Annotated in this window: 43 protein-coding genes; 20 read left to right on the top strand and 23 right to left on the bottom strand. The window is 63.9% G+C overall.

Annotation, left to right across the window (positions count from 1 at the left end):
* The 3 genes from OXT71_22920 to OXT71_22910 form a co-directional block, all read left to right on the top strand.
* On the top strand, positions 1-463 hold a 463-nt coding region (locus tag OXT71_22920), incomplete at its 5' end, for a hypothetical protein (protein ID MDE2929252.1).
* Positions 460-762 (top strand): transcriptional regulator, encoded by a 303-nt coding sequence (locus tag OXT71_22915; GenBank protein MDE2929251.1) that lies wholly within the window; start codon positions 460-462, stop codon positions 760-762. The genes OXT71_22920 and OXT71_22915, both read left to right, overlap by 4 nt.
* A 194-nt stretch (positions 763-956) precedes the next feature.
* Entirely contained in the window at positions 957-1199 is a 243-nt protein-coding gene (locus OXT71_22910) for a hypothetical protein (protein ID MDE2929250.1), read from the top strand.
* A gap of 89 nt (positions 1200-1288) precedes the next feature.
* Here the strand turns inward: OXT71_22910 and OXT71_22905 are convergent, their stop codons facing one another.
* The 4 genes from OXT71_22905 to OXT71_22890 all read right to left on the bottom strand — a co-directional run bounded on the left by OXT71_22905 (position 1289) and on the right by OXT71_22890 (position 5857).
* Positions 1289-1597, bottom strand: coding sequence for a hypothetical protein (locus OXT71_22905; GenBank protein ID MDE2929249.1), 309 nt, complete (start codon positions 1595-1597; stop codon positions 1289-1291).
* Between the two features lie 25 nt (positions 1598-1622).
* A complete protein-coding gene (locus OXT71_22900) occupies positions 1623-2450 on the bottom strand; it encodes a hypothetical protein (GenBank protein ID MDE2929248.1) in 828 nt (275 codons plus the stop codon).
* Positions 2451-3296: 846 nt separating this feature from the next.
* Positions 3297-4031: a hypothetical protein gene (locus OXT71_22895; GenBank protein ID MDE2929247.1), complete on the bottom strand. Its 735-nt coding sequence runs from the start codon at positions 4029-4031 to the stop codon at positions 3297-3299.
* Positions 4032-4174: 143 nt separating this feature from the next.
* Entirely contained in the window at positions 4175-5857 is a 1683-nt protein-coding gene (locus tag OXT71_22890; protein MDE2929246.1) for a divalent metal cation transporter, read from the bottom strand.
* A 100-nt stretch (positions 5858-5957) separates the two neighbouring features.
* On the opposite strand from OXT71_22890, the gene OXT71_22885 reads away from it, so the two are divergent.
* From OXT71_22885 to OXT71_22870, 4 genes are read left to right on the top strand one after another with little or no spacing between them, the layout of a single operon-like run.
* Entirely contained in the window at positions 5958-6890 is a 933-nt protein-coding gene (locus tag OXT71_22885; protein ID MDE2929245.1) for a PmoA family protein, read from the top strand.
* Positions 6887-7678, top strand: a complete 792-nt coding sequence (locus OXT71_22880) for a fumarylacetoacetate hydrolase family protein (GenBank protein ID MDE2929244.1) — start codon at positions 6887-6889, stop codon at positions 7676-7678. The genes OXT71_22885 and OXT71_22880 overlap by 4 nt, the downstream gene beginning before the upstream one ends.
* Positions 7675-9285: a sialidase family protein gene (locus OXT71_22875; GenBank protein ID MDE2929243.1), complete on the top strand. Its 1611-nt coding sequence runs from the start codon at positions 7675-7677 to the stop codon at positions 9283-9285. Before OXT71_22880 ends, OXT71_22875 begins: the two co-directional genes overlap by 4 nt.
* A gap of 22 nt (positions 9286-9307) precedes the next feature.
* Positions 9308-10930: a sodium/solute symporter gene (locus OXT71_22870; protein MDE2929242.1), complete on the top strand. Its 1623-nt coding sequence runs from the start codon at positions 9308-9310 to the stop codon at positions 10928-10930.
* A gap of 615 nt (positions 10931-11545) precedes the next feature.
* Here the strand turns inward: OXT71_22870 and OXT71_22865 are convergent.
* The 10 genes from OXT71_22865 to OXT71_22820 all read right to left on the bottom strand — a co-directional run bounded on the left by OXT71_22865 (position 11546) and on the right by OXT71_22820 (position 20596).
* Entirely contained in the window at positions 11546-11800 is a 255-nt protein-coding gene (locus tag OXT71_22865; protein ID MDE2929241.1) for a hypothetical protein, read from the bottom strand.
* Positions 11801-12240: 440 nt separating this feature from the next.
* On the bottom strand, positions 12241-13878 hold the full coding sequence (locus OXT71_22860; GenBank protein ID MDE2929240.1) for a thiamine pyrophosphate-requiring protein: 1638 nt from the start codon (positions 13876-13878) through the stop codon (positions 12241-12243).
* A gap of 63 nt (positions 13879-13941) precedes the next feature.
* On the bottom strand, positions 13942-14373 hold the full coding sequence (locus OXT71_22855) for a type II toxin-antitoxin system VapC family toxin (protein ID MDE2929239.1): 432 nt from the start codon (positions 14371-14373) through the stop codon (positions 13942-13944).
* The gene (locus tag OXT71_22850; GenBank protein MDE2929238.1) at positions 14370-14639 is read right to left on the bottom strand and encodes an antitoxin; all 270 of its coding nucleotides are present in this window, start codon (positions 14637-14639) and stop codon (positions 14370-14372) included. Before OXT71_22850 ends, OXT71_22855 begins: the two co-directional genes overlap by 4 nt.
* 46 nt (positions 14640-14685) lie before the next feature.
* On the bottom strand, positions 14686-15159 hold the full coding sequence (locus OXT71_22845; protein ID MDE2929237.1) for a Rieske (2Fe-2S) protein: 474 nt from the start codon (positions 15157-15159) through the stop codon (positions 14686-14688).
* A 102-nt stretch (positions 15160-15261) separates the two neighbouring features.
* Entirely contained in the window at positions 15262-16398 is a 1137-nt protein-coding gene (locus tag OXT71_22840; GenBank protein ID MDE2929236.1) for an amidohydrolase family protein, read from the bottom strand.
* A gap of 10 nt (positions 16399-16408) precedes the next feature.
* Positions 16409-17446 carry an amidohydrolase family protein gene (locus tag OXT71_22835; GenBank protein MDE2929235.1) on the bottom strand — a complete coding sequence of 346 codons (1038 nt, stop codon included), beginning with the start codon at positions 17444-17446 and terminating at the stop codon, positions 16409-16411.
* A gap of 17 nt (positions 17447-17463) precedes the next feature.
* Positions 17464-18450 (bottom strand): Gfo/Idh/MocA family oxidoreductase, encoded by a 987-nt coding sequence (locus OXT71_22830; GenBank protein ID MDE2929234.1) that lies wholly within the window; start codon positions 18448-18450, stop codon positions 17464-17466.
* Between the two features lie 98 nt (positions 18451-18548).
* Complete coding sequence (locus OXT71_22825) at positions 18549-19544, bottom strand: DUF523 and DUF1722 domain-containing protein (GenBank protein MDE2929233.1); 996 nt, start codon at positions 19542-19544, stop codon at positions 18549-18551.
* Positions 19545-19606: 62 nt separating this feature from the next.
* The gene (locus tag OXT71_22820; GenBank protein MDE2929232.1) at positions 19607-20596 is read right to left on the bottom strand and encodes an aldo/keto reductase; all 990 of its coding nucleotides are present in this window, start codon (positions 20594-20596) and stop codon (positions 19607-19609) included.
* 167 nt (positions 20597-20763) lie between these two features.
* Between OXT71_22820 and OXT71_22815 the strand changes: the two genes are divergently transcribed.
* The 3 genes from OXT71_22815 (at position 20764) to OXT71_22805 (ending at position 25953) form a co-directional block, all read left to right on the top strand.
* Positions 20764-21840: a Gfo/Idh/MocA family oxidoreductase gene (locus tag OXT71_22815; protein MDE2929231.1), complete on the top strand. Its 1077-nt coding sequence runs from the start codon at positions 20764-20766 to the stop codon at positions 21838-21840.
* Positions 21841-21934: 94 nt separating this feature from the next.
* On the top strand, positions 21935-24814 hold the full coding sequence (locus tag OXT71_22810) for a DUF3604 domain-containing protein (GenBank protein ID MDE2929230.1): 2880 nt from the start codon (positions 21935-21937) through the stop codon (positions 24812-24814).
* Between the two features lie 35 nt (positions 24815-24849).
* On the top strand, positions 24850-25953 hold the full coding sequence (locus OXT71_22805; protein ID MDE2929229.1) for a sialidase family protein: 1104 nt from the start codon (positions 24850-24852) through the stop codon (positions 25951-25953).
* 110 nt (positions 25954-26063) lie between these two features.
* Here OXT71_22805 and OXT71_22800 read toward each other — a convergent pair whose 3' ends face one another.
* From OXT71_22800 to OXT71_22790, 3 genes are all read right to left on the bottom strand, one after another.
* Entirely contained in the window at positions 26064-26282 is a 219-nt protein-coding gene (locus OXT71_22800; protein MDE2929228.1) for a hypothetical protein, read from the bottom strand.
* A 100-nt stretch (positions 26283-26382) separates the two neighbouring features.
* Positions 26383-26949 carry a hypothetical protein gene (locus OXT71_22795; protein MDE2929227.1) on the bottom strand — a complete coding sequence of 189 codons (567 nt, stop codon included), beginning with the start codon at positions 26947-26949 and terminating at the stop codon, positions 26383-26385.
* 176 nt (positions 26950-27125) lie between these two features.
* Positions 27126-27872, bottom strand: a complete 747-nt coding sequence (locus OXT71_22790; GenBank protein MDE2929226.1) for a glucosamine-6-phosphate deaminase — start codon at positions 27870-27872, stop codon at positions 27126-27128.
* Between the two features lie 186 nt (positions 27873-28058).
* On the opposite strand from OXT71_22790, the gene OXT71_22785 reads away from it, so the two are divergent.
* The 3 genes from OXT71_22785 to OXT71_22775 are packed head-to-tail and all read left to right on the top strand — an operon-like array spanning position 28059 to position 30588.
* On the top strand, positions 28059-28793 hold the full coding sequence (locus OXT71_22785) for an RraA family protein (GenBank protein ID MDE2929225.1): 735 nt from the start codon (positions 28059-28061) through the stop codon (positions 28791-28793).
* Positions 28790-29536: a DUF1080 domain-containing protein gene (locus tag OXT71_22780; GenBank protein MDE2929224.1), complete on the top strand. Its 747-nt coding sequence runs from the start codon at positions 28790-28792 to the stop codon at positions 29534-29536. The genes OXT71_22785 and OXT71_22780 overlap by 4 nt, the downstream gene beginning before the upstream one ends.
* A 26-nt stretch (positions 29537-29562) precedes the next feature.
* Positions 29563-30588: a peptidyl-alpha-hydroxyglycine alpha-amidating lyase family protein gene (locus OXT71_22775; protein ID MDE2929223.1), complete on the top strand. Its 1026-nt coding sequence runs from the start codon at positions 29563-29565 to the stop codon at positions 30586-30588.
* Positions 30589-30738: 150 nt separating this feature from the next.
* On the opposite strand, the gene pckA is transcribed toward OXT71_22775, so the two are convergent.
* Positions 30739-32325 carry a phosphoenolpyruvate carboxykinase (ATP) gene (gene pckA / locus OXT71_22770; GenBank protein ID MDE2929222.1) on the bottom strand — a complete coding sequence of 529 codons (1587 nt, stop codon included), beginning with the start codon at positions 32323-32325 and terminating at the stop codon, positions 30739-30741.
* A 125-nt stretch (positions 32326-32450) separates the two neighbouring features.
* Here pckA and OXT71_22765 point away from each other — a divergent pair, with 125 nt between their 5' ends.
* From OXT71_22765 to OXT71_22755, 3 genes are all read left to right on the top strand, one after another.
* On the top strand, positions 32451-33785 hold the full coding sequence (locus OXT71_22765; protein ID MDE2929221.1) for a cytochrome P450: 1335 nt from the start codon (positions 32451-32453) through the stop codon (positions 33783-33785).
* 123 nt (positions 33786-33908) lie between these two features.
* The gene (locus OXT71_22760; GenBank protein MDE2929220.1) at positions 33909-35489 is read left to right on the top strand and encodes a ThuA domain-containing protein; all 1581 of its coding nucleotides are present in this window, start codon (positions 33909-33911) and stop codon (positions 35487-35489) included.
* A 48-nt stretch (positions 35490-35537) separates the two neighbouring features.
* Entirely contained in the window at positions 35538-37451 is a 1914-nt protein-coding gene (locus OXT71_22755) for a glutamate-cysteine ligase family protein (GenBank protein ID MDE2929219.1), read from the top strand.
* A gap of 15 nt (positions 37452-37466) precedes the next feature.
* Here the strand turns inward: OXT71_22755 and OXT71_22750 are convergent, their stop codons facing one another.
* Complete coding sequence (locus OXT71_22750) at positions 37467-38765, bottom strand: MFS transporter (protein MDE2929218.1); 1299 nt, start codon at positions 38763-38765, stop codon at positions 37467-37469.
* 36 nt (positions 38766-38801) lie between these two features.
* The gene (locus OXT71_22745) at positions 38802-41555 is read right to left on the bottom strand and encodes a hypothetical protein (protein MDE2929217.1); all 2754 of its coding nucleotides are present in this window, start codon (positions 41553-41555) and stop codon (positions 38802-38804) included.
* Between the two features lie 192 nt (positions 41556-41747).
* Here OXT71_22745 and OXT71_22740 point away from each other — a divergent pair, with 192 nt between their 5' ends.
* Positions 41748-44105: a DUF1592 domain-containing protein gene (locus tag OXT71_22740; protein ID MDE2929216.1), complete on the top strand. Its 2358-nt coding sequence runs from the start codon at positions 41748-41750 to the stop codon at positions 44103-44105.
* Entirely contained in the window at positions 44102-45454 is a 1353-nt protein-coding gene (locus OXT71_22735; GenBank protein MDE2929215.1) for a DUF1552 domain-containing protein, read from the top strand. Before OXT71_22740 ends, OXT71_22735 begins: the two co-directional genes overlap by 4 nt.
* Before the next feature lie 24 nt (positions 45455-45478).
* Here OXT71_22735 and OXT71_22730 read toward each other — a convergent pair whose 3' ends face one another.
* A complete protein-coding gene (locus OXT71_22730) occupies positions 45479-46324 on the bottom strand; it encodes a leucine-rich repeat domain-containing protein (protein MDE2929214.1) in 846 nt (281 codons plus the stop codon).
* Between the two features lie 196 nt (positions 46325-46520).
* On the opposite strand from OXT71_22730, the gene OXT71_22725 reads away from it, so the two are divergent.
* Complete coding sequence (locus OXT71_22725; protein ID MDE2929213.1) at positions 46521-47273, top strand: cysteine hydrolase; 753 nt, start codon at positions 46521-46523, stop codon at positions 47271-47273.
* Between the two features lie 194 nt (positions 47274-47467).
* Positions 47468-52840: a M66 family metalloprotease gene (locus tag OXT71_22720; GenBank protein MDE2929212.1), complete on the top strand. Its 5373-nt coding sequence runs from the start codon at positions 47468-47470 to the stop codon at positions 52838-52840.
* Positions 52841-53161: 321 nt separating this feature from the next.
* Here OXT71_22720 and OXT71_22715 read toward each other — a convergent pair whose 3' ends face one another.
* Together OXT71_22715 and OXT71_22710 are read right to left on the bottom strand one after the other, a co-directional pair.
* Positions 53162-53554: a nucleotidyltransferase domain-containing protein gene (locus OXT71_22715; protein MDE2929211.1), complete on the bottom strand. Its 393-nt coding sequence runs from the start codon at positions 53552-53554 to the stop codon at positions 53162-53164.
* Entirely contained in the window at positions 53505-53894 is a 390-nt protein-coding gene (locus OXT71_22710; GenBank protein ID MDE2929210.1) for a HEPN domain-containing protein, read from the bottom strand. The genes OXT71_22715 and OXT71_22710 overlap by 50 nt, the downstream gene beginning before the upstream one ends.
* Positions 53895-54183: the final 289 nt, after the last annotated feature.

The raw sequence follows: 54183 nt of genomic DNA, 5'->3' as shown, positions 1-54183 counted from the left end.
GATGAAAAGGCTCACGAATCGAATCCAAAAGGAGAGTGGCGATGCGGCCCTTCCGGTCCCGGCAGACCAGAAGAAACCCAACTGGCGCCGACAGCTGCTACCCGGCGTCTTCATGCTGGGAGTTCCGATCTCGGTGGTGCTGACACGAATGGGCTACCTTCCGCATGAGTATGTGCAGCCGGTATCGGCTCTCTATGCCGTGCCATTCCTGATCGCCACCTTCATTACGATGCGCTCGATCATGAGTCCGGTTTACCTCCTGTGGCCGATTCTCTACGGAACGCACGCCATCCTGGTGGTGGCAGGAGCCCCGATACAGTTCGAAGGGCAATGGGAATCTCTGAATATGCTGATTCCGACTATTGGATACGGCCTCCTGACCGGAGTGGTGGGATTTCTATTCGGCCAGTATTCTCTGAAGAGGTTGCGGGATATCGCATCCGGAGGAGTGACGAAACCATGACGAGCGGGCTCGACCGGGTTGTCCACGAGCCGGCCCGGCTCCGCATCCTGATGCTGCTATCTGCGGTCGAGGAGACCGATTTCAAGTTCTTGCAATCGACTCTGGGCCTGACCAACGGCAACCTGTCGTCTCACATGAATCGCTTGGAAAAGGCTGGTTACGTGAAGATTCTGAAGGGGTTTGTCGGAAAGGTAACCCAGACGCGGTACCACCTGACCAGAGCGGGGAAACGGGCTCTCGACAGCTACTGGAAGCAGATTGACGAGATTCGCTCACTCTCGGTTCAAGTGAGTCGATAGCTGTGATTCGGCCAGAAGCAATCCCTCTGCATCACTGAATACTGTAGAAGATCAACCGAATTGGACGCTGGCGACTTCATCTTCACGACGTTGCCCGGTGTGCCGGTTCGCCGTTGATCTACCGGGAAATGCTGGAGACGCCGATAAATTGAGAGAGTCCGTCGGTTCCCCGGAGGAACATCACAAGTAGGGACATGATCTGGAACCTGATTCCCATTGGAGCCTTCCTTTGCTTGGCCGTCGTCATCCGAGGCCAGATCCGGCGCCAGAAACAGATGGAGTTGGGCTTGGGCGTCAGAATCACCAGTCTGGAGACGCAGGTCGGAGATCTACAGGATCGCGTCAACCGGATCGAGGACACGTCGTCCGTTTCCAAGGAGTCCTTCGGAAGAAACGTTCCCGATCTCCCTGCAATTCCTGAAGACGTCGTATCGTAGCCGTCAGCGATCCACGAATTCGCCGCCAGGGGAGCGGCGGTTTCCAACCGCCGATTCCCGCAACCGCGGGCGGCCGGAAACCTCCCGGCTCAGCCCGTGCCGCCCTTCCGGTGAAACCGGAACAACACCGCCCGAGCGAACAGGCTGCCGGTGAGCGGCTCCAGCGACTCCGCCAGATTGAAGGCGTCCCGCTTCACCAGCATGGCGGCCAATTCCTTGTCGGCCCGCGGCAGTAGCTCCGCGGCCCGGCTCCGCTCTTCCGGAGAAAGCTCCGGATTCGTGGCTGCGATCCGCTCTCTCAATAGTCCCTGGTAGCCGGCCACCAGCTTGGCGGGCGGCGCCGGCCCCTCCGCTTCCGCCACCAGGCCGGCCGCGGGACGGGTAGAAGGGACAGTCACGCTCTAGCGAGCCCTCCGAGAGTATTCAGGGGCTGGCTTTATCCAGAGAGCAGTCGCCATCGAAACACCAATCGTCCGGCGGTGTGTTGGTGAACTGGACTGCACCCGAGGGCAGTGTGTCCTGACGGAGGATGGTGATGCGAATGAATTTCTCCGAATTGACCATCATGGTTCCTTGAAATTCCTCCGGAAGATCCGGAAACATCTCGTCGACGAACTGGGCTTTGTATCCTTCGTAGGGCACGGTCTTGATTTCGAAGACTGCGCCTTCCGGGTCGAAGACCCCGACACGGATCTCTTCCGGCGCCAAGGGTTCGATATGGGCGAGGGCTACCCACGCCATTCCCGTTCTCGTGCGGGAGTTCTGCTGGATTGGGAATGCGAAATAGAGCCCGGCCTCCGTAGGGCCTGTGCCGATCGAGTCGATGAGATCGCCTCCCTGCTTCACTTGATAGAAGAATGTAGTCGCCAGATCACCGCGAAAGTAGAATTCATCTCCGGAAGCGTCGCCATCAAATTCCAGATAACCGGTACGAACCGTGGAGTCGCCCGTGATCACGAAGGTTGCCGATCCAGCAGGTTCCAAAGATACGGGAAACGAAGTTGAACCGCTGAAATCCTCGCCGTTGACCGACCAGTTTCCCTCCCAGTCCTCGTCTGCTCCGGTTCGAAGCGCGACCTCGCCTTTCCAAGGCGAGGTGAGAACTTTGTTCGAGACCATGAAGATGCATTCGAATGAAAGGCCGGTGTCGCTTCCACCGAGAACAAGGTGACCGTAGACGTTTCGAGCTTGGACCGGTGCGATCGTGATCGCCAGTACCCATAGACACAGTGCAATTCGCTTGGCGTTCATAGCTGCCTCCCCGTGATTGAAATGGATTCTTAGGATGGTTTGGTCTCGATTGCATGACCGGCGCGACACGAACCTCTATTGGGTTTGACGGCCATTGGCTGGCCAGGGTTCAACGAGACCCGTTGGATTCAGCGCAACTTTGGCTGCGCCAGCCCGCAATTCTCACCAGGGGGCGTGACGATCACGCATGATTTTCGCCCTCAGCGCGTGCTCGCGACCGCGCGTGCTCGCGACCGATAGAGTAGCGGACAGGAACTCGCCGGCCGCCTCGTCGCTATTGGCCCAGCCACCGCCGCTTGCGAGCCATAGCACGTCGTTTGCAAGACCAGATCAAGTCAACAACGTCGAGAGCTTCAATGTCTGAATCAAACCGCACGGTTTCGTTTCCCTTGATGCGGACCGTATACCGTCTCCCTGCTCTGTCACGGAACAGATAACCGAAATCGACAAGATGGCGTCGTAACGAGACCCAGTCCAAGGACGCGTCCAGGCCGATTGAGGCAATCCACTCTCGAAGCGAACCGTTCAATTCCCGTTCTGAGTACGGGCTCCTGCTCTCAAGCGTTTGAGCGATGGCGCGAAACAAGATGTGACGATCACGCTGCTTCCGTGGCAGCATCATCAAACGCCCGCCACATATGGCGGATAGCCTCGCCTCGAATTCGCGTCGATCGACTGGGTGCTGCTCTCCATTCCCCATAGTTCGTACTGGCCGACGAGTATGAACGAGATCCAGTAGAAGGGGACAGTCACCTTCTCCTGTGCGGCGGGAACGGCGGTTTCCAGCCGCCGATTCTTACGGCCGTGGCCAACCAGGCGGCAAATACCTGATCGGGTACCAGGACTTCAATGACCCAGAATGCCGTAGTGTCCGTCCAGGATAAGGCGAACCGACACGTACAATCCCAATAACGGGAAGAGCACCCAGGGGGCGTTCGTGGCGCCGACGTAGGTGTACAGGCCGCCCCTGGTGACGTTGCGCTGCCTCCCGGCCACGAAGAAACTGACCCAGTAGACCGACGTCGCGTAGGTCCACTGCCAGAACATCATGACGCCAAGAATCCCGGCAACGACGGCCGGCAGAAAATCCACGGTATAGGCTGCGTAGAGGATCAGCGTCGGGACGGGTGTAATGAATCCGTTGGCGATATCGGCATTGAAACCGAACGTGCGGCGATCCGAATGGGACCCATCGAACAGGGAATAGGTAGCCCAGACATCCGCCCACCGCGTCGGAGACCAGACATGTCTCAATGGAATCTTGCCGGCAAGGAACTCGATGGCCGGCGTTCGGCCGGTTTCACGTTGCCGTCTGCGCCAATACTCGGTGCGGGTTTCGATATAGTCCCGTTTGAGGAATAGACACGCCTCCCAATAGCAAATCAGGAGATTGATCGAGAAAAACAGTATCAGCAGGCAATGGATGACGTTGAGAGTTCCGGCGAAATAGTAACGCGCGCCAATGCCGGGAAGTGCCAGAAACGCGACCACCAGCGCCGCAAGCAGCCAGACCGGCAGGCTCAAACTATTCTTGCCCGCGCATTGGTCCGGAGGTGTTTGATCGGGGTTGTGTTCACCCATGGCCCGTTCTCCGCTCTTGAGGACGATCACGCGCAGTATGGCCCGAGCCGGGAGGAGATGGGGCGGGATCGCACCGGTTTGAGGGGATCGGCGGTTTCCAACCGCCGATCCTTACAGGCGGAGGCGAACCGAATGCCTCGACCTCAGGCCTTGCCGCCCTTCCGGCGAAACCGGAACAACACGGCCAGCAGCACGAACGCCGCTGCTGCCACCAGCCCCGGCACCCCGATCCGCGACCAGATGCTGTAGGCGCAGCCCAGCGTGGCGAACCCCGTGGCCAGGGCCATCATTACGTTCCACGCCACGCGTTTTCCCCCCCGGGGCAGATTTTGGCCCAGCAGCTTCCGCTGGTTCATGAGCAGGAAGAACGAGATGTAGGCAATGGGCAGCAGCGCCATCCCGAAGACCGACGTGGGGACCGCCAGCCAGAACTGGGCGTCCTTCCACACGAAGGGACCCAGGACGCCGACCACGGCGGCCAGGGATCCCAGCCGGTAGGCCCGCCCCTTGGGCTCCAGTCCCAGCATCTCGCAGACCACGAACCCCGAGATCAGCATCAGGATGGCGATGCTGGAGAGTGCCATCCCCACCACGCCGATTCCGAACACCACCCGGGCGAACAGGCTGCCGGTGAGCGGCTCCAGCGACTCCGCCAGGTTGAAGGCGTCCCGCTTCACCAGCATGGCGGCCAATTCCTTGTCGGTCTGCGGCAACTGCTCCGCCGCACGGCTCCGCTCTTCCGGAGAAAGCTCCGGATTCGTGGCTGCGATCCGCTCTCTCAACAATCCCTGGTAGCCGGCCACCAGCTTGGCGGGCGGCGCCGGCCCCTCCGCCTCTGAAACCAGGCCGGCCGCGGGACGCGTGTGGAACTGGCTGGCCGAGGCGATGACCACGCAACTGGTGGCCAGCAGGAAGGGAATGAGCATCCCAGTGGACAGGTCGAAGATGGCCAGGCCCCGGAACTCCCGGTTCCAGCCGCGCGACAGCAGGGAATAACCCAGCAGGAAGGTCATGTTGATTCCCACCGCCGTGGCGCTGGCGCTGATCATGACGTCGCGTTGCATCCCCAGGATCTTGCCGCTCCAGAACTCCCGCGAGGTTTCGCCCACCGCCTCCAGGAAGGGGGTGTAGGTGGCGGCCGGGTGCATCAGGACGCTCAGGTCGGGGACGAATCCGGAGACGACGGCTCCCCAGTTCAGGGCTCCCGGCGAGAGGGTCATCTTCACGACGACGCCGAAGAAGCAGAGGACGATCAGAGCCACCACCACTTTCAGCGTGCCCTCGTACAGCTTCACCCCCCAGCCGCCGTTGCCGTAGAGCCAGGTGATGGAAATGGTGACCGCCAGGATGGCGCCGCAGATGACGACCTTGCCGCCCAGGTCGCCGGTGAGGCCGTCGGCCCCCAGCAGGTCCGGCAGCAGGTTCTGCTGGACGGCGCTGGTGGCCAGGCTGTACTGGGGCAGGGACCAGACCATGTTGGCCATGAGGCTGGCGATGGCCCAGGCCCATCCCAGCAAGGGGCTCACGTGCCGGTTGATGGCCTGAAACGGCCTCTCGCCGGTGGAGAGGGTGACGTAGCTGATGGCGCTCAGCATGACGATGCCCAGGATCATGGCCACCGGTTGGAGCCAGAGGAGGGCGAACCCGGAGAGGGTCCCCAGGTAGAGGCCGCTGGCCAGCGATCCGCCTCCCAGGGTGAGGGCGCTCTGGAGCCAGCCCGGCCCCGAGAGCCGGAAGTAGGTCTTCAGTAGTGGGCCGCGTCCCTGGGCGCGGGCCTCCCGCAGCATCCGGCGGTCGCCTTGGACATCCGATCTCGTCTCGGTCATGATTGCGTCCCGGTCGGTTGGGCCATCCCGCACGAAGTTGACGGGTCATTCTGGCCGGGACGACCCCCGATTGCAAATCCAGCGGCGGCAGGCGGTTCTGGTGGAATCTTTCTCAATTCTGGAAGACCGGGTCGACTTGGCCCGGGGGGCCTGGGCGGCGTCGCATCGCCTCGCGGTCCGCTGGCGCGGCCGGCGCATCCTGGCGCTGAGCCAGGGACCCTGCCGGTCCTACCTCTACCCGGTGTTCACCCCGGCCGGCTTCGGCGTCACCTCCGAGAGTCCGGCGGATCACCCCCACCACAACTCCATCTGGGTCGCTCTGGACCGGGTCCGGTGCCTCTTTCCCTATTCCTCCGATGAGACCGAGGAGGGGACCTACAACTTCTACGTAAACGGGACCTTTCAGGGCCGGGCGCCGGGACGGATCCTGACCACCGGGATCGAGACCGAAGAACTGGCTCCGGACCATTTGAGAATCGAGTTGAACCTCGAGTGGCGCGGTCCGGAGGAATGGGCCGCACCTGATGGACGGGTCCTCCTGAACGAGACACGGACGCTGGACGTTCGTCCCGGGCGGCGGGTGAACCTGATCGATGTCCGCTCCCGTCTTCAGGCCGGCCGGTGGGCGCTGGAACTGGGGCCGACCCGCCATGGACTCTTCGGAGTGCGCCTGATCGAGGCCCTGACCGTCACCCATGGGGGCACGCTTCTGGACTCGGCGGGCCGGGAGGGAGGCCGGGAGATCAGCGGCGAGAATGCCGTTTGGGTGGACGGTTCCGGGACCCTGGGACGGGGGGTCCGTGCCGGCGTGGCCCTGTTCCCCCACTCCTGCACGGCGGGCCACCCCTGGTACGTAACCGATTGGGGAACCCTGACCATCAACCCCATGGCCCGCCGGACGTGGTCCCTGGAACCGGAACAAGGCGTTGAGTTCGGACTTCGGATCGCGGTCCACGACGGCGATGCACACGAGGCCGGGGTCGGAGAGCTCTACCGGGCGTTTCAGGAAGGAATCGAAGGGGAAATCCGATGAAGATCGTTCGTTATCAGGAAGAGAATCGGGCCCACTACGGAGTCCTGGAAGAGGGGGGACTGATCCGGCGTCTGGAAGGGACGCCATACGAGAGCCCGGCTCCGGACGGGACGGCCACGCGGTTGGATTCGGTGCGGATTCTCTCGCCCGTGCCCGCGCCCAGGATTTTCGGCCTGGGCCTGAACTATGCCGACCACGCGGCCGAAGGGGGGAAGGAGCATCCGCCTCAGCCCATGCTCTTCATGAAGCCCTCCACGGCCGCCATCGGGCCGGAGGAACCCATCATCTATCCGGCAGCCGGCGGGGACCTGGAAGTCCACTTCGAGGCGGAGTTGGTCGCGGTCATCGGACGGAAAGCGCGCAGGGTCGGCGTCAGCGAGGCCCTGGACCATGTCCTCGGCTACACTTGCGGCAACGACGTGAGCGAGCGGGTCATTCAGAGAGCCGAGATGAAGGAGGGATGTCTTCTCATGGGCAAGGGATACGATACCTTCTGCCCGCTGGGGCCCGCCATCGTCACGGGGCTCGACCCCACCGACCTGCTGCTCGTGGCCCGCGTCAACGGCCGGGAACGGCAACGCACCAGTACCTCGGACCTCATCTATCCCGTCGCCGAGATCGTCTCCTACATGAGCCAGGCCATGACCCTGCTCCCGGGGGACGTGATCCTGACCGGGACGCCCTCGGGAGTGGGGCCCGTCTACCCCGGAGACCGGGTGGAGATCGAGGTCCCTCAGGTGGGCGTCCTGTCCAATCCGGTGGTGGCAGAAGGGAGCAACCGATCGTGAGGAACCGAAATGGTCTGCAGGGAATCGTATTCGTTCTGGCCGCAGCCGCGGCAGCGTGCGGCCCGGGGAGCGGAAACTTGATTCTGGAATCGGAGCAACAGTGGGCGGATGCGGTCCGGACCACGGCCGGGACCGTAGCCGGGCCCGATGGTCCGACGCTGGAAGGCGGAGGCGAGGGCCACTGGATTGGGGCGTGGCAGGATGGGCCGGGAAAGCCCGGGGAGGTCCAGGTCACGGTCCGGTCCCGGTTGGAACTGTTCCGGGACAAGACCATCGAAGTCGTGGTGGACGGCTCCGAGGAACCCTACACCGGCAGCGACGGAGTTCCGCACGACTGGTACGGCCGCTCCATGATCGCCATTCTGGATGAAAACCGCTGGGTCATGGCGCTGCGCTCGGGACTGAATCACATCGACTGGAGGGGCCAGGACGCCATCCACATCCTGACCTCCCCGGACGAGGGCCGGACCTGGGGCGGGCTGGACCGCTGGTTCGACGGCACCCCTATCTCGGGGATGCCCTTCGACGACGGCTACACCCACAGCGAGCCGGGGCTCTACCGCATGCCCAGCGGCGACCTCATCCTCCAGTTCTGGCGGACCTCCTACAGCTCCGGGACTCGTCAGCTCCGCTCCCGCGACGGCGGCAGGACCTGGGTTCAGGACCATGATCGAATCAACGTCCAGGGGGTCACGGGGGCGCCCGGAGATCTGGTCCTCGGCACCGAAGACTGGTTCGTGGACCCGGAGAATCCCACCCATGTCTACATGGCGTTCCAGTATTTCCACCACGAGGCGCAGGCGGGGACTCTGCTGGCCCGCTCCACCGACGACGGCCGGAGCTACGAGTTCCTGAGCTGGATCGGTCCCCTGGCCAGCGAGAAGGACCCGCACGGCGGCGCCACCTTCGAGCCGGCCATCGAGTACGTGGGCAAGCGCACTATCGTCGCGGTCCTGAGGGACGGGGCCGGGAACCGGCACACCTGGCAGACGGTGAGCACCGACATGGGCGCCACCTTCGCCCCGCTGGAGGAGATCTCTCCCAAGGTGGACGGCGGGGTGGAAGGGGGCCTCTGGCAGCGGGCGCGGATCTACAAGGCGAGCAATCCGCGGTTCCAGCATGGGAACGTGCTGGACTTCGTCGCCGGAGAAGGGCGACTCTGGGGCATGGGGCTCCACAGCATCGGCGGGGGCTACACGCGCAAGCCGGTGGTCTACTGGTCCGACGACGACGGCTCCACCTGGCAGGGACCCGAGCTGCTGCACGGTCCCATGCGTCCGGGAACCGACACCGGTTACGGCGACCTGAAGCGGCGGGTGGACGGGACCTTCGTGGCCGTGGCCTACTATGCGACCCGGGACTCCAAGGTGTCGGACCTGGAGCAGTACACGTTCGGAGGACGCCGGGCGCTGTTCCGGCTGGAGGAGGACGCCGACGGTGACGGCGAAGCGGACGGGGGATCGAGCTGGCGGGAGATCCACGGCGGCGTCGAAAGTTACACTGTCCCGTTGACGGGAGCCCGCTGGAGATTGAACATACGTCTCTCGAACATCGGGGAGGGTCCGGGCCCCGGAATCGAGTCCATCCGGATCGCGCCGTCGCAGTAGCAGGAAAAGGAAGGTTGACCTGATGGAACTTCATTTCGCGGATCACGTGGTTTTGGTCGCCTATCTGGCGGCCATGATGTTTTTGGGCTGGCGGCTCGCCAGGGGGCAGAAGACCGAAGAAGAGTACTTCCTGGGCGGGCGGCGCCTCCCCTGGTTCGCCGTCGGAGTCAGCATCATCGCGTCGCTCCTCTCCAGCATCACCTATCTGGCGAGTCCCGGCATCGTCTGGCGATTCGGCTTCGGCGCCTTCGTGAGCAACCTGGTGGCCATTCCCATCGACATTGTCCTGATCCTGCTCCTGGCCATCCCCTTCTTCGTCCGGTTCAAGTTCACCACTGCCTACGAATACCTGGAGCACCGGTACAACCTCTCGGTGCGCTTGCTGGGCGCCACCATGTTCCTCATCTTCGTCACCGTGCTCATGGGGGTGATCGTGCTGGTCTCCTCACGTGCGCTGGCCGTGGCCACAGGGCTGCCCCTGGTGGTGGTCATCGGGGTGATCGGAGTCGTCGCCACCGTGTACACCATGATGGGAGGGATCCGGGCCGTGGTCTGGACCGACGTGATTCAGGCGGCTCTCCTGGTGGGAGGAGGGCTGTTCGCCATCGGCTACGTGGCCTATACCACCGGTTCGGGACCGCTGGACTGGTACCACGTGGTGAGCGCCCGGGACAACGAGAGCTTCACCTTCTTTTCCCCCGACCCCACCCAGGCCGGCACGGTGGTGACCATGACCCTCTCGGCGGTGATCTGGACGCTGACCGCCCATTGCGCCAACCAGATGACCCTGCAGCGCTACTTCAGCACCGTGGACGTCCGGGCCGCCAAGCGCAGCTTCGTCACCAGTATCGTGGTCAGCATCACGATTTCCTTCCTTCTGGCCGTCATCGGCGCCTCCCTGGTCTACTACTACACGCAGGGTCCGGCAGTCCTCCCCGAGCATTTCGACCTGGCCAGCGGCAAGGATCGGGACGCCATCTTCCCCTTCTTCGTGGCTTCCAGGATTCCGCCGGGACTGGCCGGGGCCATCTTCGCCGCCCTTCTGGCGGCGGCCATGTCCACCATCGACTCGGGGGTCAATTCGTGGGCCACCGTAGCCACCGTGGACTTCGGCCGGCTCCGGAAGAAACCGTCCACCGGAAACCGTGTCTTCCAGGCCCGGGTCATCACCCTGATCGTGGGGTTGGTGGTGACCGTATCGGCCATCTACCTGGACGGAGTCACGGGAATGGACGACATCCTCACCATACTGCCCAAGACCTTCAACTCCCTGGTGGGGTCGATGGGAGCGCTGTTCCTGGCGGGGATGCTATTCCCGCGGGTGAGCAGCCGCGCCGTCTGGCCGGCGGCGTTCATCGGCTTGGCGGTGGCTCTGGGAGTGGCCTATTCGCGCGACCTGCTGCAGCTCATGGACCCCTCCACCCACCAGGCCATGGCCGGCGTGCTGGGAGCGGACTTCACTCAGCGCCTGGTGGAAAAGGGGATGGGATTCACCTGGATCATCCTCTTGTCGGCCATCGCCGCCCTGGGTTCCGCGTGGCTGCTGAGCTTCGTCTTTCCCAACAAGGACCTGGACCGGATCAAGGGCCTGACCTGGGCCACGCGCCACGAGCCCTCGCCGTTCACGCGAAAGAAGCTGGTGTGAGGGAGCTAAGACGAAGGTCGAACTTGCATCACCCGAATTGAGCACAACGTCGCCCAGGGAATGTCAAAGAGAATTTTCTCTTCAGCTACTGAACGAGGAAGACCTGTTGTGGGCTCCCACACCTTTGGGTGAGGAGCGATTCACATCGGACGAGCAGTGAGAACTACGGAGGATTCGTTTTCGATAATCACCCTTCCCGAGCGGCCTTCGTAGATCATCCTGAAACCTCTCAGGAAGGTTCTCCCGAGGAGGACCGCATGTGGCTGCCCTCCAGAAATGAGGTCAACAGCGGCAAACCGGCCATATATCACCCACTGGAGACCAGGAACCAAAATCTGAGCCAAATGCATACGTCGACGGCTTGATCCTGAAATACCGGAAAACCGTTGCTCTCCTACAAAGGGAAGATTCAACCTGTCGGCTAGAATGCTGTCGATGCAACTCTCGGTAGCGCCCGTATCGACAAGCGCCGGGATCCGATCACTTGAAAGCGAAGGAACCGGATTTGACGAAGGACGATAGTGTGGATCAAACCCCACTCGGACTTCCAGAGTAGGTCCATATTGGACAAGTCTTGCCGATCCCGGTCTGTTCTGGGCGTCTGGGAATCCACATTCAACGGTCGGCATTGACGGGCCTGAAAAGGACGGAAGCCGGCAGAGATGGAGTGGGGACCCCGATTTGCCGAATCAGGTAAGGGCCCCGTCCAAAACGGGCCACGGCAGTCTGCGCAGCAACTTGGAAGTCCTCGAAGAACTCCACGTAGTCATCTCCATGAATGACGATCCACTCCCAGCGATGATCACGTTCGAACTCGGCCCTGTGTCGTTTGAAGATCGTGGTCTCCACGGACAGGTCATTCTCAGCCATGGCATTCCTCAGTTCTTTGGTGACTATTGGCGAAGAAAAATCGAGAACACAAGAAACTCAAGCTTCTTGAATGATTCTACCAAACCAGACGATGGACGATACTCATTCCCGGATTGGTTAGGCCATCGGAGACGTACGATCAAGCACTACCCATATTTGCCGAATACCCGTTGCATCTCGGCTGTTCCGGCGAATCGGCCTTGATCGGCTGCCTCGATTCCCGCCCGGACTCGTTGATCCTGCCAGGAGTACAGTTCGAGAAAATTATCGATCGCTTCGTTCACGATGTCGTCGCGTGACCGTTCCTGCTGTCTGGCAAGCCTGTCCAATTTCCGGAGTATTCTGCGATCCGTACGAACGCTGAAGGTCCTTTTAGGCATCTGACTGATTCCTTTCAGTATGTCGCCATCGAAGACTCGCCAAATATTTCCCTTTCTTCTTCAGTAAATCTTGGACAACTTGCGGGTCTCGGCGGTGATCACGTCGACGACGGCCGGCTGGCCGTCTTTGGTGGCCTGAATCGCCCGCTTCAGGGCCGGCTGCAAATCCTGGACCGTTTCGACCTTTTCCGCATGGCAGCCCAGGGCCCGCGCCACGTTGGCGTAGTCGCCGGTCTGGGTCGAGAGCTTGTAGCGCTCGATGGCCACGGGGATGTGGCGGTCATAGCCGCTGAAGATGGAATCGTGCTTGATCACGGTGAGGATGGGGATGTTCTCCCGGACCGCCGTCTCCCAATCCATTCCGGTCATCCCCACGGAGGCGTCCCCCATGACGTTGACCACCAGCTTGTCCGGATTGGCGATCTTGGCTCCCATGGCCAGGCCCAGGGAAAAGCCCAGTTGGGAGGACTGGCCCCATCCCAGGTAGCTTCGGGGAGTGTTGGCCCGGTAGAAGACGCTCTGGATGTCCCGCGAGGCTCCCGATTCGTGGGTCACGATGGACGTGTCCGGGTCGATGACCGACCAGAGCTCCCGGAACATCCGGTAACCGTTGACGGGTTGGGAGTCGTCACTGAAAAGGGACTCGAATTCCTCCAGCCAGGCGCTCCGCAGCCGGGAGAGGGTCTCCGCCGTCTCCCGGCGATGGGCCTCCCGGCCTTTTCCCACCTTGGACTTCAAGACCTCGGCCAGTTGCGCCAGGAACAGCTTGGCGTCGGCCACGACGGGGAGTACCGCCGGGTATTCCTTGTTGATGTCGGACGGGTCCACGGTGGCGTGGATGATGGCTTTCCCAGGCGGGATCGGCGGCGTGAATGGCGCCACTGTGAGACTGGACCCCACCGCCAGGACCAGATCGGACTCGGCCAGGCAATGCCGCGCCATCAAGGTGACGGAGTAGGCGCCGACGCCGGCCGAGAGCTCATGGCGTTCGGGGAAACCGCTCTTCCCTTGGAGGGTCGTCATGACGGGAATGCCCAGAATCTCGGCCACCTCCACCAGTTCCCGGCTCGCCTCGGCGTAGAGGACGCCCTGTCCGGCCCAGATCATGGGACGCTCGGCCCGGAGCAAACGCTCGGCGGCCTCTTCCACCGCTCCCGGATCGGCCGCCACCCGCATTCGGGGGATCGGCGTGTATTCCAGGTCGCCATTGAACTCCGCCTTGCAGGCGTCGTCCAGCACCTCCAGCATCACCGGGCCCGGCCTCCCCGAGCGCAGGGCGGTGAAGGCGTGCCGCAATCGGCTGGGCGCCAGCTCGGGCGAGATCACCTTGTTGGCCATCTTGGTGGTGGCCCGGTAGTTGTCGACGCAGTCGAAGGAGGGATGGGTCCCGATCTGGTCCAGACCCGCGTGCCCCGGCAGGAAGAGGACGGGGGTGGAATCGGTGAAGGAGTGAGCCACTCCTGCGAATGCGTTCTCGGCGCCGGCGCGGGACTGGACGGTGAAGACCCCGATCTGCCGGCCGTTGGTGGACCGGGAGACGCCGTCGGCCATGTTGCCGGCGACCCGCTCCTGCCGGGAGCTGAGGATGCGGACGCCGGCCCGGGCCAGGGCGTCCAGGAGGTTGGTCAAGGGGTAGCAGAAGACCTGCCGGATCCCTTCCATTTGCAGGATCTTGACGATGGCATCAGCGCCGTTCATGGGACTCTTCTCCAAGTTGTAGATCTCACCGTGCTCTTGACGGCTCCGGCCGATCCGGGTGTCTCATCCTGCCAGCGGGTTCCTCCAACGCAGCCCCTCGAAGCGAGCGAAGTCGCCGTCGTTCGAGTACAGGACCCCGGCATGTTCGATCGCATACGCGGCGATGTGGGCGTCCGTGGTCAGGTTGGCTCCCACCTCCGTCGACCGAAGCAGCCCGGACAGGATCGACCAATGACGTTCCGTCGGTGCCAGCAGCACGGAGTTCGGCTGATCGAACCAGCTCTCCACTTGGTCGAGCGCGTCTCGCACGCCCAGTGGCGATTTGAATACGCGCCGGTTCGTCGTCAGCCGCACGAACCCCAGTATGCTTGCGTAGCAGAGGCCCACGGCGGCGGTCGATGAGAGCGACCGATCCCACCAGCGCCGCGCCTTCACATGGAACGGACTCGTCTCGTCGACCGCGTAGACGAGCAGGTTGACGTCCGGAATCATCATTGGCGCAACAGGGTCTCCCGGACTTGATACTCCTCCGCCTCCAGTTCGTCCACCAGTTGGTTGAACCCGGCGGTGTCGAAGCCGGGCCTCAGGCCGAGCTTGCGGGTCTTCGTGCGATAGGGTTTGGCGTGCGGCGTCTGCTGGCTGCTTCGCAGTCCTTCGCGCAACAGTCGATTGATGACCTGCTTCAATGAGTGTCCGCGGCGCCGCCGCAGGTCCTGAATCCGGAGGGCGATGTCTTCGTCGATGGTGAGAGTTGTACGCATCACCGCATAATATGAACTCTAATAATTGATGTCAATGATGTTCATGTCAGGAGCTCCCCGGAACCTCCACGACGACGTAGTCCGCCTCCACCGCCACCGGGTAGGTCTCCAGCGTGTACGGTTCCCGGCAGAGGCCGCTCATCCCGGGATCGGACTCGGAGCCGCAGTGGTCCGCCGCCAGAGTGGCGCCGCTCTCGACCCGGGCCGGATAGGTGGCCACCCGCAGCCGGGCCGGGTCGAACCAGGACTGGCCGGTCTTGACGTCGAACTCCCACCCGTGCCAGGGGCAACGCAGGATCTCCCCTTTCCGCAGGTACTCGAACTCGCCGGGAGTCGGCGACGTGGCGAACCCCGTCAGGTGTCCCAGGCAGATCGGGCCGCCCTGATGGGGACAACTGTTGCGAAGGGCGTAGAAACGGCCGTCCACGTTGAAGACGCCGATGGACCGGACGCCGATCTTCACTACTCTGCGGGAACCGGGGGGCAGAGAGTCGACGCTGCAGATCAGGTGTCGCTTCACCGGCATTGGCTCGTTGTTCGTTCTGAAAGGACGATTTCTAATCGCCCGTTTCTCTCTGCCAATTGGTTACTCCGGAGTTCGGCGGTTAGAAAACCGCCGCTCCTATTCGGCGGCAAGAAAGCCGCCGCTCCCCTCTCCGAAATCGTAGAGGCTCCGGGCGTTCTCCGACATGACGCCTCGCCGGAACTCCCGGGAAAGGCTCGGCGGGATGGCCTGAGCCGGGGAGTCGAAGTCCCAGTGAGGGTAGTCGGTGGCGAAGAGAAGACGGTCGTCCATGTCCAGTTGGTCCAGCAATTGCACCAGGTACTCGTGCCGGGGCGGTTCCTCCATGGGTTGGGTGGTGAGCCAGAAATGGCGGCGGATGGTCTCGGACGGCAACCGCTTCAGGTCGGGAACCTCCTCCTTGAGCCTCCGCCAGGAACGGTCCAGGCGCCACATGAGGGGAGGCAGCCAGGCGAATCCGCCCTCGATCAGCACCACCTTCAATCCGGGAAATCTTTCGAACACCCCTTCCGTGACCAGGCTGATCACCTGGGACTGAAAGGCCTGGGGCATGCCGGCGTGGTCCTCGTAGTAGTGGTTCGGCCATCCTCCGCCGGTCAGGGGCTGACCGGAGTTTCCTCCGAAGTGGATGCCGAAGGGGAGATCGTGGCGCTCGCAGGCCTCGTAAATCCTCCAGTACTTGCGCCGGCCCAGCGGCTGTTGGGTGCGGGCGGCCACCAGCACCTGGACATAGCCGGGATGGTCTCCGACGCGGTCGATCTCGGCCGCCGAGAGCTCGCCGTCTTCATAGGGGATCACGACGGAGGCCCGCAGCCTCGGCTCGGGCTCCAGCCAAGTCTCGATCTGCCAGTCGTTGAGGCCCTGGGAAAAGGCGGCGCCGAACTCCAGGTTCTGCTGCCGTCCCGCTCCGATGAGGCAGTTCAGTAAGCCGTATTCCAAGTCCCACTCGTCCAGCAACTGCTCCCGGAGAAAATCCAGGTCCGAACCGGCGGGCAGACCGGAAGGGGGCCAGGAGTCGTGCCGCGCGGCGTTGGGACTGGCTCGGGGGTACTCGCACCCGACGTGGCCCCGGAGACCGAACATCCGGTGGTGTTTCCGCCAGCGCGGGGGGAGGTATTTGCGGATCGCCTCGTCCGAGGGCAGCGCGTTGTGAATGTCGCAGTCGATGACGGCGGTCTTGGGCCGGCGCCTTCCTCTGGTCATGTTGCGAGTCCGGGGTTCAACGGCGATGGCCATGGTTTTCTCCTCAAAGACGATAAAACTCGCGGGCGTTCTCAGATCCGATCCGGTCCCATGGTAAATCGGGAAGCTGGGCCGGAAGGTCTTCCTCCAGGGTGTCATTGTGGCAATGTGGGTAGTCGGACGAGAACATCAGGAGGTCCTGTCCGTCCATCTGCTCCAGGATCTCCAGCAGCTGCGGGGACCGGGGGGGCGCGTCCACGGGCTGCAGGGTCAGCCGGATGTGTTCCCGGATGTATTCCGACGGCGGACGCTTGACCCAGGGGATGTCCCGGCGCAGTCCCCTCCATTCCTTGTCGAGCCGCCACATGAGGGAGGGCACCCAGGTGAAGCCGGCCTCCAACAGCGCCACCCGCAGCCCGGGATAGCGGTCGAAGGTCCCATCGGCAATCAGGCTCAGGACCTGCGACTGGAAGACCTGGGACATGCCGGCGTACTCCTCCAGATAGGTGGAGGGCCACCCGCAGGGGGTGGGCGGATTCCCGGAGGAACCGCCGAAATGGATACCGACGACCAGGTCGTGGCGGAGGGCCGCCTCGTAGAGTGGATCGAAGCGGCGGTTTCCATAAGGAGTCCAGGATCGAACCGGCACGATCACCTGCACGAAACCGGGGTGATGCCCCATGCGATCGATCTCCCGGGCGGCCAGGACCGGGTTCTGGCTCGGCACCACCAGGGAGGCGCGCAGGCGGGGGTCCGCCGTCAGCCAGTGCTCCGCCTGCCAGGTGTTGATGGCGGTGGCCAGCGCCGACGCCAGATATTCGTTGTGGACGCTCTGAACCCAGTAGTTGCAGTTCAGTATGCCCAGCTCCAGGTCCCAGGCATCCAGGGTCTGGGAGCAGAGGAATTCGGGGTCAGACCCGGGTGGCCCTCCTGACGGGGGCGTGGTGCCCGGCCGCGCCGGAAGGCCTGTTCCCTCGGGATAGTCGTTTACGTCGGGGCCCACGAACGCCGATTCGCGGATGTACGCCCGCCAGTGCTCGTCCAGGTAGGGCACCAGCGTCTCCAGGGAGGGAAGCTGGTTGTGGATGTCGCAGTCGATCATTTCGACTCCCCGGCCCTTCAGCCGGTCTCCAGGGGTTCGGGCCGCCCTGTTCTTAGAGATCGTATCAGAGCGTCCACTCCCAGCGTTCCGTGAAGGGCGTCCCGGGGCGGACTGCTCACCGGGTGCCGTCCCTCCACAGCGCCCAGAAAATGATCCCGCTGGTCCCGCATTACGTCGTCGCGGTCCACAGAGAGGTTTTCCACGTACCGCCGTCCGGTTTCCCGGTCGCCGTGTTCCACCATGTTGCGGCTCAGATCCACCCGAACGTAGCCCAGCTCTCCCTGGAACGTATACGTGCAGCGGTCCGGGTAGGCGACGTAGTCGATGTGCAACTCGGCGACCCGCTCGGATTCATATTCGATTACGGCGCTGAGGAGGTTGGGGCGGCTGGTGAAGGGGAGTCCCTCGACCTGGATGCCCCGGGCGTACACCGAGACGGGCCGTTCCCTCATGAGCCACCAGAAGGTGTCGAACCCGTAGACGTAGTCCAGGGCCGCCGAGCCGAAGACGTCGCGCTGGTGCCGGGAGCGGGAGTTCTGCAGCGTATTCAGGGTAGCGACGGAGAAGCGGGCATAGCAGACCCGTCCAACGCGGCCGTCCCGGATGAGTTTCCGGGCGCGCAGCATCTCCGGCATGAACCTCTGGACGAACCCCACGTTCAGAAGCCGGTCCGTCCGTTGCTGATCCCGGATCATGCTCCTGGCGCCAGCGGCGGAATCGGAGATCGGCTTCTCGCAGAAGACATGGGCTCCCGATTCCAGGGCGATGCGGGTCAGGGCGGCGTGGGAGCCGGGTGGAGTGCAGACGAAGACCATGTCGGGACGGGAGGCGGCGGCCTCACGGAAGTCGCTCCATTGGCGGGCGCCGGGAATGGCGGCTGCGGCTTCGGACAACCCATCGGGCCGGCTGTCGCAGACCTCGACGGCGAAACCTTCGACCTCGGTCAGAAGCCGCAGGTGCCGCAATCCGATGGATCCCGCCCCCACCACCAGAACCCGTTTCATCACGCTAACCGTGCCAGATTCCTACGGAAGAGGGGCAATTGCAAGCCGGAAAGTGGGCCCTCCCGCACGGTCTCACCGATACACCGGAGGCGGCCGGATCAAATGCCATAGAGAGACCGTTGCCGGGGTTTCTTCGAGGCCGGGCCGGCGATGTCGTTCAACTCCATGGGGTAAGGGTTGAACAAGGTCTGATTCCTCAGGTCTCTCGTGCCATGGCGCATGACCCACGACCCCAGCAGGCCCACCGGTCCGCTGGCGGGAATCTTCCCGTTCCGGAACCGCTCCAGCCGATCCAGAAAGCGAGCCTTGTCCCGGTCGGTCAACTGCTTGGAAATCGGCCCCAGGGCGTAGATCAGGACGCCGATGAGCGAGGTGTAGCGGGGACTGCGGGACAGCGCGTTCGACAACCGCCTCTTGTATTCCCTGGCCAGGACGGCCGCGTCCGGCTCTCCGTTGTCCGCCAACAACCGGTCCAGTTGATCCAGCTCCGTGCGGTTGTAGGCCATGAGCATCAGGCGATTCGCCGCATGGAACCGGCTCAAGGCTTTCCGGGTCGGTCGCCGGACGACCCGGCGCAGCCGTGCCAGCGCAAAGAGGCGGGTCAGGAAATGTTCCCGCCGGATTCGATTCCGGAGGCGCTTCTCGTCCTCGACGGCAGCGTCGGGAAAGTGCTCCAGAACGGCCGCGGCAAAGACCCCGGCGTCCCGTTCCAGCACCGTCACCTGGTCGGCGTCGTGGATCTTGGTGTCCCGGATTCCGCAACTGGGAGACCGGCTCTTGAGGATGAAGCCATCCACGTCGTTCAACCCTTTCAAAAACGCCTGACTGAAGGTGGTCATGGACCGGGTCAGGTCGCGTCCGGTCGCCGGCTGGACCAGGGTCCGGCCGCCGTCGCCGGCGATGATCTGAATCGGGTCCCGAGGCACCCCCAGGCCGATCTCAAGTTCGGGGCAAACCGGCCGGAATCTGACGTATGAAGAGAGCTGGTGGATGAAGTCTTCCCGGATCATCTTGCCGTTGTAGCGGCAGGCTTCCACGCCGAGGCAACGGCTCAGAACCACGACGGGCGTCGGGGTCCGGCTATCGGACTTCAATGGTCGCGTACTCCCGGCCAGGCTTTCCGGTCACGCCGGCTCGCGGTAGGCGCCTCAACGGATCAGATTTCCCCCCACGAGGACATTTCGGCCTTCAATTCGGGACCCAGGTTCATCCGGAAGGATTCCAGGGCGTTGTCGATGTGGTCGAATTTGCGCGCCCCCGCCAGCACGGCTGTCACGTCCGGGTTGCTCATGGCCCAGGCCATGGCCAGGCGCACCATGGGGATCCCCGTCTCCTCGGACTTGGCACGCAACTGTTCCACGATCTTGAAGAACCGGTCGTGGAAGTAGATGTCTCCGTGTCCCGGAACGATGTCAAAGCGGGTTCCGGAGGGCAGCTCGTCCATTCCGGCCGTGTACTTTCCCGCGAAAAAGCCGGCGCCCAGAGGACTGTAGGTGGTGACGGCGATCTGTTCGCGTCTGCAAAGAGGGAAGAGGTCGGTCTCGTACTCCCGTAACGCCAGGTTGTACGGCGGCTGGGTGATCTCGAAACAGCGATATCCCCGCCGGCGGCTGATCTCCAGGGACTCGCGCAGCATGTCCGCAGTGAAATTGCTGCAACCCAACGCCACGATGCGTCCCGCGTCCGCTTCCTGGTTGAGGGCGTCCAGACTCTCCCCGACGGGGACGTTGGGATCGGGGGAGTGGATCTTGTAGGCGTCGACCGAGTCGGTCCGGAGCCGCTCCAGGCTCGCCGCCAGAGCCTTGCGGATATTTTCCGGACCGGCTCCGGTACTCACCTTGGTGCAGAGGGTGACCTCGTCGCGGCATCCCCGCGCCTCCATCCAGCGGCCGATGATGTTCTCCGAGGAGTTCATCTCCACGGTGACCTCGCGCCTGTCCTTCACCCCGTACTCCTTGATGCGGTACTGCTGGGAGTTGCCCCCTCCGTAGGCTTCGGCCGTATCCAGGAAGGTGATGCCCTTCTCCACGGCATAGTCCAACACCCTCCAGGAGGTCTCCTCGTCGATCTCCCGCCCGAAGGTGGCGCAACCCAATCCGATGGGACTCATCATGAGTCCCGTTTTACCCAACGGTCTCAGCTTCATGCGGACTCTCCTCTCGACGATGATGTTGAATGCGGCGGTTCCGGAGATTCCCGGGAATGCCCCGGCAGCCCTCGGACGGCTGTCAAGCTTACCAGTTTCCCTGCATGGTAGTCTTGACCTTTCCTTGACATTGGCGGCGGCACGGCGGGTTCGGAAGGAGTATACAAATGCAAACGGTCAACGCGGTCTTGCTGGGTCTGGACAATCCCCATTCGATCGCTCATCTGAGAACCCTGGATCAGCTTCCCGAAGTGGCCCGGGTCCAGGTCTGGGCCGAAGACGAGAAGTTCATTCCGGACGTCGAGGAAGCGGGGAGCCCGAAAGTGGATCGGGTTTCGACGGATCTGGCGTCGATCCTGGCAGGGGGGGCGCACCTGGCCGTGGCCAGCCCGCGCACCGACCGGAGCCCGGGCGTCTGCATCCAGGCGCTGGAGGCGGGGCATCACGTCGTGGCCGAGAAGCCCATCGGAGCCACCGTCGAGGAGATCGGCCGGGTCGTCCAGTCGGCGCGGGACCACGGCCGGAAACTGGGGGTCTTCTACGGGCGGCGTTACAATCCCCTGGTCCGGCAAGTCCGCGACATCATCAGTCAAGGCCTGCTGGGAACGCTCATGTCGGTGGAACTCCGGATGCTCACCACCCAGGTGCGCTTCCGTGATCCCGGCTACTGGCTCTTCAAGAAACGGATCTCGGGGGGAGGCATGCTCTCCTGGCTGGGCTGCCACTACGTCGACAAGATCCGGTTCATCACCGGCGAGGAGATCGTTTCGGTGTCGGCCGAGGTCGCCACCCGGAGCGGCGAGGACATCGACGTGGAAGACGTGGCCGTGCTCTCCTTCCGTCTTGCCTCCGGGACCGTGGGCACGCTCCACGTCGGATTCGTCATGGCCCTGAGCGGCGGGGGCTACCACAACGTCGGGGGTTACGACACCTACGTGGGAGTCAACGGACGTCGGGGACGGTTGTATTTTTCCTCCGCCGGATCCCCCGAGCGGCTCAAGGTGGAGACGGACCATCCCGACTGGTCCGACGCCCCGTGGCGGGAGTTCGAATACACCCCGGCATCTTCTCCGGCCTATGGAGGCGTCTCTGGAGAGCGTTTCGTCCAGGATTTTCTGAAGGCGACGTGGGGAGAGGGGACTGTTCCGGCCTCGGGAGACGACGCCCTGCAGGTGGCGCGCATCGTGGAAGCGGCCTACGAATCCAGCGAAACCGGACGCCGGATCCAGGTGGCGCCCGATTGACAATCTCCAGACCTGGGGCGAATCTTGTTCCACGAGATACGCTCATCGTGAACGAGCAGGAACAGAGTCCCGAGAAGCTGGGAAAAGCAGACTCATGAACAAGCAGGGCGCCGCGGTTGTGCTGGCATTGATCTTGGGACTGCCGGGATGCGGTTCCCGGGAATCGGCTGTGGACTCCAAGGTCGAGTCGGTGCCGGCCTCCGACATCCAATTTCCCGACTCGGTGTTTCGGATCACTCTGGGCCTCACCGATTCGAAACCCCGGGACTGGTCGGGGAATCTCCGCCTCCAACCGGGCCAGAAGGCGGAACTCGTGCCCGAGCATTTTCGCGCGGGCGTCTACCGCCACGACTTCGGCGCCGGCTGGCGCACCATCGTCGACCCCAAGATCCCCAACGACCGGCTCACCGGGCCCGACAGCTGGCTGGCGCACACGACTTTTGACTGGATTCGCTACAAGGACCGGGCCCGGATCCGGCACCCCAGCCTCTTTGTTCGGCTCTGGGACAATCCGGGCGAGGCGCCGTTCCAGGTCCGCGCCGGAGGACAGGACTTCTCCGTCGGACCGGCGGAGCTGCCGATGTTTCAGCCCAAGTCCCGGCTGGCAGATCGAGTCCGGGTGGAACGGGTGCCGCCGGCGGCCCAGGTCGCCCGGGAACGGGTCGGACAGCAGGACTATCCCGCCCTCATGGCCACGCCTTCGGGAGACCTCTGGGCCGCTTGGCAGGAGTACGAAGAGCGTTACGACGACTCGATCTGTGTCCGCCGCAAGCAGGGAGACGCCTGGGGACCGGTCTGGGTCCTGGCCCGCGAAGCGGACGTGTTTCGGACTGCTCTGGCTCATGACTCGGACGGCGGGGTCTGGGCCATCTGGTCCATGCAGGTGGAGGGAAACTGGGATCTCTACGCCCGCCGCCACGACGGCGAGGGCTGGTCCGGTCTTCACCGTTTGACCCGGGAGCCGGGTCCCGACATTTATCACCGGGCCGTCACCGACAAGTCGGGGAACCTCTGGTTGGTCTGGCAGAAGGCCGTCGAAGGACGGAGCCAGATCGTGGCGCGGAGTTTCGACGGGTCCGGCTGGAGCGAGACGGTCCAACTCAGCGCGGGCGAATCCGCCGAAGGGAACAACTGGAACCCCTCGGTCGCCGCCGGCCGGTCCGGGTCGGTGGCCGTGGTCTGGGACGGATACGGAGCGGGGAACTACGACGTCTACCTGAGACGGTTCTCCGCCGGCAAGTGGCAGCCGGTCCAGGTGGTGGCGGGGACCGAGCGGTTCGAGGCCGCGCCGACGGTCGCGGTGGACCGGCAGGACCGGATCTGGGTGGCGTGGCACGAGTCGGGCCCCGAGTGGGGCAAGGATACGGGCCGGTTGGTCCAGCGCAGGGGGACGGAGCTGAGGGAGTCCCGTTGGCTCGGCCTGGCCTGTGTGGACGGCGAGCAACTGCTCACCACGGCCCATCCCGTGGGGGAACGCCTGGATGCGGCCCGCGAATGGGAGTTGCCGCATCTTCAGATCGACTCGGACGGGCATCCCTGGCTGCTGGTTCGGAACGTCACCAAGCGGGGCCCCGCCGGGAGGCCTCGGTACTTTCCCATGTGGGAGATCCACGTCACCCGCTATGACGGCTCCCGATGGAGTGAACTGGTCCGGGTGCGGCAGAGCAGCGGGCGGAACGATATGTCGCCGGCCACGGCGCTCGACGCGGACGGGCGCATCTGGGGCATCTGGGCCACCGACATGCGGAGCGCCAAGTCGGGATTGCCGCAGTACGGACGAGTGATGGTCTCCCCGCTGGGTTCGAGCCCGGGCCGGAAACACCTGGCGCTGCAGGCCTGGTCCCCGGCCGCCGTGGGCGAGGTGGAGCGTGTCCATCCCAACGAGGCCGAGCAGGTGGACCGGATCCGCTCCTATAAGGTGGAGACTGGAGGAAAGACCTACTTCATTTACCGGGGCGACACGCACCGGCACACCGACATCTCCCTGGACGGCGGCGGCGACGGGGGTCTGCTGGACGCCTACCGGTACGCGTTGGACGCCGCGGCCATGGACTTTCTCGGGACCTCGGACCACAACCACGAAATTGCCGAACCGTACGCCTGGTGGCGGACCCAGAAATTCGCCGATCTGTTCCAGCTCGACGGCAGCTTCACGGCGTTTTATGCCTACGAGCGCTCGGTCCAGTTTCCCAACGGTCACCGGAACGTCCTCTTCACCCAACGCGGAAACAACATTCTGGAAGTGCTGACGGCGGAACGCATGGGTCTGGACGGCGCCGGGCGCCTCTTCGGTTACCTGCGCCGGGCCGGGGGCACCTCCATCCCCCACACCATCGCCACCGGGGCCGGGACCGATTGGCGGGACAGCGATCCCGAGGTGGAGACGCTGCTGGAGATCTACCAGGGAATGCGCGACACCTACGAGCATCCGGGTTCCCCCCGGCCCAAGACGCTGGAGGCGACACCGACGCTCCAGGAAGACGACTCCCCGTCCCGCCGTGACGGCACCGCGTGGAGCGCCTTGGAGAAGGGCCTCAAGCTGGGTTTCATCGCCTCTTCGGATCACCTCTCGACCCACATCAGTTACGCCTGCCTCATCGCGGAGAATCTGACCCGGGAGGGTCTGATGGAGGCCATACGGGCCCGCAGGGCCTACGCCGCCACCGACAACATCGTGCTGGACGTTCGATTCGTGGGGTCGGACGGGGAGCATCTCATGGGTGGGATCTTCACCAGCACTCAGCCGGTGAGAATCCACGCGACCATCCTGGGGACCGGGACCATCAAGCGAGTGGATCTGATCAAGAACAACCGGGTCCTCTACTCGGCGGAACCCGGCCGGCCCACGTTCCGCCTGGACTTCACTGACGGCGACGCGGCCGATTCGGGCGAGAGCTATTACTATGTTCGCGTCCTGCAGGAGGACGGCGAGATCGCCTGGGGCTCTCCGGCCTGGGTGACTTACGAGAGGTAGCCTCTTCCGCGCGACCGACTTCCGAGGAATCTCCCATGCTGGAAATCGTGGACCGTGGAATTCTCTCTCACGTTCCGGGCCGCGGCGCATACTTTCCCTGTGTCCGAGCCCTCCGGGACGGGCTCCTGCTGGCGGCGCAGCACGTCGGGAGCGGCTTGTGTTGCCCGGACAACCACATCGAGGTGTTGCGCTCCACGGACGGGGGACGCAACTGGGCCAATGAAGGGAGCATTCACGGCGGTCTCCCGGCGGACGGATGGTGCTACCGGGCCCCGATGCTGGCACCTCTGGAGGACGGCAGCCTGGTGATGGCGGCCGCCCGTTATCTCCTGGACAACGACGAGATGTACAATCCGGCCACCGAGGGATTGAAACCGACTCAGATGGTCCTTTTCCGCTCTTCAGATCAGGGCCGGTCCTGGTCGGGGCCCGAGGTGGTGCCCAACCCGCTGCCTCCCGAGCGATATGTGAGCAGCCTCTCGGGCCAGCTCCTGATTCTGGCGGCCGACCGCTGGATGTACCCGTTGGAGACCTGGAAGCCGGACGGCTACGAGGGGCCGGTGGACCAGAAGGCGGGGGCCGTCTTCTCTTCAGATCAGGGCCGGACCTGGGACGAGTGGTCTGTAATGGCCGACGACCCGGAGGAACGCCTCCACTACGCCGACCAGATGCAGGCCGTGTTGCCGGATGGACGGATCTACACCACCCTCTGGACCCGGACCTGGGGCGTCGGGCAGGGGGAGGACGTGAACGACCACTGGGTCGTTTCGGAGGACTCGGGCCGGACCTGGAGCGAACCCCGCCCCACCAACCTCCAAGGTCAGCTCTGCGCCCCCATCGCGCTTCCCGACGGGCGGGTCGCGGCCATCTACAACTTTCGGCGCGAACCCCAGGGGGTCCACGTCGCCATCACCGAGGACCTGGAGAACTACGATGTCGAGAACCAGGCGGTGGTGTTCCGGGCCGGCGAGGAGACCATGACCGCGCAGGCGGTGGACGAATTCATCGACGCCCACCAGAAGATCGCCTTCGGCAGGCCCTGGGGAATCCTGCTCCCCGACGGAGATCTGCTGGTCTATTTCTGGTGCACCGTCGATTCGGTCACCCACAACCGGTGGGTCCGGCTCAGGGTCTCGTGACGCGCGCAGATCTCAGTTGCCATCCGCTGGAGTGAATCCACAACAGCGCTTGCGACTTGTAGGACCCGGAGTAACCGGCTTCTCGGTGGTTCGTCCTCCGTATTCCGGTTTCAGGCGTACTCAACGGGCTGGCGGTCGTCAACGGCTGTGGGAGGCGGCTCGGTAAACTGTTTCCCTTGTTCCTCGGCGGCCACTCGTGCTCGGTTCCAGGATTCCCAGCGCTTGCGCTCTCTCGCACGTCCCTCGGCACGTCCCTCGGCGCGTCCCTCAACCAGTCCCTTGGCGAGCCCCTTGGCATAACGTCGATTGAGATACCACTCCGAAAACATTCTTCCGACCTCAAGGAATCCCAAGCGAATGACTGGATGCTGCTGGCAGCCTATACTCCTCTGCCCAGTCTCGGAGTGTGTCTAAGATCCGACGAATCCTTCACGCCTCACCGTCGGTCTGGTGACCGTCAGCGGCTGTCGGCGGTGGCTCGATGTACTTTGTACCCTGTTCCTCGGCGGCCACGCGCGCGCGGTTCCAGGATTCCCAGCGCTCACGCTCCCTGGCTCGTCCCTCGGCGCGCCCCTCGGCGCGTCCCTCGGCGCGCCCCTCGGCGCGCCCCTCGGCGCGTCCCTCGGCGCGTCCCTCAGCCAGTCCCTTGGCGTAACGTCGATTCAGATACCATTCCGAGAACATTCGTCCCACCTCCACGGAAACCACGCTCCAGGCGACGACCACGACGACCACGGGCGACAGACCCCGGGCGATGGCCAGAAATGTCTCCACGCCGCCGCCTGTCGCCCCATCGGCCACCTCGTGCCATGCGACCAGACCTGTGGCCACGATAACCAGAGAAACGAACAATTTGAAGTAGGCGTCCCTCCATGATGAAGGAACGCTCCAGATCGACTCTCTGTGCCTGACCGATTCCTTTTCCATCCGGCAATGGCGGCGCTTCGGGACTTCTCCGATTGTCGATTCGCAGCCGGAGCCCGCCGGCTCCGGCATTCGCCCCTCCTCTCGACGGGGTTCCCGTCAAATCTTGCCTGCATACCTGATAACGAGCGAAATCTGGAATCTGCAACCGATTCCCCGTTTTTCCAATCGGAACCTCCAAATTGTCCGGACTTGGGAGCCATTCTACCGGATGGTCCGGCGTGAAGCTTCGCCCCGGATTGAGACTCTCAGCCGGAGGCAGGACCCAGGAGGGAAGCGGAATCCAAGTCCAGATAGAGGTGGCAATCGGCGTGGGTCTGGAGGATGGAGGAGGGGTGCAGCGGAGTGACTTCGCCTTCCACGCAATTGCGGACCGCCTCGGCCTTTCGGATGCCGGGAACGGTGCAGACGATGGACTCGGCGCTCATGATCTGACGGATGGACATGGAGACCGCCTGTGCCGGCACCTTGTCGATGTTGGCGAACCACCCCTCGGAGACCTGCTGCTGCCGGCAGGCGGTGTCCAGCGTGACCAGGATGTACGGCTCCTCGGTATCGAAATCGGCCGGCGGGTCGTTGAAGGCCAGGTGGCCGTTTTCTCCAATGCCGATAAAGGCCACGTCGATGGGGCCCTGCCGGATGAGGTCCGAAATCCGGCGGCATTCGGCCTGAGGGTCGGGCGCTTCGCCCCGGATGAAGTGCACCTCTCCCGGTTGCACGCGATCCACCAGGCGTTGCCGGAGATAACGCCGGAAGCTGGCGGCGTGGTTTTCGGAGATCCCGGTGTACTCGTCCAAGTGAAACATCGTGGTCCGGGACCAGTCGATGGATCGGTCCGAGGTCAGGGCCTGCAGGAAATCGAATTGTGAACTGCCCGTAGCCACGCAGAATCGGGCGGCGCCCCGGCGGCCGATGGCCTCCCGCAGCTTGGATGAGGCCCTGGCGGCGGCGGCCCGGCTGGTGGCGGCCTTGTCTCTCTCTCGAACGATCTCCATGGCATTCTCCTCGCCTCGGCCGGCACCGGTTGCTGTCCCGGGCCTGCACCGGAGTACTCCCGCCCAGTTTACAACGCGCGAGCGCCCCCGACACTTCCAACCACCTGGTACTTCTGTGATGATATGGGCCGGCCGCCGGTGCCGGCCGCGAACTCGATTCCGGGCCTGACGGGAAAGGAACAGAACATGGACCGATCTGAAATGTTGGAAGAACTCAAGAACTTCGACACCCCCTCCATCACCAACGTCGTGGCCACTTACCCCGACCACCCCCTGTGCCTGGGGCTCTACAATCCCTGGACCACGAACTGGTACACCGACCAGTCGATCCGTTGCATGTACCCCGAACTGGGCCGGACCGTCGGTTACGCCATCACCTGCATCTATGGGCTCCCCGATCCCACCTACAATCACCTGACCTTCATCGATGTGCTGGAGGCTATGGAAGCGTCCGAGCAGCCAACGATCCTTGTATTCCAGCAGAATTTCCCGCCTGAGATCGCCGGCAAGGTCGGTCTGTCGGGAGGCAACATGACCTCCGCTCTCAAGGCCATCGGCTGCGTGGGGGCCATCTCCAACGGTCCGTCCCGTGACTTGGACGAGATCCGGCCCATGGAGTTTCAATACATGCTTAGTGGCGCCACTCCCGGCCACGGCCCCCAAGCCCTCCACGCCGTCAACGTCCCGGTGTCGGTGGCGGGCATGGACGTGTCTCCCGGCGAGATTATCCACATGGACGAGAACGGCGCCGTCAAGTTCCCGGCCGATAAGCTCGAGCCGGTGCTGAATAACGTGCGGGCTCTGCAGGAAGAAGAGGAGGCGCGTATGGCCCAGTTGCAGGCGGCGGGCAGCGCCGCCGAGATCCGGGCAATCTTCAACCGCCACGCCTACGGAAAGAAACAGGAAGACGGCGGCAAATGATGCCGAGACCGGGCCGAAGCAGCGAATGGGTCAGGCTCCATCGGCTCTCGAGCCTGGCGCTCCTGACAAGCGTTCTGCTGTTGAAATGCGGCGGTTCAGCTTCGGACGAAGACAAGGGGTTCGTGTCCATCTTCGACGGTGTCAGTCTCGAGGGGTGGCAGGCTACCGGTGGAGGGACGCTCCAAGACTGGTCCGTCCAAGAGGGGCGCCTGATCGGCAAGTGCCGGGGACGGACCTCTTACCTGCTTTGGAAGGACCGGGACCTGCGCGACTTCGAGCTCAAGTTGAGCTATCGGCTGCTGACCGAGGCCAACACCGGCATCGACATTCGGTCCCGGGTCGACGCGACCGGGAAGCGCTATTTCGAGAGCTATCACGCCGACTTGGGGCACGTGGGCATCGGCGAGAACATTTTGGGCTCCTGGGACTTCCATTTCGGTTCCCGCCCCGAGCCCGCCAATCCGCGCGGGACCCGGCTGGTCATCGGTGCCGACGAGACGCCCCGGCTGACCCGCATCGAAGATCCCCTGACAGTGGATGATGTGAATCGCCGCCCCGAATGGAACCGGGTCCACATCATCGCCCGGGGCAACCACGGCCGGTTTTTCATCAACGGCAAGCTCTCGTCCGAGTTCACCGACAACGCCGAATCCGGGCGTCTGGAGGAGGGAGGCATCGCCTTGCAGTTGCACGATCCGGGCATTCACGTAGAGTTTAAGGACATTCGTCTCAAGAGACTGTGACCGGGAGAGGCCGGGAGGGGAAGAGTATGAACAGAAGATATCTCATGGTGCAGGCCATCGCCCTGGGGAGCATTTTGGGCCTTGCCTGGTTTCTGACCGGGCCCGGTGGAACCATCTCCGGGAGCGCCGCGGCTCCGGACAAGGTCAACCTGGCCGTCGGATACCAGGTCGACCCGGAATGGCCTCGCAAACCGGCCGGTCTGGAGTGGGGACAGATGCCCGGTCTGGCCGTCGACGCCCGGGACCAGGTCTGGATCTTCCATCGGGGCAAGACTCCGGTCCAGGTTTTCCACCGGGACGGATCTCTGGTTCGGTCGTGGGACAACGCGAGCTTCAAGAGCGGCCACCATATGAAAATCGGTCCGGAGGGCAACGTCTGGCTCACGGATTCGGGAGCCCACACGGTCTACAAGTACTCGCCCGAGGGTGAGCGGCTCATGACGCTGGGGACTCCCGGCGAGCCGGGCGAGGACGACCGCCATTTCAACCGCCCCACCGATATGGCCATCACCCCCGCCGGCGACATTTTCGTCACCGACGGGTACGGCAACAGCCGGGTCGTTCACTTCGACGCCGAAGGACGTTTCGTCAAAACCTGGGGCAAGCTGGGAACCGCCCCGGGAGATTTCGACACGCCCCACGGCATCGTCGTCGACTCCAAGGGCCGCCTCTATGTTGCGGACCGCAGCAACGCCCGGGTCCAGGTCTTCGATCAGAGCGGCCGGTTTCTGGCCGAGTGGCGGAATCTCATGGTGCCCTGGGGGATCTGGGTCACCGAAACCGACGAGATCTACGTCTGCGGGTCCTCCCCCATGCGCTGGGGGAGCGGCGGCCGGCTGGGGGCGCCTCCCAAGGACCAGCTCCTCATGAAGCTCAACACGGAAGGACGGGTCCTGGAGCACTGGACCTTTCCCCTGGGTACGATTGGAGAATCGGATCCGGAGCCGGGTTCGTTGAACTGGGTCCATGCCGTCGCCGTCGATTCCCGGGGCGACGTCTACCTGTGCGACATCCAGGGCCAGCGGGTTCAGCGGATGGTGCGTCTGAATTAGGAGAGGCGACTTTCTTGTCGCCCACTGGAGGGGAGACTGTCAGTCCCTCCTTCTTTACCTGCGTCGCTGCGTGATTTGGCCGTTGGCAATTGTACGGTGGACTCCGTCCCCCCTGCCCCCTGGTCGGCGACAGGAATGTCGCCGCTCCTCCTACGCCGGACCCGCTTGCCGGATGCCGGCCGAGGTCCCCTGCTCGAAGGTCTTGAAGTTGGCCTTGAAGAGTGCGGCCAGCTCCCGGGCCTTGGTGCGGTAGGCGCCACGGTCCGACCAGGTTCGCTCCGGCACCATCAGCTCGCGGGGAACCCCCGGACATTCGGTGACCATGTCGAAGCCGAAGTGCCGGTCCCGCACTGCCGGCGCCTGGTCCAGACTGCCGTCGTGGATCCCGTCGATGATGGCGCGAGTATGGGGAAGAGAGAAACGGCTCCCGACGCCGTAGGGACCTCCCGACCAACCGGTGTTGACCAGCCAGACCCGGGCCTGGTGGCGCCGGATCCGCTCGCCCATGAGTTCGGCATACCGGCTGGGGTGCAACGCCAGAAACGCGGCTCCGAAACAGGCCGAGAAGGTGGCGCTGGGTTCGGTGACCCCGACCTCGGTCCCGGCCACCTTGGCCGTATAGCCGCTGATGAAGTGGTACATGGCCTGGTCCGGAGTCAGGCGGCTGACGGGGGGAAGCACGCCGAAAGCGTCACAGGTCAGGAAGATGACGTTTTGCGGATGTCCGACCTGGCACGGGATCACCGCGTTGGGAATGAACTCGATGGGATAGGCCGCGCGCGTGTTCTCGGTGATGGAACCGTCGTCGTAGTGGACCTGCCGGCGGTCCGTATCGTAGACCACGTTCTCCAGGACCGTGCCGTAGCGGATGGCCCGGTAAATCTCCGGTTCGTTCTCCTCGGTGAGGCCGATGCACTTGGCGTAACAGCCCCCCTCGATGTTGAAGACGCCCCGGTCGCTCCAGACGTGCTCGTCGTCGCCGACGAGCCGGCGGTTGGGGTCGGCCGACAGCGTCGTCTTGCCGGTTCCGGAGAGACCGAAGAAGAGGGCCACGTTGCCCAGTTCGGCGGAGGTGTTGGCGGAGCAATGCATGGAGAGTTGCCCCGCGTTGGGCATCAAATAGTGCATGACGGTGAAGACGCCCTTCTTCATCTCTCCGGCGTACTCGGTTCCCAGGATCACCATCTCCCGGCGTTCGAAGCTCAGATCGATGCTGGTCTTGGAGGTCATCTCCGCGGTGTGGCGATTGGCCGGAAAGTGGCCGGCGTTGTAGATCATGAAATCGGGTTCGCCGAAATCTTCCAACTCCTCCTCCGAGGGCCGGATCATCATGTTGTACATGAACAGGGCATGGTAGGCGCGAGTGCAGATGACCCGGATCTTGAGGCGGTAGCGGGGATCCCATCCGGCGTAACCGTCAGTGACGTATAGCCGCTCACGGGTGTTGAGGTAGTCGACGGCCCGCTCCAGGTTGATGAGGAAGTTGTTCTCCTGGAGCGGCACGTTGATGGAACCCCACCAGATCTGGTCTTTCGAATCGGGATGAACGGCGACCCGCTTGTCGCCCGGGCTGCGCCCCGTCTTGGCGCCCGAGGAGATGATCAAAGCCCCCGAATCGGCGATCGCGGAACCGCGATCGTATTTCAGGGCTTCCTCGTAGAGTTGCGCCGGTGCGATGTTGCGCAGGACTCTCCGGACTTGGATGTCGTGATCGCTCAGATCGACGTAGTGGTCCATTGGCGGTTTCATTGAGACTCCTCCCGGATTGGGCTGTTTCTCGCGGATCGCACATTCAAATCCAGAATACCGAAGAACCCCATCGTGCAGGAACAGTGCCTTGGGGAAATCGTTAGACTGACCGTATGCCCGAGTTGCCGCCTGGACCGCGAGCCCCGCGCTTCTTCCAGATGTTCCGATGGATCTTCCGCCCCGTTCCGCTTCTGCGGGCATGTGCCGAAACCTACGGCGACGCCTTCACCCTTCGCCTGGTCGGAACTCCGCCGGTAGTCTTTTTCAGCGATCCCGCAGCCATCAGGCAAATCTTTTCCGGCGACCCCGAACACCTGCGGGCCGGACAGGCCAACAGGGTGAGCTTGGAGCACATCCTGGGCCCCAACTCGATATTGCTGCTCGACGGCGCTCGGCACAAACGGGAACGCAAGTTGTTGATGCCGCCGTTCCACGGCGAACGAATGCGGTTGTACGGCGAACTGATGACCGGGATTACCGATCAATCGATCGAATCCTGGCCGCTGGAAAGGTCGTTCCCAGTTCATTCGCGTATGCAGCAAATCACCCTGGAAATCATTCTGCGCGCCGTTTTCGGAGTGGATGAGGGTCCACTGCTGTCGGACCTGCGCACGCGGCTGATCCGCTGGTTGAACTTCATCGCGGGGCCGCTCGAGACATGGATCGGTCTTACACAACACCGCTACATCCGGCGTCGCGACCCCCTGCTCCGTCGCATCGACCGGCTGCTGTATGACCAGATCGCCCGCTGCAAAAAGTCACAACGGAAGAAGCGGGCCGACATCCTGGCCATGCTGGTCGCCGCGCGCGACGAGCATGGCCGACCCATGAGCGACGAGGAAATCCGGGACGAAATCATCACCATGCTGGTGGCCGGGCACGAAACGACGGCCACGTCACTGGCGTGGGTGATCTACCGCTTGTTGCAGAACCCGCAGGTACTGGCCAAGGCCCGGGCCGAAGTGGATTCGGTGACCGGGGAGGGACGGCAGGCGTCCAGGCCAATTGGGGAGCAGGTCGCCGGACTCGGCTATCTGGACTCCGTCATCAAGGAGACGGCTCGCCTCAATCCGGTCTTGCCCATCGCCGCCCGCTATCTTGGAATGGACATGCGCATCGGAAACCATGAATTGCCGGCCGGCAGTATCGTGTTGCCGTGCATCTACCTCACCCACCGCCAACCCGAGTTGTGGCCGGAACCGGAGGCGTTCAACCCCGACCGGTTCCTGGGGCGCCGGGTCGATCCGTATACGTTTTTCCCGTTTGGCGGAGGCGTGCGCCATTGTCTCGGCGCGGCGTTCGCCAGCTATGAGATGAAGATCGTACTGGCTCGCGTGTTGTCGCGCGTGACCCTGCGATTGGACCCTCGCCACACGGTTCGGGTGGTGCGGCGGGGCATTACATTTGCGCCGTCCGGCGGCGTTCGGGTGATCCGAGCGGCGGACTGATCTGCCAGTCGCTTAAAGCCTAACGTGCCGGTACTTGTCGGGCCTGCCGCGTCTCCATACAATTTCCTTCGAAGTCAGATTCCCGGCCGGTCGCCGGCCTGAGAACAGGAGGTACGACCCACCATGATTCGGACCTGGACCCGCTGCCTGTGCCTGATTTGCCTCTTTTTGCTCTTTCCGGGCGGGGAACTCCGTGGGGAAGGGAAGATCCGCGTTCTCCTGGTCGACGGGCAGAACAATCACAACTGGGTGGAGACCAGCGAGTCGCTCCGCGGCGCCCTGGAACGCGCCGGCCTTTTCCAGGTGGTCACTTCCACGAGTCCAACCAAGGACGCCGGGCCCGCCGCTTGGAAGGAATGGCGGCCTGAGTTCGGAGCGTTCGACGTGGTCGTCAGCAACTACAACGGCCAGCCCTGGCCCAAGGCGGTGCAGGAAGCGTTGGAAGAGTACGTCGATTCCGGAGGGGGCCTGGCCATCGTCCACGCCGCCAACAACCCCTTTCCCGAATGGGACGAGTACAACCGCATGATCGGCCTGGGCTGGCGGGACCGGAACTTCGGCGACGCCATCGCCGTCGACGACGGCAGCGGCCGGCTCCTGCGTATCGCTCAGGGCGCCGGTATCGGCGCCGGACACGGCCGGCGGCATTCCTACCTGGTCCGGGTCCGAAAGCCGGAGCATCCCATCATGAAGGGAATTCCGGCCCGCTGGATGCACGCCACCGACGAGCTGTACCACGGCCAGCGGGGACCCGCCCTGGACATGACGGTGCTGGCGTCCGCCTATTCGGACCCGAGGCAGGCCGGGTCCGGCCAGCACGAGCCCCTGGTCTGGGTGATTCCCTACGGCAAGGGCCGGGTCGTCACCAATCTCATGGGGCATCACTGGCCCGGTCAGGAGCACCGGAACTCACTGCACTGCGTCGGCTTCCAGACGATTTTCACCCGCAGCGTCGAGTGGCTGGCCAGGGACCGAGTCACCCTTCCCGTGCCTGATCGGTTTCCCACCACGAAGGAGGTCGTGATGGTCGACCTGACGCCGGCGCCCGGGCCCGAAGTGCCGGCGGGACACCGGCTGTTGTACTACCAGACGATGGGGAGTAAAGAGGCGCTCCGGGACTTCGCCTTCTCCGATCCTGCGGCGTGGCGCTACTCCGGCGGGAGCCAGGACGAGCCGGCGCTGGAGCATTTTCAAAAGAGCCGGTACGAACCCCCGCACCGCTCCCCCCTGAACATCGCCCTGATCGGCGGTCAGCAGTTCGGCAGTTTCGTGGCGGACTTGCGGGTCCGGCAGACGGGACGGGAATACGGTCACCGCGATCTCTGCTTCTTTTTCGGTTTCCAGGACCCGGCCCACTTCTACTACGCCCACATCGCTTCCCGGACCGATGACCACGCCCACAACATCTTCCGGGTCAACGGCCGGGCAAGGGTGAAGGTCTCCACGACGACCACCGCCGGACACGACTGGGGCGAACGGGATTGGCATCAGGTCCGGATCCGGCGCGACCTGGAGAGCGGCTCCATTCAGGTGTTCGTCAATGACATGTCCAAGCCCATCATGAGCGCCCGGGACAAGACGTTCGCGCAAGGGTGGATCGGCGTGGGCTCGTTCGACGACACCGGAAAGGTTTCCCGGATTCGCATCTGGTCGCCGGAATTCGTGAGCAGGAATGTCGACTTTTTTTCCGGATCCAGCGACTGATTCGGAGGCGGCTTCACTCTTCCCAAGCGACGGACTCAAGAAACAAGGATGGACGAGTTGGTGCGCCATTTGGATCAGCACAGCTTCATGGACGCTGTCCTCGATGACCTTCGTGCCCTTCGCCTGATGCTCGAGCAGGGCAAGATCGAATCGTCCCCTCGGAGGGTCGGCATCGAGCAGGAACTCTTCCTGGTGGATGACTTGTGGCAGCCGGCGCCAGTGGGTCCTCAAATTCTGGAGAACAACCGGGATCCCCACGTCACCCCCGAGTTGGGGCGATTCAATCTGGAGATCAACGTCGATCCCCTGGAATTCCGGGGCGGGTGCCTGGAAGAGCTGGAGCGCCAACTCAACCAGTCGATCGAGGAGCTGGCCGCGCTGGCCCGAGCTCACGGGGCGCGGATCCTGCTGGCGGGCATCCTGCCCACCCTGACCCTGTCGCAACTCACGACTCGGAACATGAGTCCGCAACCGCGTTACCGCGCTCTCTCGGAGGCGATCACCAAGCTGCGCGGCGAGACTCATTCGCTGCGCATCCGGGGAATCGACGAATTGATGGTCAAGGTCAAGACCATCATGCTGGAGGCCTGCAACACCAGCTTCCAGGTGCACCTCCAAGTTCCTCCGGATCAGTTTCCGCGGTACTACAACATCGCCCAGTTGGCGACAGCCCCCGTGCTGGCGGCCGCCGTCAACTCCCCCCTCCTGTTGAGCAAGAGACTGTGGCAGGAAACCCGAATCGCTCTCTTCCAACTCTCCGTAGACACGCGGAGGCCTTCCGCCTATCCGCGGAGTTCAAGACCTCGCGTCGGTTTCGGAGACCGCTGGGTCCGGGACTCGGTATTGGACATCTTCCAGGAGGACGTGACCCGTTTCCGGGCCCTGATGAACATGGAGAGCACGGAGGACCCCTTCGAGGCGCTGTCCCACGACCGGCTTCCCCGGCTCAAGGCGCTCGGCACGTTCAACGGCACCGTCTACCGTTGGAATCGGCCCTGTTACGGAGTTCACGAGGGCCGCGCCCATTTGCGCATCGAGAATCGGGTCCTTCCATCCGGTCCCTCGGTGGTGGACGAGGTGGCCAATGCCGCTTTCTTCTGCGGGCTGGTCACCGGCCTGGCCCAGGAGCACGAGGACGTCACCACCCGGATCACCTTCGCGGAGGTCAAATCCAACTTCCAGTCGGCCGCGCGTTCAGGCCTGAACGCGCAGCTGGGCTGGCTGGATGGAGAATCCAGATCCGTTCCCGACCTGATTCGCGAGAGGCTCCTGCCCATGGCTCGGGAGGGTCTCCGGCACCGCGGAATCCGCGCCGGGGACATCAAGCGTTATCTGGACGTCATCGAGAAACGGGTGGAGAACGGGCAGACGGGAGCGAATTGGCTGCTGCGGTCGTACTCCGGGATGGGAGGCGACCGGCGCCGGGGAGAAAATCTCGTGGCTCTGACGGCGGCGACCTACCGGCGCCAGACGCGAGGGAAGCCCGTCCATTCGTGGCCTTTGGCCGAACCGGACGAGGGCGGCGACTGGCGGGCCCACTACAAGCGGATCGAGCAATACATGACCACGGAGGTATTCACCGTCCAGCCGGAGGATCCCATCGACCTGGCGGCCAACATCATGGACTGGGAGCGCGTGCGGCACATCCCGGTGGAAGATGAACGGAACCGGCTGGTCGGCCTGGTCTCCTATCGCGCCATCTTCAGTTTTTTCATTCGCCAGGGCGCCGGACAACGAAAGGTGGAGCCGGTCCGCCGGATCATGAAGCCGGATCCCATCACCGTGACTCCGGAGACGTTGACGGAGGAAGCCATCGCCATCATGCGGCGAGCGAAGATCGGGTGCCTGCCGGTGGTTCAGGACGATCGGCTGGTGGGCATCGTCACCTACCGGGACTTCCTGGAGATCGCCGGACACGTGCTGGAGCAGGAGTTGCGGGCCGGTGGCCACGGCCCGGATTGATCCGGACCGCCTCGGCTACCGGGGGGTGTTCGCCGAAGGGCTCCGTCCGGTCGTGCGTCCGAAGTTGTGGTGCAGCATGGCGGCGGCAATGAGTCCCACGGTCGCCAGCCCCGACAGCAGGAGAAAGGTGTGCTGATGCCCGCCGATGCCGGGTGTCGCGTCCAGCAGCCGGCCGGCGATCATGTTGTAGAAGATGTCCGGCGTAAAGCCCACCAGGGAGATCACTCCGATGGCCGTCCCGGTCACCGCGCCCGGAACTTGGGTCTGCTCCAACAGGGCGAAGTAGAGCCCGCGTAGAGCGTACACGGCGAAGACCGTCACGATCAGGTTCGCATACAGGATCACCACCAGTTCCGGACTCATCCCCAGGAAGGCCAGAACTCCCCAGCACGCGCCGAGAGAGGCGAACAGCACCGTGGTCGTCCAGGCGATCCCGAAACGGTCACCCACGATTCCGGCGAGGATGGCGCCGCCGGGACGGAGGTAGCCCGTCGTGGCGGCGAAGCCGGCGGCGTCGGTTTCGTTCATCCCCAGCACTTCGTAGTAGTAGAGGGAATAGTTGTCGAGTCCCTTGAAGCCGCAGTAGGCGCAGATCACGATGACGGCCTGCAGCCACACCGCGCGTATTCGCAGGACTTTCCGGACGTTGGACCAGGTCTGCCGCCGGCGTTTTCGGGCGGATGTGGGCGTCTCGGGTATGAGCCACCACACCGCGGCGGCCGCCGCCAGAGTCAAGACGGTGTAGAACAGGATGACCGACTGCAGAGCGGCCGCGCGTTCGGCCGGGTCGGCGAGCGTCGGATCGGCTCCGATCCGGAGGCTGAACAAGAGGACGCCGGCGCTGGCGAACAGGGCCGCGAGCAGTCCGCGGCCGCCGTCCAGGAGGCCGAACCCACGGCCTTGAGCCAGTTGTCCGCCCCATACCCGGGTCGTGCGGATCAGCGCGCACCAGAAGAGAAAAACGCTGGACACCCCCCAGAACGCATACAGGACGGACATTCCCAGAAAGCCCGGCAGGGTCATGAGATAGAAGCCGCCCGCGGCTGTGAACAGGAGAGAGGCGCACATCATCTTCCGGGCCGAAAAGCGATCGGCAAGAATCCCTCCCGGGAAGTACGAAAGCATGGCGGTGATGCCGTAGGGCGCGAATACGTCGCCCAGATCGGCGTTGGAAAAGTCGAAGACCTCAAGCACCGTCGGACGGAAAAACCGCATCAGGTGAAACGGCAGGCTGTAGATCATCTCCCCGGCAAACACCAGGGCGAACATGGTGAGAATGCGCGTGCGGGCCTCAGCCGAGATGGTAAATCGCATCACACCGGCGTCCGGGCGGGACACGGCTCCACGGAATCACCTGAAGGAGACGCTGTAGAGCCGGGCGTGACCCTTCAGCCGAAAGCGGAGCCGAAGCGGGTCTCCTCCCGTGGGGAGATTGAGCTGGTTGCCTCCATAGGGCCAGTAGACCGGGACCGCCAGGCCGTCGCCGGTCACGGCGTTGCTCCGGGTCACGATCCGGTCTCCCTGCAATAGTTCCACCTGAATCAGGCCCCGGCCTCGGTCGAGTCCAGTTGTATTCAGCTCCAACTCGAGAGGGGCCCCCGTGGGCTTCAGTGGAATCGTGGTCCAGGAGCCGGATCCGGATCCTTCCGCCACCGACAGGCTGACGAACCCGTCCCGCCGGATGGTGGCCAGGCCGGTATGCATGGGGGTTTGGATCCAATCGTGGAACCAACCGATGGTGGTCGCGCTGCCGGAGTAGTAGATCCAGGATTCGCCGTCGACTTCCAAGGGGACGTTCACGGGCGAAACCCAGCCGGCGTCCCAATCCCCCTCCGGGCCCAGTTCGATCACCGGCTGTCCGTCGAAGACATGGACGAAATTGAGTCCGTCCCGGCTGACGATGAGCTGTTGGGGCATCCGGTGATCGGGGCCCCAGAGGTCGAACATGCCGGGATACATGCCGGCGTCCAGCCAGACCGAGGTCAGGTGCTGCTCCGCCTCCAGGCCGGCCCGGGGGAACATGTTGGGGTTCCTGGGATCGCTGGTCCACTCCAGCAGGTCGGAGCTCCAGTAGACGCAGGTCATCCGGACCCAGCGGTAGGTCTCTCGCGCGCAATGGGAGTACACCTTCCATCGCCGCTCCGGATGCTTCTCCAGGGTGTCGTAGAAGAAGTTGCGCCGGTCGCCGAACGACATCCGGACGCGCCCTCCGTGGGTCCAGTGAATGCCGTCGGAAGAATAGAGGAGGGGATTGCCCCGCGTGGCCACGATGGCCTTGTAGCGGCGTTCCGGATTGGTCTCCCGGTCGTCCTTGATCACCATGGGCATGTAGGCGCTGTTGCCTTCCCCGCCCATGTCCATGATGTTGTTGGCCTTGGACCCCTTGTATTCCACCTGGTTCAGATTGGGTTTGACCCATTTCACCCCGTCCCGGCTCTCGGCGTAGCCGACGTAGTGAGGAGACCGCTGGTTGGCCGCGTAGTCCTGGGAGAGGCCCGAATACCACATCCGGAAGCGGCCCTCGTCGTAGAGGACTTCGCCGTAGGCGTGGGCCCGGAGATCGTCGAAGCTGCCCGGAGGTCCGGTTCTCAGCACCGGATTGGCCGGATGCTTCTTCATGGGATGGAGGCTCTCGGCCACGTTATCGGCGGCGCCCACCTCCAACATGTCCAGGAAGAGCACCTTGCGGTCCGGTTCCACTTTGAGATCCGGGACCGCCATGCGATCGAAGAAGATCCCCCCACCGGTGGCGTCGGTGGCGGCCAGGGTCATGCCCAGGCTCCCGGAGCCCGGCGACATCTGCTTCTGGACCGTGTGAAAGTCGCTCAGGGCGGGTCCCGCGGACAACTCGTTGGTATGAATGTTGGTGGCCTCTTTGTGAAGCAGCGGGTCCCCGGCCAGGGTCCGGCTTTCGTAAGGAGCGCTGAACCGGGTTCCCAGCCAACGCGAATAAAAGGTGTGGCCGCGCGTCGAATTGGACCAGAAGACCCAGGCAACGCCGTGTTCGTCGCGGGCCAGTTGGGGACGGTGGAACTTGTCCCGGCCGTAGTGCAACGGCTTCCGGGTCCAGTCCCGGCCGTCGAAATAGCAATAGAGAATGATGTGCTCCGACTTCTCGAAGACCACCAGCGCCCGTTCGCCCCACCCGACCACGCTGTAGTTGACGAAGCCGGTCCCGCTCCAGGGGCCGTGAGGCAGGATTTGGGTCAGGTCCCGGTCCTCGGCGAACGATCTGGCCAGATCGGGGATCTGGAGATAGTAGAGGAGCCAGGAGTCGTCCCGGGAGAACGCCATGTGGAGAGTGCCGCCGGGGTCCAGGTCCATCACCGGGGCGCGGAAGGCTCCCGGAAGGGTCAGGACCTTGCGGGTCCAACCCCGGTCCGACGGGGTGGCCATCCAGATCTCGTCCGACTCCTTGCGTCCGTTGTGGCGGTCGTACGCGACTCCGCCGTCCTGCAGGCGCGAGTGGCCGTCCCCGGCCGGCGACGCCTGGCTGTAGGCAATCCAGAGCCGCCCCGATTCGTCGATGGCCAGGTCCCCCATTCGAGGTTCCTTCGCCGCGTCGTCGACCCGCCGGGCCGGCGCCCAGTTGCCGCCGTCCTGGATCTTGCCGGGCGCGCCGGCTCCCGAGACGTCGCACCGGCTGTACCAGATGGCGTCCGGACCGGTGCCCTGCCAGATCAAGTGCAGCACGTCGTCTCCGTCGAGGACGAAGCTCACCGCGCTGGCCTCGCCTCCAGCGCCTGTGATCCGATTCTGCGGGGACCCTCCCGCCAGCGGTACGGGCGAGTGAAAATCGCCGGCAAACTCGGGGTCACCGCTCTTGGAGACGGCCAGATAGATGGTCCTGCCGCCCGAGGACTTGCCGTCGTAGGCGGCGAACCAGAGCCCCGCCTGGTTCCGCCCGATCTGCCGTCCGTTGGAGTGAGGGAAGGGAACGGCGCCTCCGCTGCCCCCGACTTTCAGGGTCACCACCGCCGGCAGGGAATCCGCCAGCAGAAGCATTGAAAACACAGAGGCGAGCAACCAGGTCCGGCCGGCCGGTTTTGCCGTATTGCGTTTCCCGTGCCCGGTTGCAGGATGATGGGAATCGGTAAGCACCATCGTTGGGCTCTCCTGAAGAGTATTGATCTGACGCTCGGTGCCGGAAGGATCGTACCAGAGACCGTTCGGGGACGGGATTCGGTTGCCCCAAACCTCAGTGAGTGAAGGAGATACCTTTTGGGTCCGTCCACAGCAGGCCGGCCGCCGGCTTTTCCTCCGTCCGGGACTTGGGTTATATTTCCGGGAGTTTCCATGAGTCGGCCTCTGCTTTCCCTATTCCTGTCGTTGGTTCTGGTCTTCCAGGGAATGGCGCCGCTGGAAGCGGCGGCGCGGGCCAAAACCGGCGACGGCGACGCCTTTCGGGATTCGGTCCTGCCCTTCTTGAACCAAAACTGCGTCGGTTGTCACAACCGCCAAATGAAGACGGGCGGATTAGAGTTGGACGCCTTTCCCGAGTCCGGTACGGGTCCGCAGAAGCCGGCCCTCTGGAAGCAGGTTCGGGAGAAGCTGGTCCGCGGAGAGATGCCGCCTCCCGGCCAGGACCGGCCCGAGCCCAAGGCCGTCGAGGCGGTGCTGGCGTGGATTCGAAGCCTTGTCGGGGACTCGGCCGATGCTCCCGGTAATCGACGGCCCGACCCGGGGCGCGTCACGGCCCGGCGCCTGAACCGGGCGGAATACGACAACACCATCCGCGATCTGTTGGGCGTCGATCTGAAACCCGCGGCCGACTTTCCGGCGGACGACTCGGGTTACGGCTTCGACAACATCGGAGACGTCCTCTCGCTGCCTCCCATCCTGATGGAGAAGTACATGGCGGCGGCGGAGCGGATCGCCGAAGCGGCCATCGTGGCCCGGCCGCCGGTGGAGGCGACCCTGGTGAAATACCTGGCGCCCCGGGAGGCGGAGATGGAGGGATTCTTCCCGGCCGGGGACTACCGGATCGATCACGAATTTCCGGCCGCAGGCGAATACGAGCTCCGGGTCCGGGTCGTGGACCGCCGCTACCGGCCCAAGAAGGATGAGCCGCCTCCGCCCATGCCGGCGAACGGCATCATGGCGGTCTCCTTCGACGGCAACCGGATGAAGACCTTCGAAGTGGAACCGAACGTCTACGAGCGGGGGACCTTCGACGTCACCCTGGACGCCGGCGCGCGAAAGCTGGAACTGTACGCCCACTTCCTGTCCGACGGCATGGAGAACATCCCCGAGCCCGTGGACCGGGACAACTCCTACAAGGGAGAGCGGAAACTTTTCGTGGACAATTTCCTGCTCCTGGGCCCCCTGAAGGCGCGGCCGCTTCCCGTGACCGAGAGCCACCGCAGGCTCATGACCTGCGGCGACGCGGACGGCGGGTTCCAGCCCGATTGCGCCCGCCGGATCTTGGAACGATTGCTGCGCCGGGCCTACCGGCGACCGTTGCGGGAGGGCGAAGTCGATTCGGTCCTGCGGCTGGTGGAGATGGCCTGCAAGGAGGGCGATTCCTTCGCCGAGGCGATGCGGGTGGCGGTTCGGGCAGTCCTGGTCTCCCCCCACTTCCTGTTCCGGATCGAGCGGGACCCCGATCCCACCGATCCTGATCTGGCCCACGAGATCGACTCCCACGAACTGGCGGCCCGGCTCTCCTATTTCCTCTGGAGCAGCATGCCCGACGACGAGCTGTTCCGCCTGGCCGACAGCTCGGAACTGGCCGACGCGGCGGTCCTGGAGGCTCAGGTGCGCCGCATGCTGGCCGATCCCAAGGCTCGGGCGCTGGCTGAAAATTTCGCCGGGCAATGGCTGGAGCTCCGCAACCTCGACGAGGTCCGTCCCGACCCGGACCTTTTCCCCGACTTCGATGCCCCCTTGCGCGCCTCCATGAGGCGGGAGACGGAACTCTTCTTCGAAACGGTCCTGAACGAGAACCTGAGCATTCTCGAGTTCCTGGATGCCAGGTTCAGCTTTCTCAACCAGCGCCTGGCGCGCCACTACGGGGTCGAAGGCATCGCGGGCGACCACTTCCGGCGGGTCGAGCTCGACGGCCTCCAACGTGCCGGGGTCCTGACCCAGGCGAGCATTCTCACGCTCTCTTCCTACCCCACCCGAACCTCGCCGGTGCTCCGCGGGAAGTGGCTGCTGGAGAACATCCTGGGGACGCCGCCGCCCGACCCTCCTCCCGGGATTCCCGAGCTGGAGGCGGAGAAGGTGGGATTCGAGGCAACGTTGCGGGAACAGTTGGAGCAGCACCGCTCCAACCCCGGATGCGCCTCCTGCCACATCAAGATGGACGCCCTGGGGTTCGGACTGGAAAACTACGACCCGGTGGGCGCCTGGCGAACCCGCCAGGGGAAGTTTCCCATCGACTCGGCCGGAACGCTCCCGGGGGGACGGTCCTTCACCAACCCGTCGGAGCTTCGCGCTATTCTGTTGGAGGACCGGAAGGACTTCGCTCGCTGTCTGACCGAGAAGATGCTAACCTACGCCCTAGGACGGGGACTGGAAGAGTACGACCGGCCCGCCGTCGACAAGATCCTCCTGGGGTTGGAGCAGGACTACTACCGATTGTCCCGTCTGGTGTTGGAAATCGCCAACAGCATGCCGTTCCGGATGAGGCGGGGAGAGGAAGAAAGATGATCACCGGGAAACATTTGCACCGAAGGACCTTTCTGCGCGGATTGGGAACCGCCGTCGCGCTGCCCATGCTAGACGCCATGGCGCCGGCGTTCGCCAGCCGGGGCAGTGATCTGGTGGCTGCCCCCTGCCGTCTCAGCTTCGCCTACGTGCCCAACGGCATCATCATGGATGGCTGGACGCCGGCGGCCGAGGGGGCCCGGTTCGAGATTCCGGAGATCCTGAAACCTCTGGCCTCGACCCGCCAGGACTGGATGCTGCTCTCGGGCCTGACTCAGAACAACGGCCGGGCCTTGGGCGACGGACCCGGCGACCATGCCCGGGCGGCGGCCTCGTACCTCACGGGAGTCCATCCCAAGAAGACCAAGGGTGCGGACATCAAGAACGGCATCTCGGTGGACCAGGTGGCGGCTCAAGCCATCGGTGACCGGACCCGGTTCCCCTCTCTGGAACTGGGAGTCGAACACGGCCGCATGGCCGGGAACTGCGACAGCGGCTACAGTTGCGCCTACAGCAACAGCATCGCCTGGCGCGGCGAGACCAGCCCCCTGCCTCCCGAGGTGAACCCGCGGCTGGTCTTCGAACGGCTCTTTGGCGCCGCGGACCGGAACACGGATCCCGCCTACCAGGCCAAGCAGCGCCGCTACCGCAGGAGCATCCTGGATTTCGTGCGGGAAGACACCCAGCAGTTGAAGAGCCACCTGGGGCCCACGGATCGGAGAAAGCTGGACGAGTACCTGCACGCCGTCCGTGAGATCGAGAAGAGAATCGAGCGGGCCGAGAACGAGGTTCAGGTGGCCCCGCCCAGTCTGGACCGGCCGGCGGGGATCCCCATCGACTATGCCGAGCACGTCCGGTTGATGTACGACCTGCAGGTGCTGGCCTTCCAGACCGACATGACCCGCATCATCACGTTCATGTACGGCATGGAGGGAAGCAATCGAACCTACCGGGAAATCGGAGTCACCGGCGCCCACCACGGCTTGACCCACCACCAGGGGAATGAGGACAAGATCCGGGACATCACCAGGATCAACCAGTATCACATCGAGCAGTTCGCCTACTTCGTGGACCGGCTCCGCTCCACGCCGGACGGCGACGGCTCACTGCTGGACCACTCCATCATCGTCTACGGAAGCGGCCTGTCCGACGGCAACGCGCACACGCATAACGATCTGCCGGTGCTGGTGGCCGGGCACGGGAACGGCAAGCTGCATCCGGGCCGGCACCTTCGTTACGCCGACGAGACTCCCATGACCAACCTCTACCTCTCCATACTGGACCGGGTCGGACTCCAACCCGAGTCTCTGGGGGACAGCAATGGAAGGTTGGGGGAGCTGACCGAACTCTGACGCGTCAGACTCGCCGATCCGGAGTCAGTTGTCCGGATTGATCCGGACGCCCCACTTCTGCAAAGCGGTCAGCTGCTGGTCTTTGGCGGAGTCGCTGAGAGGGTTCCCCTTCAGGTAAAGGCGCAGGAACGGGGCGAAGCTCTTCTCGCCTTCGGCATCTTCCCGAACCATCTCCACCAAGGGGCCGAGGTCGGCGATCTTGTTGTCCTCCAGGAAGAGCATGCTCAATTCCTTCAGGCCCTTGAGCGGCGAGACGTCGCTGATGCCGCACCCGCGCAGATCCAAGGTGGAGACCCAGCGCAAACCGCCCAGGACACCCATGTTCCGGAGGGGATTTCCACCCAGATAGAGGGACCACACCTTCTGGAGATCCTTCAGGGACGTGATGTCGGCAATCTGGTTGCCGGCCAGGTAGAGGGCGTTGAGGTTGACCAGCTTGGCCAGGGGCGCCACGTCGGAGATCTGGTTCTGTGACAAGCCCAGATATTGAAGCTTGGTGAGTTCGGCCAGCGGGGAGAGGTCGGTGATCCGGTTGCCGGAGAGATCCAGGGACTGCAGGTTCTCCAGCGCCTTGACGGGACCGATGTCGATGATCTGGTTGTCGGAGAGGTCGACCTCGCCCAGATTGATGCAGAATTCGAGGCCGGTGAGATCCTTGATCTCCTTGCCCTTGGCTTTCAGGACGTAGACCTTGGTCGCGTCCTCCTTGCTCAGAGGCTCCTCGGTGTTCCGCTTCTCGAACACCTGGGTCCGGACCGCCGCCTCCAGGTTCTTGTCCGGAAATACGCTCTCCTGCGCCGCAGTGGGCGCCAGAGCCGAAAGGCCCACCAGCAGCGCAGCACTCAGGCTGACGAAAAAGTGACGTCCCATCGCCAAAGACCTCCTTTCAGGCCGAGTCCACCGAGTCTCACGGGGACGGCCCAACTGCGGGGGATTGTAGCAGACCTTCAGGAGGGCTTCGTCGCCAGTTTCGACACCGGCCGGTCTCATGCCGGAATCAGCGTCGAATCCGTTCCTTCAACGGCTGGGCCGCGTCTGGTATAAGAAATCCCCTCCGGAGGCGCTCTTGGCTGGAAAGAAGATCACACTCGTCGACGATCGGGACTGGCCTCAGGCGGGGTTCGGTTTCGAACTCCCCATTCGCCGGAAGTCGTGCGCCCTGGGCGTGATCGACGTTCAGCACTACGCTTTGGACAGCGAAGGCGATCTGGCTCACACCGTACGAGCCGGAGGCAGTCCGGTCTTCCGGGATTTCTCGATTCAAGCGGAGCGGATGGTGGCCAACATTCGGAGGCTGCTCGCCGTCTTCAGGGAACTCGGCCGGCCGGTGGTCTACACGCGCCACGGCGCCTTTCTACCGGGCGGCCCCGATCTCATCGTCCGGCGGCGGGGACGCGAGGAGGTGGCGCACTCTGCGGGAGACGGATCGTCGGGACATATGGCGGTCCGCGGCGACTCGGGACATGAGATCCTGGACGAAGTGGCGCCCCGCCGGGGAGAGCTGGTGCTGGACAAGAACACCAGCAGCGCCTTCCACAGCTCTCCCATGGATCTGCTCCTGCGCAACATGAAGGTCCAGACGCTGGTCCTGACCGGCCTGGCGACGGACCAGTGCGTTCTGGCCACGGCCATCGACGCCGCGGACCGGGGATTCCACGTCATCATGGCCGCCGACGCCTGCGCCGGATTCGACGCCGGCAGCGCCGAGGCGGTGCAGATCCTCTTCGGCCGGGTCTGGGGCTACGTCATGCAGACGGAGGACATCATCCACTGGCTGCGAACCGGAGAGAAGCCGACCCGCACCCGCTTGCCGGCGTGACCAAACCATCCTTCCCGTGTACGTCTTCCGTGCGGATCACCCTTCGAGGGGACAGTGGATTCTCCAACGGCAAGTGGTTGTCGGTATTCGTCTCCAAGGGGGTCCGGGTGGTATTCTCCAACTCACATGGGATGTGTTGGGGCGCACCCTGATCACACCATTCTTCTGTCGTGCCGGTCGACGGGGGAGTCTTCTTGATCCATCTCCTGCTACGTCCCGGTTTGAGCCCAGTTGTTGCCTGGTGGCTGTTTTTCGTCCTGTCGTCGGCGCAAACGGGTGGCCCACTGTCAGAGGATGTTCGCGGGCCGGCGGACGACCCGATCGCCCGACCGGCGCAGCAGCCGGGGGAGACGGTTCTGTATTTCCCGGATTACGTGGACGGGGGCGGATGGTCGGTACAGGTGGTCCTCAGCAACGTCGACCCGGACGCCGCAGCCGAAGTCCGGATTGAAGTCTACGACCCGAACGGCCAGGCAGTGCGGGATCTGTTCGGCTCGGAATTGACGTTTGAGATCCCGTCCCTGGGCAGTCGGGTCTGGAAGAGTGCCGGCTCAGGGGCCATTCGGCGGGGTTGGATCCAAGTCGGGACCGATTCCCCCTCAGTGAGTGGACTGTTGACCTACCGGGACGCCCGATCGGGGGTCGAAGTCGGCGTGAAACCCGTCGAGTTGGGATCTCAATTCGCGCTGTTCGTGGAGGACTCGCCGAGTGTCGGCGCCGGAGTCGCCGTTTTCAAGCCTGACGACTCGTCCCGCCTCGAGCTTCGCATCCGGGACGAGGCGGGGAACGACCCGTTGGAGGGAGGGTTCGTTTCCAGGGGAGATTTCCACCAGGTCGCGAACACGCTTCCGGAATGGTTCACAGTGCAAGGAGACGATCCGGGATTCCTGGGGGACTTTCGGGGTCTCCTGTTCCTGGAGACCGAAGAGGAATCTCCCTTCGCCCCGGTGGGGCTGCGGTTCGGGAAACGGACCTCGTCGCTCTCGGCGGTGCCGGCAATCCGGACCCAACGTGAAGAACCTCAGGAAACGGATCTGCTCTTCCCCGACTACGTGGATGGAGAGGGATGGTCGGTGCAGTTGGCCCTCAGCAACTTCGACCCGGACGCCGAGGCCGAAGCCCGGGTGGAAGTCTACGACGCGGCTGGCTCGCCGGTCGCGGATCTGTTCGATTCTGATTTGACGCTGGAAATCCCCTCACTGGGCAGTCGAGTCTTGAGAAGCGCCGGCTCCGGGGCGATCCGGCGGGGTTGGATCCAAGTCCGGACCGATGCGGCTGCCGTCAGTGGACTGTTGACCTACCGGGACGCCCGATCAGGGATCGAAGTCGGTGTCGAGCCCGTCGGGTTGGGGAAGGAATTCGCGCTGTTCGTGGAGGAATCGGGGACCCTGGGGGCGGGACTGGCCCTCTTCAAACCGGAGGCGGGGTCCGGGATCGAGTTGAGATTTCGCGACGAGGAGGGGAACGATCCGTTGGACGGAGTGTACGTCCCATGGAGAGATTTTCATCAATCGGCGCAGACGCTCCCGGAATGGCTCGACGTCCCCGGAGTGGATGCGGAATCTCTGGCCGATTTTCGCGGCCTCCTGTTTCTGAGAACCGGGGATGAATCCGGGTTCGCCCCGCTGGGCTTGCGGTTCGGGAAGAGAACCTCGTCGCTCTCGGCAGTGCCGGCGATCCGAATCCTGGACGGGAGCGGGATCGACGGCGGGAATGCTCCCCCGCCGACGGTGACGATCTCGGCCTCTCCCACATCGATCGATCGGGGCGGGAGCACGACGTTGACGTGGTCTTCCACGAGTGGGGAGAGCGCGGAGATCACCCCGGACGTCGGCGAGGTGCCGACTTCGGGCACGCTGAAGGTGACGCCGAACGCCACGACGACCTACCGCATCATGGTGACGGGAGCGGACGGACAGACGGCCTCGGCGTCGGTCACGGTGACGGTGGCCGTTTCCGAGCGGGCGGCGCTGGGAGCGCTGTTCGATGCGCTGGGCGGATCGGGTTGGACACGAAGCGACAACTGGGGGACCGGCGCCCCGCTGGCGGATTGGTACGGGGTCGAGGTCGATAGCCGGGGGCGGGTGATCGAACTGCGGATGGTTGTCTCGACGGTCGATGAAGACGGAAGATCTCAAACAACAGGGATCGGATTGACCGGAAAGATCCCGCCGGAACTGGGCGCGCTCTCCCAGTTGAGAGTCCTGGATCTCAGGAGCAACCAACTGACGGGGCCGATCCCGCCGGAGTTGGGCCAGCTGTCCAATCTGAAGTGGCTGTACCTCTTTGGGAACCAGTTGACCGGGCCGATCCCGCCGGAGTTGGGCCAGCTGTCCAATCTGACGAGGCTGTTCCTCTTTGAGAACCAGTTGACCGGGCCGATCCCGCCGGAGCTGGGCCACCTGTCCAATCTGACGAGCCTGTACCTTGGTAACAACCAATTGACCGGGCCGATCCCGCCGGAATTGGGTCGCCTGTCCAATCTGATGTGGCTGAACCTTAATGACAACCAGTTGACCGGGCCGATCCCGCCGGAATTGAGCGGCCTGTCCAATCTGAGGGAGCTGTACCTATTTAATAACCGGTTGACGGGATCGCTCCCGGCGGAATTGGGCGGCCTGTCCAATCTGACGAGGATGTACCTTCGGAACAACCAGTTGACAGGGCCGATTCCGCCTAGCTTTCTGAATCTGGAACTCGACTATTTTGATTTTCTCGACAATGCAAATACGGGTATCTGCGCCCCCGGCACGACCGGTTTCGTCAGATGGCTGCGGGGGATGGAACAATACAATGGATCGTACTGCAATGAGTCCGACGTGGCCGTGCTCAAATTTCTGTACCGCGCCACCGGCGGTGCGGAGTGGACGAACTCGGGAGGCTGGCTCGGGGACGGCGCGGCGAGCGAATGGCACGGGGTCAGCACCGACTCCCTGGGATGGGTAACGGGACTCGACCTGAGTCGCAACGGACTTTCCGGTCAGGTCCCGGGACGCTTGGGAGAATTGGAGCATCTCACCGGCTTGCGGATCGACGGCAATCCACTCTCCGGACGGTTGCCGCTTTCCCTGGCGCGCCTTTCGCTGCGGGAGTTCCGCTACGGGGACACCGAACTGTGCGCACCGGTGGACGAGTCGTTCCAGGTCTGGCTGAACGCCATTCCGTCACACGACGGCACAGGCCGGAAGTGCATGCCGCTGACGGACCGGGAAATCCTGGCGGCGCTCTACGACGCGACCGGTGGGCCGAACTGGATGCAAAGCAATAACTGGCTGACGGACAGTCCCTTGGGGGAATGGTTTGGTGTCGTTGTCGATGGACAAGGGCGCGTAGTGGGGCTGGACCTCACCAGGAATCAACTGACGGGACGGGTCCCGGCGGAGTTGGGCAGCCTCTCCAATCTGACGGACCTGGACCTTTCTGGGAACCGACTGGCGGGACCGGTTCCGCCGGAGTTGGGCGGCCTGTCCGATCTGACGGAGGTGTCCCTCTCCGGGAACCAGTTGACGGGACCGGTTCCACCAGAGTTGGGCGGCCTGTCCAATCTGACCGACATGTCCCTCTCCGGGAACCAGTTGACGGGACCGGTTCCACCGGAGTTGGGCGGCCTGTCCAATCTGACGAGGTTGTCCCTCAGTCTGAACCGGTTGACGGGGCCGATCCCGCCGGAGTTGGGTCGCCTGTCCAATCTGACAAGGCTTTACCTCAGCAATAACCGGTTGACGGGACCGGTCCCGACGGAACTCGGACGCCTCTCCCGGCTGGGGATACTGGAACTCGACGGGAACCGGCTGACGGGACCGATCCCGCGAGAACTGGGCGCACTCTCCAAGTTGTCGATCCTGCGCCTCAATGACAATCAGTTGACGGGGCCGATCCCGCCGCAATGGGGCGGGATGGAAAAACTGTTCATTCTGTCCCTGACCAGGAACACCGGGTTGTCCGGAGCACTCCCGGACCGCCTGACGGAACTCGATGATCTTCGGGAGCTACAGGCCGGAGGGACAGGTCTTTGTGTCCCTTCCGGCGACAGATTTCAACACTGGCTGGATCGGATATGGAAATGGCGGATCAGACCCTGCTTTCTCCACAGCCTGCCGAGGGCGATTCTGACCCAGGCCGTCCAGTCACGGGAGTTTCCGGTTCCACTCGTTGCCGGCGAAGAGGCCCTGCTGCGGGTGTTCCTGACGGCGTCTGACGGGTACGAACGGCTGCCTCCGGTCCGGGCCCGATTCTACGTCCGAGGCCGGGAGAGACACGTTGCGGACATCCCGGGGACCTCCACTCCGGTTCCGGCGGAAGTCGACGAGGGATCGCTCTTGTCCTCGGCCCACGGCGAAGTTCCGGGAGAGATCGTGCAGCCGGGCCTGGAGATGGTCATCGAGATCGACCCTGAGAGAACTCTGGGATCCGGGGCGGGTCTGACGAAGCGGATTCCGGAGACCGGCCGGTCGGCGGTCGACGTGCGGGCGATGCCCACTTTCGATCTCACGCTGATTCCGTTTCTCTGGCGCCCGGCTCAGGACAGGTCGATCTTGGAGATGGTGGAAGGCATGGCCGCAGACCCCGAGGGCCACGAAATGCTCTGGGACACGCGCGTGCTGCTGCCGATCGGCGAACTCGACGTGAAGGCCCACGAACCGGTGCTGAGTTCCAGCAACAACACCTTTTCGTTGATGATTCAGTCCCAAGCGATCCGGGCCATGGAGGGCGCTGGCGGCTACTACTTGGGGCTGATGTCAGGGCCGGTGACGGGTCCGTCCGGAATAGCTGATTCGAGCGGAAAGGTCAGTGTCGCGATACCTCAAGGAGCTACGATGGCGCACGAACTCGGGCACAACCTGCGTCTTTCCCACGCGCCGTGCGGGGGTGCCGGCAACCCGGACCGTTCGTTTCCAAAAACCGATGGGTCCATCGGCGCCTGGGGGTACGATTTCCGTGAAGGGGGCCGACTGGTGCCGCCAACTCAACCCGATCTGATGTCCTACTGCAGCTCCCGTTGGATCAGCGATTACCATTTCACGAACGCCCTCCGGCGCCAGTTGTTCACCTCCCCCAGCCGTGGCCGGTCGTCCCTGGTCGCCGCCCCGGGGATGTCCCTCCTCTTGTGGGGTGGCGTAGATGCCGGAGGCGCACCGTTCCTGGAACCGGCGTTCGTGGTCCGGGCCCCGGCCTTGCTGCCACGCTCGACCGGGGAGTACGAGATCATCGGACAGACCACTGACGGGGACGAGTTGTTCTCGCTCCAGTTCCGAATGCCGGAAGTAGCCGACGGAGACGGCAGTTCCTCCTTTGCCTTCGTCCTGCCCGTGCACCCCGGATGGGCCCATCGATTGGCCGGCATCACCCTGTCCGGACCCGGTGGCTCAGTCACGTTGGATCCGGACACCGACCGGCCGGTCACCCTTCTGCGCAATCCGGGGAACGGCCAGATTCGGGCCATCCTGCGCGGTGCGGAGGCCGCCCCCTCAAACCTGGACGCGACCGTGTCGGCGCTTTCGTTGGAACCGGGGTTGGAGAGGTGGACCAGCCGCGGAATCCCGGATCCGGAAGACTGGACACAATAGCTGACCACCCACTCTCCGCTTTGGTGCGCGTGCCGCCCGGGAGGGGCGAGATTCGGTCGATTCTGTCTCCGGTGAGGTATTGCAGAACGTCCAGATTGTGGATGCCGTGGTAGATGAGCTTCCCGCCTCCCGCCTTGGCCTTGGAAGTCACCCACGAGCCGTGGAATTCGGGGCGGGACAGCCGGGCCTGGGGTTACGTGATGCAGACCGGGGACATCGTCCGCTGGCTGCGAACGGGCGAGAAACGGGCCCGCACCCGCTTGCCGGCGTCGTCTCCAGATTCTTGTGATCGTGTCCGTAGTTCCAAATCTGAAGCTGTGCTTATCGTTGCATCGCCGGTTCGGATTCAGGGGGACCACCAACTACCCAAACGACCTCGTTCGTCAGCACCCTGGCGAATCGGTCTCCACGGTGAATTAGCAGGGTCCATTCCTCGACGGTATAGACCAGAAGGTCGGCGGGGACCGGCAAACGTTCGTAGGGCCAGTCGCTTGCCCGTTCCAGATATGAAGCCTCGCTGTGCTCCACGATTGCGATGAGATCGATGTCGCTTCCGAACCCTGCCTCGTTCCGTGCGTAGGACCCGAAGTAGCCAAGGGCGGCAAGACCAGGCCGGACTTCGGTCTGGGCGTTGGCCCATGCCTCTACTGAACGCAGAACGGTATCAGCCGCCGGCCAGCGTTTTATGGACGAAGTCGAGGAGGTTACGGGCATGGGAAACTGCTTGTGAGCTTTGGAGTGATCCGTAGTGTTCGAAGGCCGGGCCTTCCACGTGTCCGTTCGGATACCGGGCCGGGACGTAGTAGTTGTCCAGGATCCGTGCCTGGTCGATCAAGTCGGCGGGCGGCGCAGGAGAAAGTTGGCTCAACAGTCTCGAGATGACGTGACCCCAGGCTTCCTGGTCCTGGGCCAAGTGGAGCGCCTTGACCGCTTTCTCACCCGCTTGGTGTGCCGCAAAGCACGCCCAGTCGTGTCGACCGTCCCGTTGCGAGGCAACGGCCTGCTCAAAATCGTGTTCCGACTGTGCGAGCCAGTCTCTCCATCGTTGAGTCATGCTCGGCTCCGGTGAGGACTCTCCGGCCAAAGCCGCGGAATCCTCCATCGGCTGGCCTGATTTCCACATTGTAACGCGGGACTTCCTGCTATGCGATTTGGTACGCGGCAAGTGTACAGTGGGGACTCCGTCCCCCCTAACCCCCCCTTTTCGGCGACAAGAAAGTCGCCGCTTGTCTGTTTAAATAAGTCCGCCCGGGCCGCGCATGAGCGGCCCCGGCGGGGGTGGTTGGGCCCTGTAGCCCCGGACCCGTTGATACGGTTGTGGAGTAAGGTCGGCCACCCGGTTT

The organism is Acidobacteriota bacterium, assembly GCA_028874215.1.
GTDB lineage: Bacteria > Acidobacteriota > UBA6911 > RPQK01 > JAJDTT01 > JAJDTT01.
The sequence above is the reverse complement of the archived record's forward strand: the minus strand, read 5'-3'. Positions and strand labels throughout refer to the sequence as shown.

Bases quoted from the DNA above. Each gene is read 5' to 3' on its own strand.
- OXT71_22915 (MDE2929251.1), top strand. From the start codon at position 460: ATGACGAGCGGGCTCGACCGGGTTGTCCACGAGCCGGCCCGGCTCCGC.
- OXT71_22910 (MDE2929250.1), top strand. From the start codon at position 957: ATGATCTGGAACCTGATTCCCATTGGAGCCTTCCTTTGCTTGGCCGTC.
- OXT71_22900 (MDE2929248.1), bottom strand. From the start codon at position 2,450: ATGAACGCCAAGCGAATTGCACTGTGTCTATGGGTACTGGCGATCACG.
- OXT71_22895 (MDE2929247.1), bottom strand. From the start codon at position 4,031: ATGGGTGAACACAACCCCGATCAAACACCTCCGGACCAATGCGCGGGC.
- OXT71_22890 (MDE2929246.1), bottom strand. From the start codon at position 5,857: ATGACCGAGACGAGATCGGATGTCCAAGGCGACCGCCGGATGCTGCGG.
- OXT71_22880 (MDE2929244.1), top strand. From the start codon at position 6,887: ATGAAGATCGTTCGTTATCAGGAAGAGAATCGGGCCCACTACGGAGTC.
- OXT71_22870 (MDE2929242.1), top strand. From the start codon at position 9,308: ATGGAACTTCATTTCGCGGATCACGTGGTTTTGGTCGCCTATCTGGCG.
- OXT71_22865 (MDE2929241.1), bottom strand. From the start codon at position 11,800: ATGGCTGAGAATGACCTGTCCGTGGAGACCACGATCTTCAAACGACAC.
- OXT71_22860 (MDE2929240.1), bottom strand. From the start codon at position 13,878: ATGAACGGCGCTGATGCCATCGTCAAGATCCTGCAAATGGAAGGGATC.
- OXT71_22855 (MDE2929239.1), bottom strand. From the start codon at position 14,373: ATGATGATTCCGGACGTCAACCTGCTCGTCTACGCGGTCGACGAGACG.
- OXT71_22850 (MDE2929238.1), bottom strand. From the start codon at position 14,639: ATGCGTACAACTCTCACCATCGACGAAGACATCGCCCTCCGGATTCAG.
- OXT71_22840 (MDE2929236.1), bottom strand. From the start codon at position 16,398: ATGGCCATCGCCGTTGAACCCCGGACTCGCAACATGACCAGAGGAAGG.
- OXT71_22835 (MDE2929235.1), bottom strand. From the start codon at position 17,446: ATGATCGACTGCGACATCCACAACCAGCTTCCCTCCCTGGAGACGCTG.
- OXT71_22830 (MDE2929234.1), bottom strand. From the start codon at position 18,450: ATGAAACGGGTTCTGGTGGTGGGGGCGGGATCCATCGGATTGCGGCAC.
- OXT71_22820 (MDE2929232.1), bottom strand. From the start codon at position 20,596: ATGAAGCTGAGACCGTTGGGTAAAACGGGACTCATGATGAGTCCCATC.
- OXT71_22815 (MDE2929231.1), top strand. From the start codon at position 20,764: ATGCAAACGGTCAACGCGGTCTTGCTGGGTCTGGACAATCCCCATTCG.
- OXT71_22810 (MDE2929230.1), top strand. From the start codon at position 21,935: ATGAACAAGCAGGGCGCCGCGGTTGTGCTGGCATTGATCTTGGGACTG.
- OXT71_22805 (MDE2929229.1), top strand. From the start codon at position 24,850: ATGCTGGAAATCGTGGACCGTGGAATTCTCTCTCACGTTCCGGGCCGC.
- OXT71_22800 (MDE2929228.1), bottom strand. From the start codon at position 26,282: ATGTTTTCGGAGTGGTATCTCAATCGACGTTATGCCAAGGGGCTCGCC.
- OXT71_22795 (MDE2929227.1), bottom strand. From the start codon at position 26,949: ATGCCGGAGCCGGCGGGCTCCGGCTGCGAATCGACAATCGGAGAAGTC.
- OXT71_22790 (MDE2929226.1), bottom strand. From the start codon at position 27,872: ATGGAGATCGTTCGAGAGAGAGACAAGGCCGCCACCAGCCGGGCCGCC.
- OXT71_22785 (MDE2929225.1), top strand. From the start codon at position 28,059: ATGGACCGATCTGAAATGTTGGAAGAACTCAAGAACTTCGACACCCCC.
- OXT71_22780 (MDE2929224.1), top strand. From the start codon at position 28,790: ATGATGCCGAGACCGGGCCGAAGCAGCGAATGGGTCAGGCTCCATCGG.
- OXT71_22775 (MDE2929223.1), top strand. From the start codon at position 29,563: ATGAACAGAAGATATCTCATGGTGCAGGCCATCGCCCTGGGGAGCATT.
- pckA (MDE2929222.1), bottom strand. From the start codon at position 32,325: ATGGACCACTACGTCGATCTGAGCGATCACGACATCCAAGTCCGGAGA.
- OXT71_22765 (MDE2929221.1), top strand. From the start codon at position 32,451: ATGCCCGAGTTGCCGCCTGGACCGCGAGCCCCGCGCTTCTTCCAGATG.
- OXT71_22760 (MDE2929220.1), top strand. From the start codon at position 33,909: ATGATTCGGACCTGGACCCGCTGCCTGTGCCTGATTTGCCTCTTTTTG.
- OXT71_22755 (MDE2929219.1), top strand. From the start codon at position 35,538: ATGGACGAGTTGGTGCGCCATTTGGATCAGCACAGCTTCATGGACGCT.
- OXT71_22750 (MDE2929218.1), bottom strand. From the start codon at position 38,765: ATGCGATTTACCATCTCGGCTGAGGCCCGCACGCGCATTCTCACCATG.
- OXT71_22745 (MDE2929217.1), bottom strand. From the start codon at position 41,555: ATGGTGCTTACCGATTCCCATCATCCTGCAACCGGGCACGGGAAACGC.
- OXT71_22740 (MDE2929216.1), top strand. From the start codon at position 41,748: ATGAGTCGGCCTCTGCTTTCCCTATTCCTGTCGTTGGTTCTGGTCTTC.
- OXT71_22735 (MDE2929215.1), top strand. From the start codon at position 44,102: ATGATCACCGGGAAACATTTGCACCGAAGGACCTTTCTGCGCGGATTG.
- OXT71_22730 (MDE2929214.1), bottom strand. From the start codon at position 46,324: ATGGGACGTCACTTTTTCGTCAGCCTGAGTGCTGCGCTGCTGGTGGGC.
- OXT71_22715 (MDE2929211.1), bottom strand. From the start codon at position 53,554: ATGCCCGTAACCTCCTCGACTTCGTCCATAAAACGCTGGCCGGCGGCT.
- OXT71_22710 (MDE2929210.1), bottom strand. From the start codon at position 53,894: ATGACTCAACGATGGAGAGACTGGCTCGCACAGTCGGAACACGATTTT.